The sequence below is a fragment of the Kitasatospora sp. NPDC097691 genome (genome assembly GCF_040302665.1).
Classification (GTDB): Bacteria; Actinomycetota; Actinomycetes; order Streptomycetales; family Streptomycetaceae; genus Kitasatospora.
In genome coordinates this window covers 1-57,671 of sequence record NZ_JBEORY010000022.1, presented here as the reverse complement: position 1 = coordinate 57,671, position 57,671 = coordinate 1, and the positions used below count along the sequence as shown (strand labels likewise).

Below are 57,671 nucleotides of genomic sequence, written 5' to 3'. Positions count from 1 at the left end.
TACCGACTGGCCCCCGAACACCCGTACCCGGCCGCCTTCGACGACTGCTACGCCGCCCTGCACTGGACGGCGGAGAACGCCGACGCCCTCGACGTCGACCCCGCCCGCCTGGCCGTCGCCGGGCGCTCGGCCGGCGGCGCCCTCGCCGCCGCCGTCGCCCTGGCCGCCCGAGACCGCGGCGGCCCCGCCCTCGTGTACCAGCTCCTGCTCGTCCCCGCCCTCGACGACCGCGGCAACCTGCCGTCCGTCGGCGAGTGCGTCGACGACCGGATCGTCGACGGCCGGGTCGCCCGCGGCATGTGGCAGCTGTACCTCGGCTCCGCAGCAGCGGACCCGTACGCCGCCCCTGCACGCGCGCGCGACCTCGTCGGGCTGCCCCCCGCCTACATCGAGATCTGCCAGGCCGACGCCCTGCGCGACGAGGGCCTGGAGTACGCGCGACGGCTCATGACGGCCGGCGTCCACACCGAACTCCACGTGGTGCCGGGAGCGTTCCACCTGTTCGAGGGGTACGCCCCCGACAGTCGACTCGCCCGCCGGGCCACCGCGAACTGGACGTCGGCCATCGCCGCGGCCCTGGCCTGAGCCGACTCACAGGCGACCGGATCAGGCCCCCGTGCCACCGGCTCACCCTGCGGTCGGCCGGCGCGGCTCAGTGCATCCGTCGGCGCCAGGCGGACGGGGTGACTCCCCGGGCGCGCTTGAACGCGACGCTGAAGGCGAAGGGGTCCTCGTACCCGACCTGGTGGGCCACGGCGGCGACGGTCGTCTCGGTGGTCCGGAGCAGGTCCGCTGCCACGGTCATGCGCCAGTCGGTGAGGTAGGTGAGCGGTGGTTCGCCGACCACGGCGGTGAAGCGGGCCGCGAACGCCGCGCGTGACATGCCGACCCGGGAGGCGAGTTCGGCGACCGTCCACCGCCGGGCGGGTTCCTCGTGCAGCAGGCGAACCGCCCGGCCGATCGCCGGGTCGGCCAGCGCCCGGAACCAGGCGGGTGCCGGGTCCGCCCCGGCGCACCACGCCCGCAGCGCCAGGACGAGCACGAAGTCGAGCAGGCGGTCGAGCACGGCGTCCTGACCGGGTGCGTCGCGGCGGGCCTCGTCGGCGAGCAGTTCCAGTGCTGGCCGGGTCGTCGGCCCGGCCGGGACGACCGCGAGCGGCGGCAGCATGGCGAGCAGCCGGCCGCCGACGTCGCCGTGCAGGTCGTAGGCGCCGCGGAGCATGACCGTGGCCCCGGGCAGGCCGTCACCGTACGTACGGGGCGCCAGGTTCCGCCGGATGTGCTCCGCGGCCGCAGCCCCGTCGACGATGCGCTTCTCCTGCCCCTGGATGACGACCTGGACCGGGGTGGAGGGATCGTCGGCGATGGTGTGGTGGCTCGGGCCGGTGACGAGGGCGACGTCGCCCGCGGCAACGCGCACCGGCACGGTGCCCGCGTCGTCGGTCCGCACCCAGGCGTGCCCGGCGAGCGTGGTGACGAGGGTGAGCGGCGGCGGATCGGTGAAGGCCAGCGACCACGGGGGCCGCTGGACCAGCTGCCTGACCGAAGCGGTCCTGGCCCGGGCCCGGTGCAGCAGATCACTGAGGACGTCCACGCCGCCAGGCTAGACGATCACAAAGGGATCCGGGACGTGCTCCCATGGATCGTCCAGTGCTTCGTCGGCTTGGCTGGAGGCATGAACACCACTCTTGTCCTCGGCGGCACCGGCAAGACCGGCAGCCGCGTCGCCCGGCTCCTCGAAGCCTCCGGCCTGCCCGTCCGCACGGCGTCCCGCACCGGCGACGGCCCCCGCTTCGACCTGGCCGACCCGGCCACCTGGCCGCGCGCGCTCGACGGTGCCACCGCGGCCTACGTCGTCGAGCCCGCCCCCTCCGCGAACACGGACCACCAGGCACGCATCCCCCGGCTCGTCAGCGAAGCCGTCGCCGCCGGCGTGCGCCGCCTGGTACTGCTGTCCGCGCCCCGCGCGGGAGAGGCCGACCACCCCCTGCACGCGGCCGAACAGGCCGTACGCGGCTGCGGCGTCGGCTGGACCGTCCTGCGCCCGCAGTGGTTCGCGCAGAACTTCAGCGAGGGCCCCTGGCGCCGCGACGTCCTCGACGGCACGCTGGCCCTGCCGACCGGCGAGGGGCGCACGCCCTTCATCGACGCCGAGGACATCGCCGAAGTCGCCGTGGCCGCACTCACCGACGACCGCCACAGCGGCCGGACCTACGACCTGACCGGACCCGAGGCGATCACCTTCGGCGAAGCGGCCGGGCACATCGCACGCGCCACCGGCCGGACGGTCCGTCACGTGGACGTCGATCCGGAGCACTTCGTGGCGCAGCAGGTCTCGGCCGGGGTCTCGCCCGATGCCGCCCGGTTCCTCACCGCACTCCTCGTGGACGTCCGCCACGGTGGGAACACCGCGATCGGCGACGGCGTGGAGCAGGCCCTCGGCCGGGCGCCGAGGCCCTTCGAGACCTTCGCTGCGGCGGCCGCCGCCGCTGGGCACTGGAGCTGAGGACTCCTCCTGGCGAGCGGGACGACGTGGGCGCCGCAGCAGTCGGCTGCGGCGCCTCACGTGCCGGCCGGCGGGACGAGCACACCGACGATCGCGGATCGCGGGTACACCCCGCTCGCTGCCGGTGCAGCGGGAGCTCGCGCTCGGCCGGACTGCTGTCCGGCTGACATGCGGTCATTCCCACCGCGCTCTACACCCGGCTGCCCGTCAGCTCCGCCGCCGACCCGGCCTGGCCCACCACCAACCTGACCGTCGACGTCGGCGGCCACCCCGTGCAGCTGGCCGCCGTACACACCTGCTACCCGGCCGGCGGCACCCGCCGTTGGGCCGAGGACCTGCACGGGCTGCGCGCCGCCGCAACCGGGCGCACCCGCAACACCGTCATGCTCGGCGACTTCAACGCCACCCTCGACCACAGGCCGATGCGCGACCTGGTCGACACCGGCCTGGCCGACACCCACGAGGAACTCGGCGCGGGCCTCTTCCCGACCTGGCCCCAGGACCACCCCGACTACCGCGTCCCGGCCGTGATCCAGATCGACCACGTCCTGCACGGGCCCGCGCTGGAGGGCAGGGCGGCGTTCGTCGAGGTCGAGACGTTCACCTCGGGGCCGACGGTGAGGTTGTTCGCGCCGTTGTCGGTGAGGCGGCGCAGCCGGATCTGGTCGGTACCCGAGATGTCGACGCCGTAGGCGACGTACACGTCGCCGCTGGTCGGGTCGACGGCGGCGTGGTGGACTCCGCCGAGCAGGGCGTTGACGCCGCCGAACTTGAAGCCCTGACCGCCCTGGTCGCTGCTGACGGAGGCGACGGTGATGCCGTCCGAGTCGGTGCCGGGGGTGTTGCCCAGGTCCCAGTGGCGGCCGCCGTCGGTGGAGCGGTTGATCCTGATGGTGACGGGCTGGGGCTGGCTGACGGTGTTGCTGCCGCCCTGCTGGTAGAGGGCGTACATGGTGAGGGTGTTGTTGCGGCCGTAGTCGATGGTCTGGTCGCACGGCCCGCCGGAGGTGCCGGAGACGCCCGGGGGCACCGGGATGGAGGCGGAGCCGGCGCAGGAAACGAACCACTTCGTGAACGATCACCGTGGGACCCTGCTCCGCAGGAGGTCCGGTCGGACGACGCGCCGTTCGGGGAATGCCGCGTCGGGCCGGGCGCTCCGTCAGGCGGGAACGTTCTTGATGACGGCATCGGTCAACGGCGAGAGCTGCTGCACCAGTTTGTCGAAGTCCGCGGTCCGGCCGTCGGACCACTGGGCCGTGCCGACGAGCATGCCGTGCCCGTAGGACGCGAAGTCCTGCACGAAGCCGCTGTCGGCCGGCAGGCGGGGCAGGCCCGAGTCCTTGGGCGGGATGTGGACGCCGACCTCGCGGGCCTCGGGGTGGGAGCTCAGAAGGGTGACCAGGTGCACGCAGTCGCCCGGGTCCTTCATGGTGAACAGCGCCAGGTTGTACTGATTGCCCTCGGCGTCCCTGTACAGCACCAGGTCGACACCGGCACAGCCGTGGCCCTGGGTGATCCACCCGGCGAGGGTCGGCGCCACGGTGTTCACGCCGGTGCAGGTGGGGTGCGCCACGGCCGCCACCAGCGTGTACCCCTGCACCTGCGCCGGGAAGACGGACAGCGGGATGGCCGAGGCCGGAGCGTCGGCTGCCGCCGACGGGGCGGCGGTCGGCGGCGTCGCCGCCGGTGCCGAGGGTACGGACGACACGGACACAGGTGCGGGTACGGGTGCGGGCGAGGCCGCGGCCGGCGCCGGGTCCGACGGCCGGAGCAGGTACGCCGCCGCGCCTGCGGCTGCCAGCAGGGCAGCGGCCGCCGGAAGCAGCAGCCGACGCCGCGAGCGCCGTCGCTCCGGCTGCCGGGCCCGTTCGGCGGCGGTCGGCTCCTGCGCGGCGTTGTCCTTCTCAAACTCCCTGACGAAGTCTTCCCACAGATCGTCACCGGATTCACGCATGCTCACAGCTTCCACACCTTAGTGATCACCACCGTCGCTGGGAAGACCGGCCCCGGCTGGGGATCACTTCGGGCCTGGGGGCTACGGCTCGGCGGGGGCGCTGTCGCCGCCGGCGCGGGCTGCGGTGCCGAATCGCCACGACTCGATGTCGCGGTAGTGGATCGGCCCGGGGCCGCGGCCGATGTTGCTGCCGACCAGGTGGAGTCGCTCGGCGTGCCACGGTCGGCCCACGAAGTCGGCGAGCCCGGCGGCGGCCCGGGGCACGCTGGTGGGATCGTCGCGGCGGGCCCGTGCGAGCGTCAGGTGGGGCCGTAGCGGGCGCTCGCCGAACTCGATCCCGCAGGACCTGACCAACTGCCGGACGTCGGCGGCGAGCTGGTGCAGTCCCTCCAGGTCCCCGCCGATCCCGCTCCACAGCAGTCGCTCGTCGAAGTGGCCGCCCCCGCGCAGGCTCAGCTGCAGTGCGGGGTGCGACGCGGCCCGGCCGGCCAGCACCGACCGCAGCAACGGCACTGCCGTGGCGGGCAGTTCACCGAGGAAGGCCAGGGTGATGTGCCAGTCCTCGATCCGGTTCCACCGCAGCCGCGGGTAGCCGGCGTAGGCGGACCGCAGGACGTGGGCCAGCTCGTCCTTGGCATCGTCGGGCGGGGCGAGCGCCACGAAGACGCGCAGGGTCGAGGGTTCGGGGTGATCGTCCACCAGGGATTTCTAGCACCCCGGCCGCGCGGTGGTGGAGGCGGATCCGCGAACACGGCTCCCGGCCGGAGTCCCGTGCACGGAATCCGCATCCAGGGTGCGTCGCTCCTCGGACCGGCGGTGTTCGTGGCCGACGGCTCGTGGACGGACGAAGCTGGTGTGGTCAGCATGTGCGGGGCTCCGCCCCCCGCCACGCCCCCCAGGACGAAGGGCTCCCCCATGACTGCCTCCACCCCCACCTCCCCCGACGGCCTCGTGCGCGCCGTTCGGCTCGCCGGCCCGGGCGCGGCGCCCGAACTGGTCGAGGTCCCGCTGCGCGAGCCCGGGCCCGGCGAGGTGCGCGTCAGCGTCGAGGCGTGCGGCGTCTGCCACTCCGACCTGCTGATCGCCGCCGGCCTGCTGCCCGGCACCACGTTCCCGGTCACGCCCGGCCACGAGATCGCCGGCCGCATCGACGCCCTCGGCGACGGCGTGGAGGGCCGGCAGGTCGGCGACCGGGTCGCCGTCGGCTGGTACGGCGGCAGCTGCGGGCACTGCGACGCCTGCCGCAAGGGCGACGCCATCCTCTGCCCCCGGCTCCGGGTCCCCGGCGTCGCCTACCCCGGCGGCTACGCCGACAGTGTCATCGTCCCGGCCATGGCCCTGGCCGCGATCCCGGACGAGCTGACGGCCGCCGAGGCCGCGCCGCTGGCCTGCGCGGGCCTGACCGTCTTCAACGCCCTGCGCCACAGCGCCGCCGGCCCCGGTGACACCGTCGCCGTGCTGGGCCTCGGCGGACTGGGCCACCTGGGCGTCCAGTTCGCCCACGCGATGGGCTTTCGCACCGTCGCCGTCGCCCGCGGTGCCCAGAAGGAGCCGCTCGCGCACGAACTCGGCGCCGACCACTACATCGACAGCACCGCCGGCGACGTCGCCCAGGCCCTCCAGGCCCTCGGCGGCGCCAAGGTGGTCCTGGCCACCGTCACCGACGCCGACGCCATGTCCGCCACCGTCGACGGCCTCGGCCGCCGCGGCGAACTCGTCATCGTCGGCGTCTCCCCGGACCGGCTCACGATCAGCCCCGTGCAGCTGATGACCGGCGACCGCAAGGTCTACGCCCACTCCTCCGGCACGGCCACCGACACCCAGGACACGCTGCGCTTCGCCGCGCAGACCGGCGTGCGCGCGTGGATCGAGGAGCTGCCGCTGGAGGAGACCGCTGCCGCGATCGCCAGGATGACCGGCGGCCAGGCCCGCTTCCGCATGGTCGTCACCACCGGCCGCTGACCCCGGGACCCCGTCCCATGCGTCGGGCCCGCCGAGCCAGGGCGCGGGTTTGCAGGGGCCAGGGCCGGCCGGCCCTGCCCCCGGCCGGGCGTCCGCGCGGTGTGTCAGGCCTTCGCGCGGGCGATCGCCCGGACGGCGATCTCGCGCATCCGGTCGAAGGCCTGCCGCGGATCCTCGTAGGAGAGCCAGGGGCCGGCCACCTCACCGCCCATCACCCGGAACAGCTCCAGCGCCGGTGCCACCCGGGCGTTCATGACCAGCGACCAGGCGGCCCAGCCCCGGGCGGACTGGAGCTGCGGGTGCGCCGGATCGGCCTGCGCCAGGTCGGCCAGCAGAGCGTCCACGGCCGCGGTGAACTCCGGGGTCCGGTAGGCGGCCGCCCCTGCCTTGTCGCGGGTGATCTGTTCGAAGCAGGCCCGCACCTTCAGGACGGTCAGCAGGCTGCCGGCCGGCGCGTCGGCGAGTGCGGTGTCGACGAAGGCGTGCATCAGCTCGTGGCTGCCGTGCCACTTGGCGCACCAGTACTGCAGCGCGCCCTCGTGCGCCCGCAGGTGGTGCGGATCGCGGGCGACCACCTCGGCCCAGAGGCCGCGGAAGTCCTCGCGCGACCAGCCCAGCCCCATGGCGATGGCGATCTGCGCCACCCAGGGGTTGGGGTCCTCGGCCGGCGCCAGCTCGACGGCCTCCAGCGCGACCTGCTCCGCGTCGCGCAGGACCCGGTGGAACCCGCGCGCCTGCTCCTGCGTCACCTCGGAGGCGTACAGGTCGGAGCGGATCTCCCAGGCGAGCTGGACCAGTGCGTCGGTCTGCAGCAGGACGGCCGTCGCGTTGCGCGGCTCCTCCTCGCGCCACGACCGAAGCCAGTGGTCCTCCTTGGCCGCCGCCGCGCTCAGCGGCGCCATCCGCATCCAGCGAAGGTACGCGTCGCCGTCACCGTCGGCCTCGGCCAGGTACTCGGCCACCGGACGCCAGTCACCGGCCCCGGCCGCATCGAGGACGGCCGTCAACTCGGCGGACGGCTCGTCGCCGCGCAGCACGAGCTGGTCGCGCGGGACCAGGCTCTGCCGCAGCTCGGCCTCCCGGCGGGCCCGCCGCGCCCGGGAAAGCCGCGAGGAGATGACCTTGCCCGCGATGACCGCGAGCACGACGAGGAGCACGTAGAGCATGAACTGCTTTCCTGGGGAGGGGGGTTGGGGGTGCTTGCCCGGACCCGTTGCGGTCCTGGGCGGGCATCCGGGCGCGCGGACGAGGGCACCTCGTGGGCGCGCCGCACCCCGTCCCCCGCCCCCGCACCTGTGTGCGCGGCGAGGAGGATCGTACCGGCACGTGGATCGTGACCGCCCCCCCTGGTCCGGCACCGCGAGGCGGGAGCCACGGAGCCCCGCCCCCAGGGAAGCGCCTGGTCGGGGGCGGGGCTCTGCGAACGACGTACGGGTTGCGGCTAGCCGAGGCCGCGGGCGTCCTGCTTCAGCGCGGTGTCCACGGTCAGCGCGGTCGCCACGACGAGGCTGAGCAGCGGGTCGGGGAGCGGGCGGTGGATCTGGAGCACGTAGTTGTCGGCCGTGGTGAACATCGTCTTCGCCAGGCCCTCCCAGGTCTTGGTGATCCGGGCGATCTCGGTGTCCGTCGCGTCGACGATGGAGAAGTTCCAGGCCCGCCAGTTCTCGGCCTTGATGGCGCCGATCTTCTGACCGCCGACCTCCAGCGCGAAATTGATCTTCCCGATGGCGTTCTGCTGGATGATCTGGCCGACCTCCTGGCCGTCCGGACGCTGCACGATCACCCGCGACTTGATGAGCTTCGCCGGGCGGGTCAGCAGCAGGACCGGGGTGCCCTGCGGGTCGCGGATCTCCAGCTTGTGGGTCAGGTACTGGTCGATGGAGAAGAGCAGTCGTATCAGCTTGCGCAGACCGCTCTGGCCGACCTGGACCACCGAGCCCAGCGTGCCGCCCTGCTGGTCGAAGACCGAGTACTCGTTGGTCAGCTCGATCAGCTTGGCCTTCTGGTTCACCACCAGGACCGGCTCGGAGAAGAGGGTGCCGCCGCCACCGTGGACCGGTCCGACGCCCGCCTGCTGCTGGACCTGGTACTGCACCTTGGCGGAGTCGCCGGCCGGAGCGGACGGCTGCCCGGGGAAACCGGGAGTGTTCGTGTTCTGGGACATGGCGGGCAGGCTAGGCCCAATCCTCGGTTGGTAGCCAGATCGTTTTGCACGGCGCCCCGGTCCGTCCGGGACGCCGAGTTGCGAATGTGGCCTGCAGGTATGGGTTTTGCAAAGGAAAGCTGATCGGCATTCAATGTGATGGATGTGGCCGATGTCACATCAGCTGATCACGCGTGGGCGGACAGCCGCGATCGGCGCGCGCCCGATACGGCCTCAGATCGTGGGCGCGCGCGGCGGCGCGGCGGCCGGCGGCGGGGTGCGCCGCCGCCCGCGGGTGCGTCAGTCGTCGAGGTGCTCCGCCGTCAGACCGTGCTCGTCCAGGAACGCGGCGAGTTCGTCGTCGGCGCCGCGGGCTCGCAGGGCCTTGGCGATGACGAACAGCTCCTCCCAGGCGTCGTCGGGATCCTCCAGCAGGGCGAGGGCGGCTCGGCCGGCCTCCTCGGCCGCGACCGGGTCACCGAGGTCCAGGTGGACCGCGCCGAGTTCGGTGAGCACGGCGCCCCGCCGACTCCCCGCGTCCGCGCCCGTGCCCGCGCCCGCGTCCGTGCCCGCGCCTGTGTCCGCGTCGGCCTCCGTCGCCGCGTGCGCGTCGAGCAGGGCGCGTGCCGTGCGCAGCCGGTCGGCCGCCTCCGCCAGACGGCCGGTGACGCGCAGGCGGCGGGCGTAGGCGAACAGCAGGCCGGCGGTCGCCGCGCCGGAACCGGCCGGACCCTCGCCGGGCGCACGGCCGAGAACGGCTTCGGTCTCCTCCAGGATCTCGGCGAGCAGGCCGTCGGCAGCCTCCTGCTCGGCCCACGGAAGCCGGTTCAGCGCCGCCGCGAGCGCGGTCAGCACCTCCTCCTGCCGGGCGGCGGCCTCGAAGCCGCGGGCCGCGGCGAGGTACCGGGCGGCCGCCGGGGGCCCGTAGCCGAGCCAGTCGCCGAGGGTGGCTTCGAGCTCCGGGCGCGACGGCAACGACACCGAGCCGTCGATGGGCTGCCCCCGCTCCCCCGAGTCCAGGAGTTCGCCCAGCACCCGGCCGGCCTCCTGCCGTTGGCCGTCCGCCCGGTAGGCGCGGGCCAGCAGCCACCGGCACGTGGCGAGGTCCGCCGTCAGGTCGAGCCGGTCGAGCTCGCGGACGGCCTCCTCGGCCGCCTCCACTGCTTCGGCGTGCCGCTCGTCGGCGAGCAGCGCCTCCGCGGTGGCGGCCCTGGTCCGGGCGGCGGCGGCCAGGTCTCCGGCTGCGGTCCGGGCCGCGACCTGCTCGACCAGGCGGTGGATGCGCTCGCCGAGGCGCAAGCGCAGGTCCCGGTCGAAGACCGACAGCGGTGTGGGCTCGCCAATCGGGCCGGCGGCCATCCACCCCCGCATCCGCGAGCTCTGGAAGGTGTTGCCGTTGCGGGCGTCGAACCGTTCGGCGACGGCCAGGGCGCGCTCGCGCAGCTCCACGGCGAGACCGGCCACGCGCGCGTCCGGGCGGCGCCTGCCCTCCACGGTGGGGAAGCGCAGGACCGTCCCGGCCTCCTCCTCCCGGGCCCGCGACAGGACGGCGACGGCCGCGGCCGCGAACTCCATCTCCGCCAGCGGCGTGCGGGCCCGGTCGAGCCAGGACAGGTGGCGCTCGATCAGGTCGAGCCCGCGGCCGACGTTCCCGCTGTGCACGCAGTACAGCAGGTTCCGCGCCAACTCCCCCAGGTGGTGCGGGTTGTCGCGGATCCTGCGGTAGGCGGTGCGGTGCGCCTCGACGGCGCGCTCGCCCTGGCTGGTCCGCACGAGGGGCAGGAGCAGTTCGGAGTTGATCCACTGCGGCTGCTCGGTGCAGCCGGAACGGACGGCCGGCTCCCCGACCCGGATCGCCTCCTCGTCACGGCCGAGGGCCACCAGCGTCCGCACGTGGCTGCTCGGCACGCAGCCCGAGCAGTCGGAGAGGCCGTCCCGGCGGGTGAGCGCCATCCGCTCGTAGAAGTCCTGCGCCTGGTCGAGTTCGCCGGTGCTCTCCGCCACCAGACCGCGGTGCTGGAGGACGGCGTGCATGCTGTGCCCGCCCCGGCGGTAGCGCCGCTCCATGTCGTCCACCAGGTCCTTCGCCCGCTGCAGCGGGATCTCCGGGAACTGGTGGACGTTGTGGACCATCCACTTGAAGTGCCACAGCAGGGTGCGCTCGTGCCCGGGGGCGAAGCGCTCGGGCTCCCGGTCGTAGGCCGCGAGGCACCAGGAGAAGGTGAGGAAGGACTTCTCCGGCGCCCAGCTGTGCTGGTACGTCCGGGTGGCCGACATCCTGACGTCGAAGGCGAACTCGACCAGGCCGAGGGCGTCGGCGTGCCGGATCACCTCCTCCAGGGCCGCGAACTTCGCCGCACCGGTGGGCATCCCGTGGGTGCTGCCGAAGAGCCGGCGGAGTTCCTGCTCGGTGCGGCTCACTGCGCGCCTCCCGCGACGGCCCGGCCGATCAGGCCGAGGAAGGACTGGTTGAGCGCGGCGGTGTCGGCCGGGCGCAGCGGGTGGTGGCCGAGCAGCAGCGCCTGGGCGTAGAGGCCCTCCAGGCACATCGCCTGGAGCTCCGGATCGGCCAGTGCGAGGACCTGACGGGCGAGCGGGTTGCGGTGGTTGAGCACCAGTCGGGGCCGGGGCGCGGTGGCGGCCTGGAAGCTGCCGAGGATCGCTGACCAGGTGTCGTCGACCTGTTCCCGGGTGCCCCGGACGTCCAGTTGGAAGGCCGTGTCCTCGTCCAGGAGGTAGAGCGCGGGCAGCCCGGACGGCTCGAAGGAGCGGACCAGCAGGTCGCAGCCGAGCCGGTCGAGCACCCGGTCGGCGACGGCCAGGAACGGGGCGATCGCCTGCTCGTCGGCCGTGTCCAGGCGCTGGAGGTGGGTGGTGAGGTCGGCAGCGCGCAGCTGCTCGACCTCAAGGGCGCGGTCCACCGAGGCGAGCCGGTCGATGATCTCCGCGTCGTAGACGTACCCGGCGTTGAGGACGGCCAGGCCCTGCGCCGCGGCCACCGGGGCGAGCTGGCGGAACTCGTCCAGCAGCGGGGTGAAGCGCAGCAGGCCGTAGCGCTCGCCGAACTCGCTGAGGGTCAGCGGGCCGACGTTGGTCTCCATCGGCCAGAACTCGGCGACCAGGCGCAGCATGTCGTCGTCGTGCAGGGCGAGGGCCTTGACGCCCAGGTGGTGGACGCGCAGGAAGGCGCGCAGCCGGGCCGGCTCCTGCCGGCTCAACCGTACGAGCCAGCCGCGCAGTCGGTCGCCGAGGGTGTCGCGGGTCGCCTCCAGGAGGGAGTCCTCGTAGAGCGCCTCGCGGCTGGCGGTGGGCCGCAGCTCGGAGGTGTCGACGACGCAGCGCACGAAGAAGGCCCACTCGGGCAGCAGGCGTTCGGCTCCCTCGGAGAGCAGCATCTGCTTGAGGTAGACGCGGTGCGCGGCCGGGACGGCGGGGTTGGCCGGCATCGGCAGGACGAAGGCGACGCCGCGCAGGCCCGCCTCGGCGGTGGCCACGTCGATCACGTCGAAGGGCGCGAAACCGAACACCTCCTCGCAGTACGCCTCCAGACGGTCACGGCGGGCGGCCTCGGTCTCGTCTTCGGGGCGGTCCCAGGGGGCGGGGCCGCCGGTGACCGGCTCGCCGTCGACCGTGACCGGGTGCGGCAGCCGGGCGCCGTAGTGCTCGACCAGGCCGGTCACGGCGCGGCGGGTGAGCAGGTGCTCGCACCCGGGCCGGGGGCGCAGGGTGACGGTGGTTCCGGTCTCCTCGCGCTGCCGGTCGGCGGGCGCGGGCTCCACCGCGTAGGCGCCGTCCGAGAAGCCGCGCCACAGCACGGTGGGCTCGCCCGCCCGGCGGGTGGTGACCTCGATCGCGTCGGACACCATGAAGCAGGACAGCAGTCCGATGCCGAACTGGCCCATGAACTCGTGCCGGGCGAAGCCCAGGTCGTCCCGCTTGGAGCTGCGGCCGATCGTCGCCAGCAGCTCGTGGACCTGGGCCTCGCTGAGGCCGATGCCGTTGTCGCTGATGGTCAGGGAGCCGTCGCCGGTGGTGTCGCTGGAGGCGATCGCGATCCGCGGGGCCGGGGGTCGCGTGGCCACGCCGTCCGCGTCGTCCGCGTCGGTTTCGTAGGCCGCGTCGGCTTCGTAGGCCGTCTGGCGCGCGGTGATGGCGTCCACGGCGTTCTGCAGCAGCTCGCGGACGTACACCTGCGGGCTGGTGTAGAGGTGATGGCTCAGAAGGTCGACGATCCCGCGCAGGTCGACGCGAAAGGTTTGGCTCAACGGGTTCTCCCAGGTCGTGTCGGGAGCACCTTAGAACGGCAGTACGACAGTGGGCAGTCGAATATCGCGCCGCCGTCCGGCAGGGCCCTGGCGCGGCCGTCCCGCGGCAGGGGACGGCGGGGGACGGCTGCCGGGCGGCGGGGGACGGCGGGGGACGGCTGCCGGGCACCCTCTTTTAGAGCAACCAAAGGTTGCACATTCCGGGGGAGCGGCCTACGGTTATATGCAACCAAAGGTTGCGAGACGAGGAGAGCGGGATGGAGTACGGCAGCATCGAGCGGGAGATCCGCGTCGAGGCCACCCCCGAAGTGGTCTACGAGGTCATCAGCACGCCCGAGCACCTGCAGGAGTGGTGGCCGGACGAAGCGGACATCAAGCCGGTCCCGGGTGCCACCGGGTCCATCGCGTTCGGTGCGGGGACACCGGACGTGAAGGTCGTGCCACTCACGGTGGTGGAGGCCGACCCGCCCCGGCGGTTCAGCTTCCGCTGGGCCCAGGACAAGGGCGAGGCCGCGACGCCGGACAACTCGTTCCTGGTCACCTTCGACCTGGTCCCGTCGGACGGCGGCACGCTGCTGCGGTTCACCGAGACGGGGTTCCGGGAGAAGGGCTGGGAGGCCGCCGTCCTGGAGGAGGCGTACCTCGACCACGTCCGCGGCTGGGACCACTTCCTGCCCCGCCTCGTCACGTACGCCGCCCGGATCGGGACGCGGCCGTGAGCGTGACCATCGACGACGAGCTCTGGTCGGCAGTGGGGGACCCCATCCGGCGGCGGATGCTCGACCTGCTCCTGACCGGCGACGGCGGGACGGCGACCACCCTGAGCGAGCAACTGCCGGTCACCCGGCAGGCGGTCGCCAAGCACCTCGGCGTGCTGGGCCGCGTCGGGCTCGTCCACGACACGCCGTCCGGACGCGAGCGCCGCTACGAGGTCGACGAGGCCCAACTCGCCCGCGCCGTCGCACAGCTGTCGTCGGTCGGCGCCGCCTGGGACGCCCGGCTGCACCGCATCAAGCGGATCGCCGAGGCCATCCAGCGCGGCCAGGAGAACAGTCACGAGAGCAGTCAGGGGAGCAGTCAGGAGGACGACCAGGAGAGCTGAGCCCGCACGCGCCCACGGAGGAACGAACGCGCCCGGGAACGGGCGCCCGTACGAGAGAGAGGTACCGCGATGGCGGACATCCTGCACCGGATCGGTGTCACGGCGTCCCCGGACGCCGTCTACACGGCCCTGACCACGGTCGACGGCCTGGCGAGCTGGTGGACCGAGGACACGGAGGGCGACGCCGGCGTCGGCGGTGTGCTCCGGTTCCGCTTCGGTCCCCCCGGCGGCTTCGACATGAAGGTCCTGGAGACCGAGCCCGGCCGGCAGGTGCTCTGGGAGGTCGTCGACGGCCCCGAGGAGTGGATCGGCACCCGGGTCCGTTTCGACCTCAAGCGAGAGGACGACTTCACCATCGTGCTGTTCCGGCACGAGGGCTGGAAGGAGCCGGTGGAGTTCATGTACCACTGCAGCACCAAGTGGGCCACGTTCCTGATGAGCCTCAAGGCCGTACTCGAAACCGGCACGGGTGAGCCCGCGCCGCGCGACGTCAGGATCAGCAACTGGCACTGAACGGCCGCGCCGCACGCGGAGGGACGCGCGGCGAGCGCCGAGGGACTGAGAACTGAGGAACTGAGGGACTGAGACACGGCGAGGGCCGAGGGGCTGCCCCCTCGGCCCTCGCCGTACGTCACTCGAATCGGCTCCAGAGCCGTCCGACGGGCGGCTCGGCGCGGATCCCGGCCGCCGCGAAGGACACGTGCTTGCCCCGCCCGGAGAGCACGACCCTCCGGCCCGTGAGCGTGGCGCGGGTCGTGGGCCAGCCCGACCAGGCGTCCACCGCGAAGTCCGTCACGCCGGTGCAGACCAGCGCGAACTCGACCGCGTTGTGGCCGCGTTCGCGCCACTGGTCCGCGGCGCCGGCCGGGACGGCGAACGCGGAGAACCTCAAGGTGACGGACGCCTCGCGTTCGTCGACGAGGACGGAGTCCAGGCCGTAGTCGCTCAGCGGGGGTGGCGGTGCGCCGAGCACCTCGCGGACCGTTCCGGGGTTCGCCAGCTCCGCGGACCAGTCGTGGTCACCCGACCGGTCGTGGTCACCCATGGAACATCCTCGCGGTGGTGGGCGGCAGCACGCTGCCGTACAGGCGCCGGTCGAGCCGGCTCACGAACCACCGCTCGGCCGCGTACGGGTCGGCGGCGCGGGAGCAGTACGCGTTGAGGTGCCCCACCGTGAGGGCGGCGTACGCCGTGAAGTCCAGCGAGAACCCCGGGCCGCTCACCCCGACCGCGATCCGCCGCTCCCGCTCCCGCATGAAGCGGCTCAACCCGATGTCGACCACGGTGCCGTCGGGAACGCCCCGCATCCGCAGGTCCTCCTCCACGCCCGTGAACCCGACCTGCGCCTCGAACCGGTCGCACCCCGCGTCCGTCCAGGCCTGCGGGGCGAGATCGGGAAAGCGCGGGAACTCGACCCGCAACGTGACGCCCGCACCGCGCGGATTCAGCTGCACCGACCGGAGGAGCAGCCCTTCCGGGGGCGGCAGTTCGGTGTAGAGCGCGGCCAACTCCCCGGAGCGCAGCAGGAGCTCGGGCCATGCACCGACCGACACGGGCCCGCCCCTCTCTTCCGGATACCTCGCACACCTTCTTGACCTGGGATGATACCGCTCGCCCCGGCGGCCGGGTCAGGCACGGACGCCCCGGAACCGCTCCCGCGATCGGGGACGCGTGCCAGGGCCGTCGAGGTTCGGGCCCGTGGTGTTACTGGCTGGTAATTTGGCTGATCATCATCTCCCCTGAGGCTTCGTCAGATCGTTACGCTCCGGCAGTCGGGCGGCCAGAGGCAGTTCGAGCAGTCAGAGCAGTTCGAGCACAGATGGAGCACGTGATGGAACGACCCACCCCCAGCCGTGGACGCCGGACGGCGAGTGCCGTCCTCGCGGCGGCGCTCGCCCTCGGCGGAGCCGCCGTGGCACAGCCGGCCGTGGCACTGCCCGCCACGGGCCAGGCCGCCACGGGACAGTCCGCCGCCGGACAGGCAGCCGCCGGACAGGCAGCCGGCGCGGAGGCGCCGTCCTCGGCGGCAACGGGTTCCGGCTCGTTCCGCCTGGCCGACATCCCGATGAACGACGGCGTCGTCCTCAAGGCCGACGTGTTCACGCCCGCCCCCGGGGCGCCCGGCGCCGGTCCGCAGGGGCGCCACCCGTTGCTGGTGCAGCCGGCCAGCTGGGGGCAGAACGACCTGGAGTACGTCGCCCAGGGCCGTGCGCTCGCCGCCGACGGGTACGTCGTCGTCACCTACACGGTGCGCGGCTTCTGGGGATCCGGCGGGGAGGTCGACGTCGCCGGGCCCAAGGACGTCGCGGACATCTCCACGGTGATCGACTGGGCGCTCGCACACACCCCCGCCGACCCCGACCGGATCGGCATGGTGGGGCTCTCGCTGGGCGGCGGCCTGACCCTGCTCGGCGCCGCCTTCGACCCGCGGATCAAGGCCGTCGCCTCGCTCAGCGGCTGGGCCGACCTCACCGACTCGCTCTACAGCGGGCAGACCCGGCACCTGCAGGCCGCGGCCGTGCTCGCCGGCATCCAGGCCCCGACCGGCCGCAAGAGCCCCGAGTTCGCCCGGGTCCTGGACGACCTCTTCGCCGACCGTGACCTCCCCGAGGTCATCGGCTGGGCGGACACCCGCTCCCCGGCACGGCACCTGGACCGGATCAACGCGAACGGCACCGCCGTCCTGATGGCCAACGCCTGGGGCGACAGCTTCTTCAACCCCAGCCAGGTCACCGACTTCTACCAGCGGCTGACCGTGCCCAAGAGCCTCGAACTGCGCCCGGGCGACCACGCGAGCCAGGAGTTCACCGGACTGCTCGGGCTGGACAACGCCACCTGGAACAGCGCGCGCTCATGGCTCGACCGGTACGTCAAGGGAGCCCCGACCCCGGACACCGGGACGCAGCCGGTCCACCTCGACGTCCGGCCCTCCGGCACGCCCGAGAGCCACACCGACTGGCAGTCCGTCAGCACCCGCACCGAGCACCTCACGGTCGGCGCCGACACCCTCGAGGCCGATAGCCCCGGCGCCGCCGAGCCCGGTGCTCCGGTGTCGGCGAACTGGCGGACCACCGTACTGGGCAACACCCCCTCCGGCGCGAGCGGCGGGGTCGCCCTGCTGTCCGGGATGGTCGACCAGGCGGTGCACCAGCCGCCGACCGTCGTCGTCCCCCTGCTGGCCCGCTCGGCCGCCGTCGTCCGACAGTCCCTGCCCTATCCGCAGGGCCTGTCGCTGCGCGGCGTCGCCCGGGTGCACACGACGGTCACCTCGACGGCCGCGCAGGGAACGGTCGTCGCCTACCTCTACGACGTGGACGCGCTCGGCGTCGGCCGGCTGGTCTCGCACGCGCCGCAGAGCTGGTCCGGCCGTGCTCCCGGCCAGCCGTTCCCCCTGGACGTCGCGCTCTTCGCCACCGCCTACGACCTGCCGGCCGGCCACCGCCTGGCCCTGGTACTGAGCACCCGGGACGCCCTGTACGGCGGGGAGACCCCGCTCGGCTCCCGGGTGACCTTCGGCTCGACCACGGCCGACCCGGCCGGCCTGACGCTGCCGGTGCGCTGATCCGTCCACGCTGCGCCGCTCCTGTCCCAGGGGTGACCGGGGCGGCGGCCCGGGAACGCAGTGGGGCCGGGAAACGCAGTGGGGCCCGGAGCCGCCGGGGGCGGCGGCTCCGGGCGGGCGGAGGTACGGCGGTCAGGCGGTCGGCGGGGTGACGTAGCCCGCGACGTGCAGGTCCTGGGCGCCGCCGACGGCGGTCCTGGGGTTGAGGTGGGTACGGAGGGTGACCTTGTTGCTGTAGTTGCCCTCGACGGTGTCGAGGGTGCCGTCGCCGTGCACGGCGACCACGACGCCGACGTGGCCGCCCGGGGTCTCCTTGGCCGGCTCCCCGTAGACCACCAGGTCACCGGGCTGCGGGTGGGCCGACCCGACGGGGTGCCAAAGACCGTGCTGCTTGCCCCAGTAGCCGACGCCGCGGCCGGTCAGGTCGGTCGGCACCTCCTTGACGCCCGCCTCGCGCCAGGTCCACTCGACGAACGCCGCACACCACCCGGTCTTGCAGGTGTGGCTCTTGTTCGGGAAGTACTTGTTGCACTCCGCGGTGCCCTCGCGCACCCCGATCTCACCCCGGGCGACCGAGACGATCCGGTCCCGGAGCGCGGCGGCGGTCCGCGTGGCGGGGGCCTCGGTGACGGTCCGTTCGCTGCGCTGGCTGCCGGACGGGAGGGTGGCCGCGCCGGCCGCGCCGGCACCGAGAGCGCCGGTGACGACGAGGGTGGTGGTGAGCGCGGCGGCGGCCCGGGCCCAGGCGGAACGGGCGGTACGGGCGGTACGGGACTTGGGCGCGACGGGCAGGGCGCGGTGGTGGTTCGGGTTCACGCGAGCTCACTCCTTCGGATGATGCGCCGATCCGGGCATGACGAGGAAACCCCGGACGGGGCTGGGGACTTGGCAGCGGTCGGCGAGTGCCGACGACAATCACGATCCCATCGGTCCGGGCCCGTCGGTAGCCTGGGCCCGTCCCACTTGTCCCATTGCCCGACGGGCTGTCCCACACGCCTGTGACCTGCTGAAATGCAGGTACTTGGGACAGCGGGGGCTGCCGAGGAGGAGGCAGATGACCGGCCCCAGGCCCACCCGCGGGCGAGCCGTCCCGGTGCCGCACCCGCCGGACGTCGAGGACTGGACGCGGCTGATGACCGCGCTGACCGCGGAGCTCGACCTCCAGGGCCGCGCCCTGCAGAGCAGATCCGCCAAGGCCGGGACGCCGATCGGGAAGAGCACCTGGCACCGCGTGCTGTCCGGCCACACCCTGCCCTCGGCGTCCGTCCTCGATCTGATGGTCGGCAGCGGCAGGTTCACTCCGGAGCAGGGCCGCGCACTGGTCGCGGCCTGGGAGAAGGCCGCCGACTGCCTGGACCGGATCGACGCCGCCCGGCGGTCCGGCGCGACGGAGGCCGAACCGAGTCGGGCGGCGCCCGCGCTCCCGTTGGAGCCGTTGGAGCCTGCGGTGCCATCGGTGTCATCGGTGCCATCGGTGCCATCGGTGCCGCCTGAGCCGTCGGCGCCGAGCCCGGGGCGCACCCGGCGGTCGGCCGGCCGGATCGCGGGGTTGGCCTCGATCGCGGCCGCCTGTGCCGCCCTCACCGTCTACCTGGTCGGCAGCCGCATCGACCCCACCACCGCGGAGGACTCCGCCGACGCCGCCGCCAGTACGGCGACCGCTGTGAGCCCGTCGGCCTCCGCGAGCACACGGGCTCTGGCAGGCGGACCGTCCGAGGCGGGAACTCCGTCCGTAGCGGGTACACCGACGGTGACGGGTACACCGGCGGCGGGCACGCCCGTCGCGGCGGGCCCACCGGCCGACCCGGCGTCGCAGCCACCGTTGAGCCGGCCCGCGCCGCCGACCGAGCGCCCCGGCGTCGAGAAGGGCTCGCTGGGCGAGGACAGCCGCTGCAGCGCCCCGTACCCGGGGCCCGCGGTCGTCACCTGGCGGGTCTGCGTGCGGGTGGAGGCCGACCGCGTCTCCATCGCCCTCAAGGTGACGAACCGGGCGAGCGTGCCCACCAGGGCCAAGGTGCGGCTGGAGTTCGCCCGGGCCGGGAAGGTCTACCCCTGCCCCGGAGCGCCCGGCGCCCATGTCATCGACCTCGACGCCGGGACGACCGTGATCACCCCGCCGGCCGACTGCGCCACCGTGCGCGAGGCCACCCCCCTCGCCTACCAGGGCCTCGGCCGGGTGGTCGCCGCCGACGCGACCGACGCCGCCTACAACGTCTCCCCCACCGCGTCCGTCTACCCGGACCGGCCCACCATCTGGCGGCCCGACCTCATCGAGTAGCGGAACGGCCGGGGACGGGCCGCCTTGGCGTCAGGCGTCAGGCGTCAGGCGTCAGGCGTCAGGCGTCAGGCCGGGGACCGTCCCCCGAGGCTCGTTGTCAGTGGCCGAGGGGACACTGGCGTCGTGAAAACGTTCTCCTCCTCCGCTTTCTCCGACGCCGCCGACGCCACCGCCACCGCCACCGATGCCGACTCGCGCGAACCTCTCCGCTGGGTCGGGTCGATGGGCGGCCCGCTGATAGCGGTTCCGGTTTCCGCACTGGCCCAGTGGGGTGGTTGCACGGAGTCGGGAATGATCATCGGTGACGGGGAGGCACCGGACGACTACGACCGCGCCTGCGAGGTGGAGGACCTGGCCGGGGTGATCGCCGTCGGCGGGGAAGGCGCCTGCGGACTTGTCCTCGCCGATACCCCCGACAAGAGCTGCTACCTGCCGGAACACCGGGCCTTCGTCCGCTGGCTGGGCGCCCACAGCGAGGCGGACCTGATCACCGCGGCCCGGGCGGTGCTCGCCGACCCCACCACCGTGTGGGAGGAGTGCGGTGTCTGGGAGACCGACGGCCCGGCGGTGCTCATGGACTCCGTGATGGCCGGAGCCGATCTGGGTGTCGAGTTCCCGAACGGCGGAGGCGTGCCCGAGCAGGCCCCCGTCCCGCTCGGGCCCGGCAGCTGGACGGTCCGCGCCGCCCACGCCTCACCGATCGAGTACACCTCGGTGGGCGTGATCCAGCTTCTGCCCCGGTCGGCGGACTGACCGAGGTGCGCCCTCGGCGGAGCCGAGGGCCGGGAGGCGCCACCGGACCCCCGGTCGGCCGGGCGGGGGCCGGTGGCCGGGCGGGTCAACGCCGGTGCCAGACCGCCCAGTTCTGCTGGGTGTCGGCCCGCTCGACGTACCAGTCGGCGGGGTGGCCGGGCCAGTACTCCTCCGGCTGCTGCCCCGGTGCCGGCAGCGGGGTGACCACGACGGTCGCCTCCGCCGGGACGGGCTGCCACCGCGGGTCGAGGGACCAGATCCGGCCGCGGTAGACCTCGAAGGCCTGGGTGGCGCGCAGCGACCAGTCGATGTCCCAGGCGAACACCACGTTGTCGTCCGGCTTCAGCCCGGCGGCGCGGGTGAACCCGGTGGCCTGCGCCTTGCGCCACTTCGCGTGCGGCTGGGTGACCTGGGCGGTGATCGTCGTGGTCGCGAAGGCCGCGAAAAGGGCCAGCGAGAGGCCGACCGCCCAGAGCACCGGGCGGCCCCCGGCGGCCCGCATCAGCACGACCGCGCCGAGGATGACGAGGGCGGCGGCGGTGGTCCGGAACATGGCGAGCCGGCCCCAGTCGGTGGACAGGAACGACACGTCCGGCATGCCCCAGAGCACGAAGACCTGGGTCCGCAGCTTCGAGCCGGCGGACATGACCACCAGCTCGGCGAGGACCAGCGTGAGCGCGGCCGTCGCCGCCGCCGTCCGGCCGAGGGCGCGGCGGCCGAACCTGACGAGCACCGCGGAGCCGGTGACGAAGGCCGCCGGGACGAGGTAGGAGGTGTACCGGGCGTAGACCCAGTTGTCGATGCGTCCGTCGTCCGGCAGGGCGGCCGCCGAGGCCAGCGCCGTCCCGAGCAGCAGCGCCACCAGCACGCCGCCGGTGATCCGCAGCGGCCGCGGGAAGCGACGGCTGAACACCGCGAACAGGCAGACGGTGACGGCCAGTCCGCCGATGCCCCAGGTGGAGACGATGAAGCACCAGATCTGCCCGGCGGTCCGGGTGAGGGTCCGCTGGGCGGCCTCCGGGTCGGTGAGGCCCCGCCAGAGGAAGCCGCCGACGTCGCTGTTGTGGACGGTGAACTGGGCGTGCAGCCAGGCGGCCAGCAGCTCGGCGCCCAGCACGCCGAGGCCGAGCGCCCCGAGCCCGGCGACGGTCGCGCGCCACGGGGCCCACCGCAGCAGCAGGACGCCGACGAACACCACGGCGGTCAGGGCGACCACCACGCCGCCGCGGTCGTGTGTGGCCATCGCGTAGCCGGCGGCCGCGCCCGCCCCGACGGCGTGCCAGGCGCGGCGCCGCAGTGGGCCGTCGGCGAGCCAGCCGTGCAGGCAGAGCAGCCAGGCGAGGATCAGCGCGGGCAGGACGGCGTCGGTCAGCACGAACTGCGAGTAGAAGACCACCGGCGGCAGCAGTGCGGTCACCGCGCCGAAGACGTACGCGAGTTGCCGGCGCAGGCCGAGGCGGCGCAGGGCGACGTACGCGAGCGGGAAGACCAGTGCGCTGACCAGGGCGTTGATCCCCATGATCAGGTGGTACGCGGTCACCGGGTCGTCGGCCAGGCGCAGTGCGGGTGAGATCAGCAGCGGGTAGCCGCCGGGGATGACCACGCCGACCGGGATCTCGGTCGTCTGCCCGCCCGCGAGGACGCGGGCCAGGACGAGGTAGGAGTCCTCGTCGGGGTGGACGGACGGGTAGCTCAGGTGCCGGGCCAGGACGAGCCGGAAGAGCAGCTCGGCGACGTACCCGGCGCTCAGGGCGGCGGGCCAGAACCAGGGCCGCAGGCGCAACTCCCCGAAGCGCCGCACCACCCAGCCGGCGAGCCGGTCGGTGGGGCTGCCGGTGGGGCTGCCGGTGGGACGGCCGGCAGGACGGCCGGCAGGACGGCCGACGCCGGTGGTCGGTGGTGGTGCGGTGGTTGCCGGAGCTCCGCCCGACCGCTCGGACGTGGTGGGTGCGCTGTGCTGCTGCATCGAACTCTCTTTCCTCCCCGGATGGTTCGGCTCCGCCGGGCGCCCGGGCACCGGGCACCCGGGGCGTCGGAAGGCGTGCCGAACCGCGGCGCGGCCCGTGCCGGGGCGCACCTTCATGTCATGCGACTATATATACAGGTGATCTACATATGCAGCTGAGCAGAGTCAGCAGGGAAGGGTCTGACGAGAGTGGACATGGTTCCCCCCGGAACACGGCTGCGGGCATGCCGCAGGAACATCTGGCTATGACTGTGGAGGAGCAGCGCACACCCCGGCGGCCCCGGCTCTCCGGGCACCGACGTCAGGGCGGCCACGCCACGACACGAACGGGGGAAACTGGCTGTCGTCCCCGCCGCTCACTGTGAAAGACGTGCGGCAGGCGACGAGGTTGCAGGGGCGGCGAAAGAATTTTCCGGACGCCCGGACCGGCGGCTCCGAGGGCAGGCTCCCTGCCGCCTCCTCCGCTCAGGTGGCGGCGTACGGCCGGGGAGGAGGCCGCGTGCTCACCGAGGCGGACAGGGCCACGTGCCGCGAGCGAATTCCGGCCCTCGTGCAGCGGAACCCGCACCTCCGGACCGGGGACGGAACGCCCGGTCAGGTGACCAAGCCGTGGCGGTAGGCATAGACGACGGCCTGGACGCGGTCGCGGAGTTGAAGTTTGGTGAGGATGCGGGAAACGAAGGTCTTGACGGTCTCATGGCTGATGACGAGGGTTGCGGCGATCTCGCTGTTGGAGAGGCCGTCGGCGATGAGACGGAGAACCTCCAGTTCGCGAGGTGTGAGCGGGATGTCCCGGTGGGTGTTCTCGGCGGGGCGGATGCGGGCCGCGTAGCGCCCGACGAGTCGGCGTGTCACGTCGGGGTCGAGGAGGGCCGCGCCGGTGGCCACGGTCCGGATGCCGTGGAGCAGCCGGTCCGGAGGGGCGTCCTTGAGGAGGAAGCCGCTGGCGCCGGCGCGCAGTGCCTCGTAGACGTATTCGTCCAGGTTGAACGTGGTCACCACGAGGACCTTGACGGGGTGGGGCACTCCGACACCGGCCAGCAGGCGGGTGGCTTCGAGGCCGTCGAGGACCGGCATGCGGATGTCCATCACGACGACGTCGGGCCGTACCTCGCGGGCGAGGTCGACTCCGGTCCGTCCGTCTCCGCACTCGCCCGCCACCTCCATGTCGGGCTGGGCACCGATGATGGTGACCAGGCCGGTGCGGACCAGCATCTGGTCGTCGCAGACCAGGACCCGGATCGGTGCGCTCACGAGGTGCCGTCGGCGGGGATGCGTGCCCGGACGGTGAAGGCACCGTCCGGGCCGCGGCCGGCGCTGAACTCGCCGCCCAGGACGTCGACGCGCTCACGCAGGCCCGCCAGGCCCCGTCCGCCGCCGGCGGCGACGGCGGTGGCGCGTGAACCGGTTCCGTCCGTGCTGACCTCCACGGTGATCTCCCTCTCGCCACGCTGTACCTGCACGGAAGTGCGGCTGCCGTGAGCGTACTTGAGGGCGTTGGTCAGTGCTTCCTGCACCACCCGGTAGGCGACGAGGTCGGCGCCGCCGGTCGATGCCGGCGGTGTGCCCCGCTCGGTGAAGTCCACGGGCTGTCCGGCCCGGCGGGTCTGCTCGACGAGCGTGAGGACCCTGCCGACGGCCGGTGTCCTGGCCTGCGTGGCCTCCGCCGGGCCGACGCCGTGGCCGGTGTCGTGGTCGGTGTGGTGGTCGGGGTTGAGCAGGTCCAGCAGGTGACGCAGGTCGGTGAGGGCGCGGCGGCCGGTGTCGCTGACAGCGGTCAGGGACTGCTCCAGCCGCTCGGGGGCGGCCGTCAGGTAGCGGGCGGCTTCGGCCTGGACGACCATCGCGGTCACGTGGTGGGTCACCACGTCGTGCAACTCGCGGGCGATGCGGCTGCGTTCGGCGGTACGGGTCTCGGCAGCCACCCGCTCGCGGCGCGCGGCCTCCGCGGCCCGTGTGGAACGCAGCCACGCCCCGGCTCCCCAGGCCAGGGCGAGCGTCAGGTAGAACGTCACGAACCCCGTCGCCGTCTCGCCGCCCGAACCGAGCCGGGCGAGCGCGATCGCCAGCGGCACGTACGCCACGGACAGCAGGACCACGGTGGTGCGCCGACGCCGTTCCAGATGGGAGCCGGCACTGATCAGCGCGACGGGCAGGGCGGTACCGGCGGCCGAGTGGTAGCCGCACAACTGGTCGAGGGCGAAGCCGCACGCCACCAGCGCGAGACAGCCGACCGGCCACCGCCGGCGCACCACGAGGGAGAGGCATTCGAGCGCGAGGGCCACGACGGCGAGCGCGTCGAAGGGACGGGTCGGCAGGTCCCCGACCTGCGTCCCGTGGCCACGCAGTCCCGGCAGGAACGACGCGGCCAGGAACAGTGCCCCGAGAGGGAGGTCGCGGAGGGTGACATCGAGTCGGCGCCACACCTGACCGGCCCCCTGAAGGCTCATCACCGGGCGAGTGTAGCGAGGGCATCCACGCGCTCGGCACGCTGCCGGGGGACGATGTGGCCACGCCGGCGGGCCAGCCGCAGGAAGACGACCATGAGCAGCGCACCGAACAGCGTCGCGTACACGCTGGCCTCCGGGCCGAACTCGCCGCCGGTGATCAGCTTGGCCCCCGACATCGAGGCGTCCAGCAGTCCGTGGGTGTCGCCGTTGCCCGAGACCTCGGTGCCGAAGATGCCGGACTCCGCGTAGTTCCAGCCGAAGTGCAGTCCGATCGGCAGCCACAGGGAGCGGGTGGCGGCGTACGCGGCGGCGAGCATGCCGCCGGCCTCGATCGCGATGGCGACGCCGCCCAGCAGGGTGGCGTCCTTGTTGAGCAGGTGGGCCGCGCCGAACGCGGTGCCGGACAGGGCCAGCGCGATGTACGTTCCGAGGCCGCGCTCCACGAGCCGGAAGAGCAGGCCGCGGAACATCAGTTCCTCCGTGACGGCGGCGCCCGCCATGAAGCCGACCAGCCCGATCGCCCCGGTCGGCGAGCCGAAGCCGTGGACCTTGTAGCCCCCGAGGAAGCAGATGTTCGCAATGACGGCCCCGAACATCGCGACCCCGATCACCAGGCCCCTCAGGAGCGACCCGGGCGCTCCCTCGCGAGCCAGTTCCGTGACCGGGCGCCGCTCGGTACGCCCCACGACCCATCGGTAGACGAACACCGAGAGGACGACCGTCAGACCGCCCACAAGGAGCGAGAGCCACGGGTCGTCCTGGACCGCGGCGGCACCTTGACCGCCGACCGCACCGGCCAGGACCACGGCCAGGATCTGCCACACCAGTTTCATGACGACTCTTTTCTTCGGTTCGTTTCCGGATCCCTGTCCGGCCCGCGGCCAGGGCGCCGCGGCTGAACTGAACGCTAGGGAAACGGTGGTCAGGAATCGTCACCTCACAGAGGACACCTGCACGTAGCTCGCACGGGGGACAGACCCCGGCCACCGGACGGATCAGCGGCAGGCACAGGTCGATGCCGGCCGCCCCCCCCGATCAGGGAAAGGCAGTTCCGCCGATCCCGGTGTGATCGGCATACTTCCGCGCATGGACATCGTGGAGAACGACCCCCGGCCGCACCACTACCAGTTCGCGCACCGGGTGCTCGCGGGCCTCGCCCGGGACCTCGGGCCGAAGATGCTGGACCACGAACCCGAGCAGGGCTTCGGCGCCGGGTTCGCCTCCCTCTGGGACGACTTCGGCGGGCGGCTGCCCGCCGAGCAGCGACTGCCCAGTGACGGCGTGAAGGCGGAGCTGATCACGCTCGGCCCGCACCGGCTGCTGGTGGTCGTACTGCCGCGGCCCACCGCACCGGCGGAGGCGTACTACACCGCCGTCGTCCAGCCGGGCGGGGCGGACCACTGCCGGTACTTCACCCTGGAACACGCCATGAACCCGTTCACCGGGGAGCCCTACACGGTGCTCGGTGAGTGGGCGAACGACAGCCACCTCAACCTCGGTTCGGGCCCGGCACCGGACCTGTCCGCCTTCCTGAGCGCGGTGGTGACGCTGCTGACCGAACCGGATCCCGTCCACGCGGCCAGCCACCCGGCCCCGAGCGACGCGCAGGACAAGCCCGAACGCCGCGGCCTGCGGCGGCTGTTCGGCCGCTGACACCGGGCCGGGCGGCTTCGGCGGTCCGCGCTGGTCACCGCACTCGCCCTGGCCCGCCACCTGTGCGCGCTGTACAAGGCCGGCCTGGTGGGAGAACGGGCACCGCTTCACCCGCGGGGCTGACGCCACCGCCCGCACCGCCGACGAGGGGCCGGGTGGCCCCGACGGGTCGCCCCCGACGGGTCAGCGCCGACGGGTCGCCCCGAACGGTCAGGCCGACCGGTCAGGCGCGGCGCAGGTCCAGCATGGCGAACACCTTGTCGTACCGGCGCTCCCCGACGGCGACGTAGTCCGGCAACCGCCCGTACTCGGTGAAGCCGAGGGAGAAGTAGAGGTGCAGCGCATCGGCGTTGTCACCGCGGGCGTCCAGGGTGAGCACCTCGATGCCCGCCGCCCTCGCGTCCGCGATCAGCGCCGCGGTGAGCGCCCGCCCGATGCCCCGGCCCTGGGCGGCAGCGGAGACCGCGAGCTTCTCCAGGTCCGCGTGCGGGCGGTGGGTCGGGCGCTGGTGGCGCAGCCAGTAGCCGAACCCGGCCAACTGCCCGTCCACGTACGCCGCCCGCAGTGCTCCGGCCCCGGCCCGCGACCGAGCCAGCACCTGCTCGACCAGGGCCGCGACCTCCTGCGCCGACGGCGGTTCCAACCATCCGAGCGCTGCGCCCGCCACCACCAGCTCCGCCAGGATCCGGTGCGCCGCGGCCGCGAACTCCCCGTCCGCGTCCACCCGTTCGGCCACCGCCACGGAGTCGAGGACGACGAGGTCTCCTGGGATCGCTGCAGCGGTCGCGTTCCGGCTCATGCCCGACAGCCTATCCGTCGCGGCGACTCTCCGAAGGGCGACGGCCCAGGTGGGCGCGGTCGCTCGCGGGCTTCACGGCTCCGCCGGTGTGCGGGCGCGCCGGGCCCGCGCGGTGGCAGACTCGGTCCATGACCTTCTCGCTGCCCGAACCCGACAAACAACTCTCCGACCCCACCACGCTGTTGCTGGACTACCTGGACTACTACCGGTCCGTGATCGGCGCCAAGGTCGAGGGAATGTCCGACACGGAGCTGCGAACCAGCCGCCTCCCCTCCGGGTGGACCCTGCTCGAACTGCTGAAGCACCTTGTCCACATGGAGCAGCGCTGGCTGCGCTGGGGCTTCCGGGGCGAACAGGTCGCGGCGCCCTGGGGCGACCGGGGCCCGGAGGAGCGCTGGCACGTCGGCCCCGAGGAGACGGCCGCCGACCTGCTCGCCGCGCTGCACACGGGAGGCGAGCACACCCGGGCCATCGTGTCGGGAACGCCGCTGTCGACCCTCGCCGCGGCCGGCGGCCGCTTCCCGGACGACGGCACCCCTCGGCCCACCCTGGGCTGGATCCTGTTCCACGTCCTCCAGGAGTACGCCCGTCACGCGGGACACCTGGACATCGTCCGCGAGCTCACGGACGGCGTCACCGGCTGAGGCACCGGCTGAGGCATCTGAAGCGTCGGCGCCGGGTGGGTGAACCGGGCGCGGTGAAGTCGCTGGGCTGACCATATGAGCAGTCAGTTCCGATAACACAGTTCCCGCAGTGAACGGCAGCCCTCGCCCGACAACAGGGCGACCGCCACCCCGGCGCCCCGAACACGTCGGCCTGACCGGTCAGACGGGCAGGTCGGTCCGAGCGGCCAGGCCGGCCGATAGTGTCTGGCGCCATGGAGCTACCGACGGTCTCAGCTGCGGCCCGACGACGCGTTCTCGAAGGGGTGGCACGCAACCCGGCCGCACCGGATCGCGTCCTGCACCGCCTCATGCGGACGCCCTGGGGAGCGATGGAGGTCGCCGGTCGGCGTGAGCAGATGAGCACGCAACTCGCCACCGCGCTCCTGGAGACGGGAGACACCGAGGTGGCGGCCGCGCTCGGCCGTAACAGGCACCTTCCCACTCCGATCCGACGGCGGCTCGCCGCCCACGCTGACGCCGGGGTCCGCAGCACGGCGATCAGACGGTTCGCACGGCCCCTGACCACGCCGGGCTGCGAGATACCCGTCACGCTGCTGACCCGTCTCGCCTCCGACCCCGATCCTCAGGTCCGGTCCGAGGTCGCCGCCCACACCGACACACCGCAGGACGTGCGCACCCTGCTGGCCCGTGATCCGGTCGTGGAGGTACGGCTCGCCGTGGCGACGTGGTGGAAGGCGCCGACGGCGGATGTCCACCGCGCCCTGCTGTCGGATCCCGAGCCTGCGGTCCGGAAGGCGGCCTGCTCGCCCTGGCATCCCGTCCCGCCTGCGGACCTCCACCCGGCCCTGCTGGCCGTGGCGCAGACGCGGCCGCTCGTGGCACCCCACGTCGGTCTGACGCCCGCGCTGGCGATGGAACTGGCCCGGGACGCCGACGAGGAGGTGCGCGCCGCCGTGGCGGGCCACCCCGACCTGCCGCAGGCGCTGCGCGACGAACTCGCCACCGAACACAATGCCCTGGTGCGGCACTCGCTCCTGGTCTCTCCGCACCTCCCGGCCGAGACCCGGGCCCGACTGTACGAGGAGGTATTGGCCGGCGCCGAGGACGACGACGAGTGGTTCATCGCCGACGGCCTTGTCGCGTCGGCCTGGATGGGCCACGATCTGCGGTGGCTGCGGCAGGCACCGGTCGAGGAGCGGCTGGCTCTCGTGGACTCCCCCTTCGTCTTCCTGCGCAGCTGCGTGGCCTCCTGCGCCGGAGACCTCCCCGAGGAGGCCGTCGGACAGCTGCTCAACGATCCGGACCCGCAGGTCCAGAGGATCACGGCCCTGTACGCGGAGGCCCCGTCGGCGGCGGACCTGGAGCGGATCGTCCGCGAGCACGGCGACCATCGCAAGATTCGCCCCGGCATCCTGGGACGATCCGACTTCCCGTCGCAGGCGTACCTGCGGTTCGCGACATCGGAGCGGGCGCAGCTGCGGGCGGCAGCCGCGGCCTCCGACCTGCCGGCGGACATCCTGGAGCGGCTCGCCGCCGACGTCGAGCCGTGGGTCCGTGCCGTGGCAGCCGGCAATCCCGGCCTGCCCCTGCGGTGCCTTGCGCCGCTTCTCGCCGACGAGCAACGCAACGTGGCCGAGGAGGCCGGTGCCTCCGCCCGGCTACCCGTGGAATGGATGGACGCCCTGCTGACCGCCGAAGGCATCGAGTAGGCGGCATAGCCGGCACAGCGCCTCGCCCGACCGGCGCCGGATCCCGTCCGCAGCTAGTCCGCGGTGCAGCCCCAGTAGGCGACCTCGGCCGGTTCGCCGTCCCGGTACAGCACCGTGCACCGGCCCTTCGCGCGGCCGACCGGGGCGAGCAGCTGATCTATCGATTCGTCCCACTGCTCCCGCGTGGGCCTGCCGTTGGGAGCCCAACTGCGGATCTCCCCCTCGGTCAACGGGCGCATCATGGCCACCTGGTCGCCGGCCTCGGCAGCGATCAGCGCGTAGAAGTCGAGCACCGTGCCGGTGCCTCCGGTCAGGATGTACTCCCGCCAGTCCTCGTCCTCCCACAACTCGACGATGTCCTGCCCCGGACAGCCGTGATCATCCTCCGCCAGCTCCAGCCGCTGGGCCGTGCGGAACGCCGCCCCCAGGTCCTCCTCGTACGGCCCGGTCGCCGCCCACCCGCTTCCACCCACTTCGGCACCCTCCCTGCTCACCGGCTTCTCGGACTCGCCGCAGGCTAACAAGCACCACCGACAACCCCGGCCGCTCGACCGACCCCGCGCGATCAGTGGAGTCCGCACCGCCGTCACGGGCGCCCCCGTATGCGGCGGAAAGCAGGTGGTATGCGACCATACCCGCCATGTTCAGCACATTTCCGCCCGGCCGGGGTACCGGCTCCCCGGCCGACCCGCGTCGCCGTCTCCTGCTCGAACTCGGTGCGGGGTTGTTGAGCGGGGGCTTGCCCGTTCACGACGTGGAGGAGGAGTTGCGCGGTCTGGGGCGGGCGCTGGGGGCACCGGATGTGCGGGTGGCCGCGCTGACCACCGGGCTGTTCGTCGCGCTGAGCGCGGACGACGGGACCGTGTTCGAACCCGTCGGCCCCACGCTGCGGTTCGAGCAGACGGCCGACCTCCTCGATGTGGTGCACCGGCTGCGCGCGGGCGGCCTGGACGGGCACGAGGCGCTGCGCGACCTGGACGCGATCCGCCGGGCACCGGCCCGCTGGCCCGGCTGGGTCGCGGACCTGGGGATGCTGCCGGTCGGCGTGGGGCTCTGTCTCTATCTGCAGCCGGTGGCGGCGAACGTCGTCGCTGCCGGGATCGGCTCGCTGATCGTGGTGGGCCTGACCATGGCGGCCCGCCGGATGCCGCTGCTCCGGCCGCTGTTGCCGGTCACCGCCGGCTTCCTCGTCTCCGTCCTCGTCCTGGGCGCTGCCCGTGCCTCGTTGCTGGACGGGCCGCTGCGCACGATCGTCGCGACGCTGGCGATCCTGCTGCCGGGCGGTCTCCTGGTGACCGGGCTGTCGGAGATCGCCGCGGGTGCGGCGAGCGCGGGCACCGCCCGGCTGGCGTCCGGTTCGGTGCAGCTGGCGCTCTTCCTCGCCGGCGTGGTGGCCGCCGCCACCGTCACCGGCGTTCCGGTCTCCGCCCTGGCCAACACGCAGGTGGCCACGCCGAGTTGGTGGCTGATCTGTCTGGGGCTGGCACTCACCGTGGCGGGGGTCGTGATCAATGTCCACACCCCGCCGCCGGCCATCCCGTGGATCATCGCGGTGATCGCGGTGACGGCCGCCGTCCAGGTCACGGTGACCTCCGCCAACGGTGCGGCGATCGGCGGCCTGGCCGGCGCGGTCACCGCCGCGGCCGCCGCCACCGTCGCGCACTGGCTGCGGCGCGGCTCGTCCTGGCAGGTGCTCTACCTGCCCGCGTTCTGGGTCGTGGTGCCGGGTTCCTTCGGTCTGCTCAACACCGCACAGATCGAGGTCGGCAACGGGGCGCACGCCCTGCTCACCGCCGTGTCGGCCGTGTTCGGGGTCTCCATCGGCACCCTCATCGGTTCGGTGATCAGCCGCATCCCCCGTCCCGCGCTGCTGCAGCCGCGGTCCTGACGCACGGGCGGCCGCGCCGCATCCGGCAGCGACGGCGAGGGAGTCGGACGAGCACGGCCTACCGCCTCGGACACGGGTCCCGGTAGGCGACTCCGGGCGCGTACTTCTGCCACTGCGAGGGGCTGATGGCGCCCGTACTGTAGGAGCAGAGGCGGGTGGCGAGGTTGGCCGGGTCGGCGTCGAGCAGGGCGACGGTCCGGCTGGAGGCGACGAGGAGCGTGGGTCCGGTCGACGCGAACGCGACGGCTCGGATCGAGGTGCTGCTCGGATTGGCGATGGGGGCGACGAGGACTGGGCTGTCGGGGTTGCGGACGTCCCACAGTTCGAGGGCGCTGCTGCTCCAGGCGGCCATGAGCGTTCCGTTCTGGGCGAATTCGATGCCTTTGACGTCCTGTACGGTCTGGATGGTCGTCCGGGGGCGGGGGTGCTGGGGGTCGCCGACGTCCCAGAGGGACACCGTGTTGCCGCTGTTTCCGCCGGCGGCGAGCAGGCGGCCGTCACCGCTCAGCCCCAGGGCGCTGCCGAAGGCGCCGGGCACCTCGACCTTCGACGTGGGTTCGCCACCGGTGGTGAAGCCGAACAGTTCCAGGGCCGCACACTTGCACATGGTGTCCGGCGTGCTCGTGACGGCCAGGACCGAGCCGGTCGGGGTGGGTCCGGACACGGCGGAGCCCATGTTGGGGGCCCGGTCGGAGTCGGAGGTGGAACCGGAGCCGGAGTCGGCGGAGCCTTCCGGGGCTCTGACGTCCGAGGAGCCGGCGCGCCTGGGCTTCGCCGGGTTGCTGATGTCCCACCAGTCGAAGCCGGTCCCGGTCGCGAGGTAGGCCGTGCGGCCGTGGCCCAGGACTCCGGCGTCGTGGCCGCCCGCGTCGGGGGCGGGGATCGAACCGACCTCCACCGCGTCGAGGCCGTCGCCGACGCGCCACAGGTGGAGTTTCCCGCCGCCGACCACCGCTACGAGGTGGCCGTTGTCGGCCGAGGTGACTCCGAAGGTCAGGATGACGTCGCCGACGGCCGTCGAGACGGCGGGGAAGGCGGCGGTGCCCAGGGACGCCGCTCCGACCGGGTTGTGCGGATCGTTGACGTTCCACAGCCGGATGTCGCCGTCCCACCCGATGGTCAGCAGCGCGCCCGCGCGGATGAACGAGGCGCCCCGCGCGGAGACCGGCAGGGTCGTGACGAGGGCGGGGCCGTCGGGTGTGGAGAGGTCCCACAGTCCGACGGACTGCGTCTGCACGGGCGGCGTCGAGGGCGGGGCCTCCTGCGGCGCGGCCATGAGGCGTCCGTCCGGGCTGAAGGCCCAGGAGGCGAGGCCTCCGGGAAGCCGGGCGCCGTCGACCGTCCGGGACGCCGAGCGCCACCGGCGCAGAACTCCGTCGGCGCCTGCGGTCAGCAGTCCACCGGTCGGGACGGTGGTCATGGTCATGGTGCCGGCGGCGGTCCTGGTGCAGGTCGACTTCGCGGTACCCAGGCTCGTGTCCTCCGGGGACAGGGAGGCGAAGCAGAGGTCGCCCTTGGGGTCCTTGGTGTCCGTCCCGGCGTAGGCGAGCACGTTGCTGTCCCGGTTGAAGGCCACCGCGCTGATGTTCGTCTCCGGGGAGCCCGAGACCCCGACTCGGATCGGATCGGGTCGGGCAGGGTCCCCGACCCGCCACAGGCCGACGTCCCTCTGGCTGGCTGCGGCGAGGAGGTTTCCGTCGGGGCTGAAGGCGACGGCCTTGTACCCCGTCTCCAGGGAGGAGAGGTTGGTGGGGTTGGCCGGGTCGGCGAGGCCCCACACCTGCGTCGTGCCGCCGAGGACGGTGGTGGCGAGCAGGCCGCCGCTCGGCGCGAAGGCGACGGCGGCGAGGCTCCTCGGCCCCTGGACGGTCGGATTGTGCAGCCGGGCGAGGGCCTTGGGGGCCGAGGGCTGGGCGATCGACCACAGGTAGGTGTCGCCGTTCCCGGCTGCGGCCGCCAGGAGGGTGCCGTCGGCGCTGGTGGCCATGGAGGTGACACTCGTACTGGGTTCCGCCGGGCTGGTCTGCTTGGGCAGGTGGGCGGCGATGGCGGGCTTGCCGGGGTCGGCGAGGCTCCACAGGCACAGGCCCTCGGTGCCGCACGCGGCCGCCAGGTGGCGCCCGTCCGGGGTGAGGGCGATGCCCGCCCCGCCGGCGTTGATGGTCGAGCGGAGGCGTGGGGCGGCCGGGTCGGCGAGGTCCCAGATCCGCAGCGTCCGGTCCTGGTCCACGGCAGCGGCGGCGACCAGGGTGCCGCGCGCGGATGCCGCGATGGTGGCGAAGTCGCTCCCGGTCTCGCCGACGACGCTGTTCAGCAGCGGGCCGAGCAGGTCGTAGAGCCGGGAGCCGGCCTCCTGGGTCGGGGAGGTCTGGTAGGCGGCGACCGCGAGCTGGGACGCCAGTCCGGGGTCGACGGCGGCGAGCGCCTGTGCGCGGCCGGCCAGGTTCTTGGAGTCGACGGCCGCGGTCTGCCGGGCGGTGGCGTCCCGCTGCCTGGCGGTGGCGCCCCGCTCGTGCACGGTGAGCCCGACACCCGTCGCGGCCAGCAGCGCGAGCACGCACAGCGTCGCGACGCCCGACCCGAACCGCCGCCTGCGGGACCGGTGGTGGAGGCGCCCGCGCTCCAGGTAGTCGCGTTCGGCCTCGCTCAGGTCCCCTTTCCGCTCGCGCAGCCACGGCTCGGCACCCGCCAGGTCGATCCTGGTCGGCAGCTGCTCGTTGTCTCGCCCGCTGCCTTCCCAGCGCTCCCGGTCGTGCCGGAGCACCTCGCGCCAGGCCAGGAACGAGCGGTCCTCCTCGACCCAGGCCCGCAGCGTGTCCCAGGCGTTGATCAGTGCCTCGTGCGCGAGTTCCACCGTCTCGACGCCCTCGGCGCTGCGGGCGGTGACCAGCAGCCGGGAGGTGGCGAGCAGTCGGGCGAGGTTCCACTCGCCCTCGCTGAGCTCGCTGCGCAGCGCCGTGCGGCGGGTGGCCGACATGCTGCCCATCGGGATCCGCACCAGCCGGGTGAGCAGGCGCCGGGCGACGGGCTCGCCCTCCGGCGACACCGTCCGCTTCAGGACGTCGTCGGCGTAGGCGCCGAGTGCGCCCTTCACCCCGCCGAGTTCCTCGTACGCCTGGTGCGTCAGCAGCCCGCCCGTCTGGCGCTGCCAGAGCAGGTCGAGTGCGAAGCCCAGCAGGGGCAGGGTGCCCGGTTCGGATCCGGTGTCCGCCAGGAGGCGTTCGGCCAGGTTGGGCGCGTACCGTACGCCGGGGATGGCGTCGACCGGCGCCGTGACGACCTCGTGCAGCTGCTCGCGGCTCATCGGCCCGAGCGCGTAGACCTGGCGGCTGATGACCGGCCCGAGGCGCGGGTGGGCGAGGGCCGCCTCCAGGAAGTCGGCCCGCAGGGTGGTCAGCACGCGGACCGTGGCCGGCAGGGCGTCGGTGAACAGCACGGCGGCGAACTCGTCGACGGCGGCCGGCCCGCGGGCCAGGAGCTCCTCGAACTGGTCCACGACAACGAGCAGTTCGGCGGCTCCGTGCCGTTCCAGGATCCGGGGCACGATGTCGGCCAGACCGGCGGGAGCGCCCAGCAGGGCGGTCAGCGCGGAGAGCCGCTCCAGACGCTGGATCTCGGAGAGCTCCGGCTCCAGCAGGGGCAGCAGTGCGGCGGCCAGGGCGGACAGCGGGCTGCCGCCGGAGCCCGGCCGCAGCACGATCGCCAAGGCCCCGGCCGCCCGGAGCCGGGGCACCACCCCGGCGAGGGCCAGCGACGACTTCCCGGAACCGGACGGGCCGGCCACGCAGACCCACTGGTCGCGGGCCAGCCGGACGGCGACGTCCTCGCTCTCGGCCTGACGGCCGCAGAAGACCTGGGCGTCGGACTCCTCGAAGGCCTTCAGGCTCCGGAACGGCGAGGGCGGCATCGCGAGGGCCCGCAGCTGCGGCCAGGCCGCCATCAGGCCGTCGGTCGGGGTCAGGTAGCTCACCGCGGGATCGCCGGCCTCGGCGACCGCCACCATGCCGACCACCCCGCCGAGCCGCTCGTCCCACACCGGGCTGCCGCTGAACCCGCCGGACACCCGGTAGCCTCCGGGGTGCGGGTCGATCTGCACCCACCCGCTGCCCTGCCGGCCCCGCAGCACGCCGTAGTGCCAGACTCCGTCCGACCGCCCGACCGGGAACCCGAACACGCGGACGGGATGGTCCCAGAGGTCCTCGGACTGTGACTCCACCGGCCGGACCGGCACCCCGCCGGCGAGCGGACCCGCCAGCCGGAGCACGGCCACGTCCCCACTGCCGTCGGGCTGCCGCGGCGCCCAGTGCTCGACGACCGCCATCACCCCGGCCACGCCCGGCGCACCCGGGCCGGCCTGTGCGGGGCACAACGGGAGGTCGACGAAGACCCAGGCACCGACGCCCGGCTCGACGGTCTGGCCGGCGAGCGCGGCCGAGACGACGTGTGCGCAGGTGACGGCCAGCTCGGGGGTGACCAGGAAACCCGCTCCCACCGGCCGGCTCAGCGCGTCGTGGATCCGCAGCACCGCCGCGTCCAACGCCTTCGGCGTGGCCCCGTCGAGGGGCCCGGGGGGCGTCGGCGTCATGACGAGGGCACCGCCGAGGCCGGTTCGGCGGGTTCTCCTGGATCCTCGCCGGGGTCCTCTCCCGGGTCCGCGCCGGGATCGTTGGTCGAGTCGCCGGGGGTCCGACGCCAGGTCAGCGTGACCTTGAAGTTGGCCTGGGCCGCGGTGCTGGAGATCACCACATCCGCCTCCGCGGACAGCGACAGCCCGAACTCGATCCCGATCTCGTCCGGGGCGTGGACCATGCCACGGAAACCGTTGACGAAGTCCTGCGCCACCGGCCTGACGCCCGCCAGCATCTCCCCCATCGACCGGGTGGCACGTGCCACCACCTGCCCCGGCCGGGCCACCTGCACCAGGCCGTCCGCGGCCTGCTCGATCTCGACCCTCACGACATCCGGACCACCGTCCGCCGGACCGATCGGCAGCTCGACGAGATACCCCACGTCTCCCCCTCGGAGCCTTCCAAGCCTCAGGCCTCGTGCCTCATGCACGGGCGGGTTCGCCCCGCGCCGTTCCCACCTACCCGGCTGACACGAATCCCACTCCCGGGAACGAACTGAATGACCATCAACTTGCTTGCAGATGAGAGGATTTATCGATCAGGGTCGCGCGCCGTTCCGCGCTGCGTGGTCGCGCCTGCCGCCCCGCCCGAACGCCGGATGCCGCCGGCGGCTCCGCTCGGCCTTCATCGGCCACGCCCGGCCTTCGTCCGGCGTGGTCCGTCCGGCTGACCGCCCGAGACCACCGGGCCGCACGGGAGGACACCCGTGCGGCCCGGCCACGGGATCCCGCACCGGATCGTGCCCCGCTGCTCGGGCCTGGCGGGCCTCCGGGACAATGATCTTGGTTATCGGCCGGTGCTGAACGAGGGGCAGGCGGGTTTGCGGATCAACGTTCTGGGGCCGCTTCAGGTCGTGCGGGGTGAGGACGGGGCGGCTTTCGAGGTCGGCGGGGCGAAGCTTCGGCTGCTGCTGGTCCGGCTGGCGCTCGACCCCGGCCGCGTGGTCACCCGCGAGCGTCTGGTGGACGACCTCTGGGGGGACACCCCGCCGGAGGAGCCGGCCGGCGCCCTGCAGTCCCTGGTCTCCCGGCTCCGGCGGGTGCTGGGGGCCGACCGGGCCGTGATCGGCTCGCACCCTGCCGGGTACCTGCTCGACCTGCCCCGCAGGAGCGTGGACGCCTGGGACTTCGAGCAGCGGGTGGCGGCCGGACGGACGGCGCTGGCGGCGGGCGGGTTCGCCGAGGCGGTCGCCGCGCTGGGCGGGGCGCTGGAACTCTGGCGCGGGGCGCCGTTCGCGGACGCCGAGGGCGCCGGGTTCGTCGCGGCGTCGGCGGCCCGGCTGGCGGAGCTGCGGCTGGCGGCGGTCGAGGACCGGGCCGACGCCCTCCTCGCGCTCGGCGGGACCGACTCGCTGCCGCGCCTGGTCGCCGAGCTCACCGGACTGTGCGTCACTCACCCGCTGCGCGAGCGGGCCGCCGTCAGGCTGATGCGCGCACTCCACGCGACCGGGCAACAGGCGGCAGCGCTGGAGGTGTTCGAACGCACCCGGCGGTCGTTGGCGGAGGAGCTGGGCGCCGACCCGTCCGCCGAACTGCGGGACGTCCACCTGCGTGTGCTGTCCGGCGCGCAACCGCCCACCCCGGGGCGGCCCGAGGTGTCGAGCGCCATCGCGACCGGGCACACCGCACTGCCCGGCTGGATCACCGCCCTGGTCGGCCGCGACGAGGCGCTGACGGCGGTGACGGAACGGCTGCGCCGATCCCGCCTGGTGACCCTGACCGGGCCGGGAGGCGTGGGCAAGACCCGGCTGGCCGTCGCCGCCGCAACGGCCGTACGGGCCGCAACGCACGCACCGGACACACGCCTTGCACCGGACGCACGCGTCGCACCGGACGCAGGCCTTCCACCGGATGCGCGCGTCGCACCGGACGTACGGGTCGCCGAACTCGCGGGCGTGGCAGGGCCGGACGGGCCGGCTCAGGCCGTGCTGACGGCGGTCTGCCATCCGGCGGACGCCGGCGTGCTGGGCGGCGGCCTGCCCACCGGCGAGCAGACCGGGGACCCCGTCGACCGGATCGTCCGGGCGCTGGAGGGCCGCGACGTCCTGCTCGTCCTGGACAACTGCGAGCACCTGATCGAGGAGGCCGCCCGGCTGGCCCACCGCCTGCTGGCCGCCGCACCCCGGCTCACCGTGCTGGCCACCAGCCGCGAACCGCTCGGCGTGACCGGCGAGGCACTCTGGCCGGTGCCGCCGCTCGCCGTGCCCGAACCCGGCGCCACCGTGCAGGAGGCACTCGCGTACCCGGCCGTCGCCCTCTTCGCCGAGCGGGCCGCTGCGGCCTGTCCCGGGTTCACCGTGGACCGGGACACCGTCGAGCCGGTCGTCCGGATCTGCCGGGAGCTGGACGGCCTCCCGCTGGCCCTCGAACTGGCTGCGGCCCGGCTGCGGGCGCTGAGCCCCGGGCAGATCGCCGCGCGGCTGCACGACCGGCTCCGGCTGCTGGACCGCGGCCCGCGCACCGCCCCGGACCGGCACCGCACGCTGCGCGCGGTCATCGACTGGAGTTGGGAGTTGCTGGACGAGGACGAGCGCGTCCTGCTGCGCCGGCTCTCGGTGTTCGCCGGCGGGGCGACCCTCCCCGACGCGCACCGGGTCTGCGCCGGGCACTGGCCGGGCGGCCCGGCGCCCGATCCGACGGCCGTGGAGGACCTGCTGGCGTCCCTGGTCGACAAGTCCCTGGCCACGGTCGTCGGCCGGGACACCGGCCGGGACACCGGGACGGTGCGCTACCGGCTGCTGGAGACGGTCCGCGCGTACGCGGCCGAACGGCTCGTCGAGGCCGACCAGGATGGCGGGGACAGCCACGACGGCGAGGCGGCCCGAACCGGCGCCGCCCACCTGCGCTGCTTCATGGAACTCGCCGAGGAGGCCGAGCCCCGGCTGCGAACGGCCGACCAGACCACCTGGCTGGCCCGGCTCGACGCGGAGCAGGGCAACCTGGACGCGGCGCTGCGCCGGGCGGTCGCCGTCGGCCCACCGGACCACGCGCTGCGGTTGACGGCCGCCCGTGCCTGGCCGTGGCTGATGCGCGGCCAGGGTCGCGAGGCCGGCGAGTGGACGGCGGCCGTCCTCGCCGCCCACGGCTGGACCCCACCGCCCGGCCTGGAGCAGGTGCACGCCCGCTGCGTGATCCTGGCGCAGCTCACCGCCCCGCTCCGGGAGGCCGGCGACGCCGTGGTCCCGCCGGAGGCGATGGGCGCGGCACTGGTCACGGCGCAGCAGTCCGACCACCCCGTCGCGCTGGCCGCCGCGCTGCTGCTCGCCCTGGCCGGCCCGCCGGACGCGGTGGGCGCGACGGCGCAGCGGTACGGCGAGCATCGGGACCGGTGGGTCCGGGCGGCCGCCCGACTGGTGCTCGGCCGGGTCGAGTTGGGCGCGGGCCGGATCGGGCCCGCCGAGCACTGCCTGCGGACGGCGGTGGACGACTTCCGGGCCCTGGGCGACCGTTGGGGGCTGGCCATGGCCCTGGTCACGCTGGCCGCGCTGCTGTCCGTCACCGGCGCGGCCGACGAGGCGCTGGCTGCGCTGGCGGAGGCCGGTGAGCGGGATGTCGAGATGGGCGGTCGCGGCGAGGCGCCGCTGCCACTGCTGCTGTCGGGCCGGCTGCGGGCGCGCTGCGGCCAGGCGGCAGCGGCCCGGGCGGACCTGGAGCGCGCGCTGGCCGCCGCCGAACGCGCCCGGGATCCGCACCTGCAGGCCGCCGCCCGCTACGCGCTCGGTGAACTGGCCCGGCGGACCGGCGACTTGGACGTGGCGTCGGACGGCCAGCAGGAGACGCTGCGGCAGCTGGAGCGGCTGCCCGCGACCGGTCCCGGCGCTCCGGCGCGACTGCACCTGCTCGCCCTGCTGCACACCGGTCTGGCCCGCACCCGCCAGCGGCGCGGCGAACCGGACGCGGCCGGCCCGCTGCACCTCCGCGCCCTGGAGCTGGCCGCGGGCAGCGGCGACCAGCCGGTGCGGGCGGACGTCCTGGAGGGGTACGCGGAGTACTGCCTCGCCCTCGGCGACGCGGAGCGCGGGGCTGCGGCGCTGGGCGCCGCGTACGGCCTGCGCGGGGCCCATGACGCGGGCGATCCGGAGCTGCGGGCCGTGCTGGACGGCTGCGCCGAGGCCCTCGGGGAGGCGGGGTTCCGGGCCGCCTGGGAGCGTGGCCTGGCATGGCCGCGGCCGGAGTCGCTGGCCCTGGAGACGGGCTGACGGGCCCTCCGGAGCACGTCGGCACCGGGGACCCGCCCTGCCCTCGACCGGTGGGCGGGTGCCCGGTCAGCCGTTGAACGGCCGCTGGTCGGGTGCGCAGACCGTCCCGGGGGCGGGCAGGACGCCGTCGACCAGGTAGCGCGTCTCGTGCCGGGCCGCGCAGTCGCTGGGGTTGGCGAGCACGGTGTGGCCGTAGCCGTCGACGGTCAGCAGCCGCGCGCGGGCGAGCGAGCGGGCCATCGCGCGGGAGCCTTCGTACGGCATGGCCGGGTCACCGGTGTCGGCGACGACCAGGATCGGCTGGGCGGTCGGGTGGTTCCAGGGGCCGTCGTACCGGTCGCGGTCCCGGGCGGGCCAGTCGGCGCAGCGCTCGTCGGCCCAGGCGAAGTACGGGCCGACCTCGCCGGAGCGGGCTCGGGCGAACGCGGCCAGGGCGGGGTAGTCGGCCCGGGCCGGCGGGTTGGCGCCGTCCGAGCACGCCACCGCGAGCGCCTGGTCCGGTGACTGGTGGACGACGGGCGGCAGTGACGCGGTCGGTGCGTCGGGCGCCTCGGTGGCGGCCCACAGCGCCTGGAGCGTCGCGCCGAGCTGCGTCCAGCCGGTGCCGGGGATGCCCGGGACGGGGTTCGCGGCGTAGAGCGAGAGGATCGTGGTCTCCAGGGCCGTACCGGCGGTGAAGGTCATGCCGCCGAGCGCGACCGGCCGGGTGCGCAGCCGGGTGAGCAGTTCGCCGTACCTGGCCCGGGTCGCGGCGGCTGTCCCGGCGGAGAAGGCGCAGGCCTGGGGGTCGGCCTGGGATCCGTTCTGGGGGTCGTCCCGGGTGCCGGCCTGGCCGCACCGGTCGAGGAAGGCGTCGAGGACGCGCCCGGCCGCCACGTCGCTGCCGTTGCGCAGCAGGGTGCCCGTGGTGGCGGCCTGCCCGCCGCGGCCGGTCGACCAGGCCACCGGGTCCGGTGCACTGTCGAGGATCATGGCGCGGACCCGGCCGGGGAACAGGTTGGCGTAGGTGGCGCCGAGGTAGCTGCCGTACGAGGTGCCCAGGTAGCTGAGCTGCCGGTCACCGACCGCCCGGCGCAGCAGGTCCATGTCCCGGGCGACGTTCGCGGTGGAGACGTGCGGCAGCAGGGCGGGATTGCGGGCCGCGCACTGCCGGGCCACCTGCTGGTAGGCGGCCGCCCAGGCCTGCTGCTGCTCCTCGCCCTCGGGGTAGCCGGCGGCGGTGCCCGCGAGCAGGGCCTGCTCGTCCGCCGGGTCGTCGAAGCACTGGACGGGTGCGCTGGCGCCGGTGCCGCGCGGGTCGAAGCTGACGATGTCGAAGCGCTTGCGCACCTCCTCGGGGAACCGGCCGAGCATCGCGGGCAGGGCCACCGTGCCGGGCACGGCCGGGCCGCCGGGGTTGTAGAACAGCGAGCCGATCCGGTGCGCCCGGTCGGTCGCGGGGTGCCGGATGACGGCGAGGTCGATCCCGGCGCCGTGCGGGTCGTGGTGGTCGAGCGGGACGCGGGCGGTGGCGCACTCGAAGCCGTCCGCGCACGTCTCCCAGGTCAGGCGCGGCACCGGGCCGGTGTCCGGTGCCGCCAGGGCCGTCGCCGGACACACCGCCGCCAGCAGGGCGGCCGCGACGACGCCCGCGCCGAGCCGCCACTTCGGTGCTGTACGTCGGTCCGCGGAGCGGGACGACGCCCCGGGCGGGCGCGGGCCTGTGGCAGGGCCGGTGGGAAGGGACGCAGGAGGGGAGGTGGGAGGGGAGGTGGGAGTCATGCCGGTGCCCTTTCATCGACGGGCCGGGCAGTCGAACACGCTCCACGGTCGCGGCGTCCCGCCCGGCACGTCTGACCGTCCCGCACCTCGCAGGCAGACCGCTGGCAAAGCGCTGGCAGAGCGCTGGCAGAGCGCGGGCAGAGCGCCGACACCCGCCGGCACCCCGGCCGGGCACGTTCGCCCCGAGGCGTAAGACCCCAGCGGTGTCGGACCTGGGGGTACCTCGTGTTCCGCTGGGACGGGGTTCGGTGAGCCGCTGCCGGGCTTCCCCGGGTCGGCGACGGCTCCATCCTCTGATCCCCCGGGCCCGCCCCACGAGTGGCGTGAACGCCTGAGGCCGCCAAGATCCCGCCAGCCGGGACGACGTGCCCCACAGCCGCCCGGAACGCCCCCGACCGCCTGCGCCTTAGCGGACAACCGCATCAATCAGGTCACTCCAGAACAAAGGTAGGATAACTCAACTTCCGCGCTACGCGCGGAGACTTCCATCAATGTTCCATTTGCCCGATTCATCTCCCGCTTCACACGCACGGAGCCACCCTCATGGACAACACGTCCTCCGCCGCCACCGCCGACGGCGCGATAGAGACGCGCGGTATCGAACCCGTCCCGGACCACGAGCGCCGGGGTAGAGTCCGCGAGCTCTTCCCGACCTGGGTCGCGGCGAACATCAGCGTCCTGCTGCTCACCATGGGCGCGGCCCTGGTGGTGCTCAACCAGCTGAACTTCTGGCAGGTGCTGATCGTCGCCGCGTGCGCCGCGCTCGTCTCGTTCGGCCTGGTCGGCGTGCTGTCGGTCTCCGGCAAGTGGGGCGGGGCGCCCGGCGCGACCCTCTCGCGGGCCACCTTCGGCGTGCGCGGAAACCTCTTCCCCGGCGCGATCCTCTGGATCGCCCGGTTCGGCTGGGAGACGATCAACGCCGTCACCGGCGCCTACGCCGTGCTGACCGTCCTCGACCTGATGTTCGGCGTGAAGAGCAACACCGCGCTGATCGTCGTCACGCTCTTCCTCTTCGTCGCCTGCACCTTCCTGGTCTCCGGCATGGGCCGCAAGGCGCTGAACGTCTGCAACACCTGGTCGACGTACCTCTTCGGCGTCTTCAGCATCCTGGTGCTGGGCTACCTGGTCGCGACCATGGACTGGAGCGAGGTCTTCGCCAAGCCCGCGGGCACCACCGCGATGATGATCGCCGGCATCGGGACCATCGCCGCCGGTGGCATCAGCTGGGTCCCCACCGGCCCGGACTTCGCCCGCTACCTGCCGCACGCCGCGTCCGGCAAGAAGATCGTCGGCGTGACGGTCTCCGGTGCCGGCCTGGTCATGGTGCCGATGGTGCTGATGGGCGCCGTGATGGCGGTGGCCTCCCCCGGCCTGGCGCAGGCCGCCGACCCGGTCTCCTTCCTCGGTGACCTGCTGCCGACCTGGCTGGCCGTGCCCTACCTGCTGACCGCGATCGTCGGCATGCTGCTGATCAACAGCCTCTCCATGTACTCGGCCGGCTTCACCGCGCAGACCATGGGCGTCAAGCTGCCGCGCGCCATGGCCGTCAGCATCAACGCCGTGATCTCGCTGGTCGGCGGCCTGCTGCTGATGCTGGTCGCCAAGAGCTTCCTGGGCTCCTTCATCACCTTCCTGATCCTGCTCGCCGTCTCCTTCTCGGCCTGGATCGGCGTCTACGCGGTGGACATGTTCCGGCGCCGGTCGCGTGCGGTGCGCTACGACGCCGACGCGCTGATGGACACCAGCAGGAACAGCCGGTACTGGTACGCGGGCGGCTTCTGCTGGCAGGCGATGGTGTCGTGGGTGCTCGCGCTGCTGATCGGGCTCGCCTTCACCTCGTGCGACTGGTTCTCCGGCCCGTTCTCCGGCACGTTCGTCGGCAAGTACGGGCTCGCCTGGGCGGCGACCATCGTGGTCTCCGGCGCGATCATGGCCGTGCTGCCCGTGCCCCGCGAGAACACCCCCGCCACCGCCGAGCAGCTCGCCGGCCTCCAGGCGGAGCCGACCGAACGGGTCGCCGTCTGACCGCGCGTACGCGAGCGTCCGGGCCCCGGATGCTCGCGTACGCGCCCGGACCGCCCGGATGCGACTCGGCTGAGTCGCATCCGGGCGGTCCGGTTTTCGATGCCGCCCTTACCGGTCCCGCGTCGTCAGGACGCGCAGTCGCGGCAGATGGGCTGACCGTTCTTGTCCTCGCCGGCGAGCTGGTTGCGGTGGTGCACCAGGAAGCAGGTCATGCAGGTGAACTCGTCCTGCTGGATGGGCACGACCCGAACGGTGAGTTCCTCGCCGGACAGGTCGGCGCCCGGGAGCTCCAGGCCTTCGGCGCCCTCGGTGTCGACGTCGACGACGGAGCTCTGCTTGTCCTCGCGCTGACTCTTCAGCTCCTCGATGCTCTCGTCGTTGCTTCCGTCGCCGGTGTCTCGTGGGGCGTCGTAGTCGGTTGCCACTGCGGTGCCTTCTCCTCAAACAGTCGTTTCCGGTGGGCAGGTCGTGCCACCCACCGCCCGACACGGTACCGGTCCGGCGCAGCGGACGGCTCACCTGTGACGCACCACCATGCCACCTGACGCGCCATCCGGCGCGCGAACGCCGACACGTGACCACCCGCCACCCGGGGTGCGCTGTGTGCCGGAACACACTCGGCACCGGAAGCGCGCCGTGCTGGAACACCTGCGCGGCCGGTGTCCGGCCGACCCATCGCCACGTCCTCGGTCCGTGATCAGCCGACTCCACGCCAGATGTTGTCGAAGGCCGCGTCCTCGATGGCCCGCCGCTGCCGGACGGCTTCCAGCTCCCTGACCGCATCATGGACGGCGGCGAGCACGGTCGCCACGGCATCGTCGGCGACGCTCGGCTCCTCTGCGCCTCGTGTGTCGTCGATGCCGGCGGCCACCCCGAGCACGGTGAGGACGGGCTCGTGCGATGCCCAGCGGTCCGCCGCGTCCCGACGGGCGGGGGTATCGGCCGGCACGCGTTCGCCCGCCGCGAACGGCATCCGGTGGCGGCGGTGCCGAACGAGCTGCCCATCGGCCTCCAGGGCCGTCAGGTAGGCCGCCGCCAGACCGCGGCCCCGCCGCCACAGCCAGTCGTCGACCGACTCGTAGGGCTCCTGTCGGACGAGCGACGACGCTGCCTGGTCGAGCAGTGGATCCGCGATCATCGGCCGGTAACCCGGCACGACGAGATCCTCGTCCAGCCGCACGGCCTGGGCGCGGAGAAGGTCGATCAGTTCGGCCCCGGCGAGCGCCAGCGACAGGTCACCCTGCGCGGGAGGCCGACCGGCCGCCGCGTCCAGGGCCACGAACACCAGGTCGCGCGGTGTGGTCATCGTCGGCCCCCGATCGCGGGCGTCAGCGGCAAGGTCGTGTGGTCAGGCTACCCCCGCTGCTCGGCCCTGACCCAGGGCACGGGACACCGCAGCGGAACGACGGACCGACCGTCCGCTGAGGGATGTCCTGACTTCCTGCGTATCGGTGGGTGGGGGACGGCTACCAAGACCGCGACGTACCGGTCGGCGAGCGCAACGCAGGAATGCCGAAACCGGCGACGCGGAGGAACCGGTGACAAGCGGCCGATCGTGTTCAGAGGTGTCAGGCAAACGACTTCCCGTTCTCCCCGGTTGACCGGGCACCCCACGTCCACCGACCACACCACAGCCACCATCCACACTCCAGCCGCCGCCCACGCCCCAGCCACCGCCAGGAAAGGGGGCCACGGTGATCATCCGCAACGCGGCCCGCGCCTCGGACGCCCGACACCCGGGCCCGCACATCCATGTGAAGATCGGACTTCCGTTCGCAGCGGCCGGTGCCGCGATCGGGCTCGTCGCCGTCCAGGGGTGTGGCGCGGCACCGAAACAACCCGCGCAGACGGCGCCGGGCGAACCGGTGCCGAGCCTTCCCGTACCGCCGGCCACGCAGCTCCCGAACCCGCTGGACAACGTCGGTACGGCGGGCAACACCCTCGCCGTGAAGATCGACAACGTCGGCGCGCACATCCAGGCGATCCACCAGGGACTCGCCCAGGCCGACATCGTCTACTGGATCCAGGTCGAGGGCGGCCAGTCCCGGTTCCTCGCCGTCTACGACGCGAACCACCTGCCCGCCCTGATCGGCCCCGTGCGCTCCGCCCGGCAGACCGACATCCCGCTCCTCCAGCAGTACGGGCGCCTCGACTTCGCCTACAGCGGCGCCATCAGCGGGCTCATCCCGCTGCTCGAAGCGGCCGACCTGCAGAACGTCACCCCGTTCGACGACCCCGGAGCGTTCACCGACCGGGCCGTGGACCCCACCTTCATCGCCCCGCAGCAGATCCTCGCCCGGTTCCCGTCCGTGCCCGCCCGGTCCCCCGGCTTCGCGTTCGGCCCCGCACCCGGCGGCGGCAGGGCGCTCGATGCCATGACCTGGCACCTGCCCGCCGCGTCCATCGGCGTCCGGTTCAACGGCAGCACGTACGACGTCGCCGTCGACGGCCACCCGGCCTGGTCCGGCACCGCGACCGTCGTCGTCCAGCACGTCAGCATCGTCCCCGGCGCATTCACCGACTTCAACGCCGGACACCCGGACAACGAGGTGTTCACGCGGAGCACCGGCACCGGACGGGCCGAGGTGCTGCGCGACGGCAAGGTGTGGAGCGTCCGCTGGAGCCGACCCGACCCCGCCGCGGGCACGTCGTTCACCCTGCCCGACGACAGCACCATGCCGTTCGCCACCGGGCCCGTGCTTGTGGTGATGGTGCCGTGACCACGTGGCGGACACCCCCTCACGGCGACCACGACGGTGAGACGCGTGGCCTGGCTTGACGCGCGTGACGATCAGACCGTAGGCGGCCTGCCGGCGTCGCTGTCGGCTCGGATCGCGTGGACGATCCCGGCTGCCCAGTCGGCGGGTCGCTGGTGGCCCAGCAGGCGGGAGAGGCGGTCCATGCGGGTCCGGCGTTCGTCGGGGGTGAGCGCGAGTGCCCGGGCCAGGACGGATGTGAGGTCGTCCGGTGAACGCGGGTCGGTGAGCAGGGCGGCGTCCCCGAGTTCGTCGGCGGCGCCGGCATGGCGGGAGAGGACCAGGACGCCCGGTCCGTCGGCGCCGTGCGTGGGTGCTGCGGCCTGGGCGGCGACGAACTCCTTTGCGGTCAGGTTCATCCCGTCCTGCAGCGAGGTCACCCAGAGCACGTCGGCCGTGAGGTACTGATCGATGACCTCGGGAAACGACAGGCTGCGGGGCACGTAGTCCACCGGACGCCAACCCCCTTCCGCCCACGTGTCGTTGACGTCGGCGACACGATGTTCGAGAAGGTCGCGGGTGCTGTCGTAGGCGGTGAGGCCCGGCTCGGGCGGCGGACAGACGAGCCGGAAGGTCAGTCGGCCGCGGAGTTCGGGTCGTCGAGTGAGGAGTCGGGCGATGGCGTCGACCTTCTGGATGGGGGCCTTGGCGTAGTCGAGGCGTTCGACCGACAGCACCACGGAACCGGCGGCCGGCTGTCGCAGCGGTGCGCGGCGGCGGGCGAGTGCCTCGATGGCGGGCCGGTCGACGCCGAGCGGATGGACGGCCGTGCGCGGCCGCCCGACTTCGTCGGCCAGGGTGCGCCGGAAGTTGTCGGCGAAGGCGGCGGTGTGGAAGCCCGCCCAGTCCAGACAGGCGAGGGAGGTGCGCAGTTCGGCGGCGGCGGGCAGGGTGGCGAAGATCTCCGGGGGCGGGAACGGCGTGTGGTGGAAGAGGCCGGTCCTGAGGTCGGGGCGGGTGGTGCGCAGCAGGCCGGGAACGAGCCACAGGTTGTAGTCGTGGAGCCAGACGGTGGCACCGGGGGCGGCTCGGGTGCTGATGTGTTCGGCGAACTGTGCGTTCACCGCGCGGTATTCGGTCCAGGTGTGCTCGTCGAAGACCGACCGGTGCGGTTCGGACATCAGCACCGGCCACAGGGTCTCCTTGCCCGCGCGGTGGAAGTAGCCGGTCCACTGGGCGGGGCTGAGCGGAACGAGGGACAGCGGCAGCGCGGTGGGGTGCGGGTGGGTGGCCCGCTGGTCGCCGCCGGCCAGGGCGGCAACCCAGATGCCCGGCAGGCCGTCGGTGAAGGCGCTGGTCAGGGTGGGCAGGATGCCGTTGGGGCTGGCGGGCGACTGCCAGGTTCCGCCCGTCCAGTGCAGCGGGGGTCGGTGGTAGGCCACGACGAGTGAGTGCCCACGGCCGGGGCGTTCCGCGTCGGAGGCGTCCGAGGCGTCGAATGCGTCGGAGGCGTCGAAGGCGTCCGAGGCGTCGAATGCGTCGGAGGCGTCGAAGGCGTCCGAGGCGTCCGAGGCGTCCGAGGCGTCCGAGGTGGTGACCCAGCCCAGGGTCCGGAGCGCCGCGTGGATGCCGGCCGTGCCGCGTCGGCGGGGGCGGTGGACCAGTGGGTCGTCCGCGACCGCGGTGAGCAGTGCGGCCTCGGCGCCGCCGACGGCCACTCCGTGCGCGCCGAGTCGGAACAGGGACAGGTCGTTGAGGGAGTCGCCGGCGACCAGGATGTCCTGCGGGGCCCATCCCAGCTTCCCGGCCAGGGCTCGAAGGGCGTTGCCCTTGGATGCTCCGGTCGGCAGGACGTCGAAGTAGCGGTCCGCGGAGTGGACCCAGGTGCAGCCGAGGGCTTCGACGGCTGCGGTGAGCTCGGCGGTGAGCTGGTCCGGGGCCAGGTAGTAGGAGCAGCGGCCGTCCTGGACGACGTCCTGCTGGTAGGTGAGCGCGGGGAAGCGGCGCAACGCGGCGCGGACGCGCTCCGGTCCCGGCCAGTCGGCGCGCAGTTGTCCCTGCAGGGAGTCCACGGGGGTGAGGTCCGTGCCGTCGATGACGGTGGCACCGACGTCGGCGATGATCCACCGCGGTCGGGGGACGAGCGGATCGCGGAGTACCTCGTGGATCGAGGCCAGTCCTCGGCCGGTGGCGAAGACGAGCGTCACCTCGGGGTGGCGGGCCAGAGCCTCCCGCAGCCGGCGCCGGTCGTCCCGGGTGCCGCCGAGTAAGGTGCCGTCCAGATCGGTGACCAGAATTCTCGACATCCGAGCGACGCTAACACGACCACCAGACGACGTGAAGTGTCCACCTCATTCGCGGTCGGCGGAGCTCAGTCCGGGCACTGCGGTGGCTCCGGGGTGCGGGTGAGCCGGTGTGCGAGGTCCTGGGCGCGCAGCGCCGCGCCGGACCCGGGGCCCGTCGTCGCCGCCGCTCCGCAGATCACCGCGGCGGCGAGGCAGTCCGGCATGCTCCAGCCTTCGAGAAGCCCGTGAACCAGACCGGAGTTGAAGCAGTCGCCCGCTCCCGTGGTGTCGACGGTGTCGACCTGCGGGGCCGGGGCGTCGTGCCGCTTGCCCTCGTGGACGGCGGTGGCGCCGTCTGCTCCGCGCTTGACCACGAGCATGGGCACCAGCTCGGCGAGTTCCGTCATCGCCTCGTCCAGGTCGGTGGCACCGGTCAGGTGCAAGGTTTCGGCGGTGTTCGGCGCGAAGACGTCGACCAGTGCGAGCGCTCGGCGAACCGCCGGCTCGTCGAGGGTCGCGGGGGTGTCATGGCAGTCCATGACGGTCAGCGTTCCGAGTTGCCGCGCGACCCGCATGGCCGCGATCGCGTCGTCGTCCCAGCGCAGTTGGGGAAGCATGAGGACGCGCGGGCGGTACCGTCGCAGCAGCGGGACGAGCGGCTCGGGGTCGACCGGGTCCTGGTAGCTGACCATCGCGCGGTCGGCGGCGAACGACAGGGCGACGGTCAGGCTCCGCACGGGGAAGGGGTGGTGCCTGAAGGCGGCCTCGTCCAGTCCCTCCTGCCTGGCGCAGGACAGTACCTGGGCGCTGAAGGGGTCCGTACCGAAGTCCGCGCTCCACAGGACGCGGTGCCCGAGCCGGTGCATCGACATGGCCACCGTGTACGCACCGCCGGGCACCACCGCGAAGCCGTCGGCGAAGACCTCACCACCGGGCCGCACCGGCTGCGGCAGACCGTGGAACACCAAGTCCGTGAAGTACGCACCGACAACGAGCACGTCACATGGCCGCGCTGCCCGACTCGTCTGCATCCGGCGAGCATAGGCTCCCGGCCCGCCGGGCGACAGAAGACCGCGCGCACAGGGGGGTGCGGCCAGGGGGGTGCGGCTGCGGACCGTTCGGCGCCGTGGCGGACGCACCGCGGCTAGCCCTCGGCCCCGAACTCCCCACCGCCCGCTCGACTACCGGCGGGCGGGCACCACGTGAGGGGCGACGCTGCGCAGCTTCTCGCAGGTTTCCGTGTGCTCCCGCTCCGGCCGGGACTGCCGGACGACGCCGGCGCCGGCCTGGAGCCAGCAGTGGCCGTCGTGCCGGAAGATGCTGCGCAGGACGAGCGCGGCGTCGAGGTTGCCCAGGGCGTCGCAGGTGAGGACGGCGCCCGCGTACAGGCCTCTGGGCCGTCCTTCGAGGGATCGGAGGAGGGGGTAGGCCGGTGCCTTGGGGACGCCGGTGGCGGTGACCGCGGGGAAGAGCGCGGCGAACGCCTGCCACGGGCCGTGTCCGGGGCGCAGGCGTCCGGTGACCGTGGAGGCGAGGTGCTGGACGGAGCCGCGTTCCAGGACCGTCAGGTACTCGCTCACCTGCGGGTCGTCGCAGACGGCAGCGAGGTCTTCCAGGGCGAGCTTCACGGAGATGGCGTGCTCGTGGATCTCCTTCGGGTCGCCGAGGAGTTCGGCGCGCAGGCGGGTGTCCTCGGCCGCCGATCCGGTGAGGGCCCTGGTGCCGGCCAGGGGCCGGGTGGTGACGGTGCCGTCGCCGGTGACCTCGGCGACGGTCTCCGGGCTGAACCCGGCTGCTTCGATGCCCCCGAGGTCGAGCAGGAAGGACCGCGCCGGGGTGTTGGCCCGGCGGCCCGCGACAAAGGTGGCGACCAGGTCCGCCTCGGTGGGCACGGGCAGCCGCCGGGAGAGGACGACCTTGTGGAGCGGGCCGTCGCCGGTGATTTCCCGCAGCGCCGCCGCGACCGCCGCCCGGTAGTCACCGGCGTCGTCCAGTGGGAGGCTCATCCGATCGGCCGGTTCGAGGTCGTCGCCTGCCGTGCCCACGGGCCGGACCAGCCGGACCAGGCGGTCCAGGCGTTCGGGGTCCGTGGACCGCACCAGAACACGGCCGCCCTCGACGCGTACCTCGTCGGCGGGGACCATCAGATGCAGCAGGGGCGTGTCCCCGGGCACGTCCATCCCGGCGAGCGCGGGGCCGAGCTCGAACGTCGCCCACCCGTACGCCCGCCAGTCGTCCACCGGCACGGCGGCGAGTCGTTCTCCGACCCGGCTCAGGTCCGCGGCGTCGTCCGCGCCAAGCCGGACGGTTGCCAGAGCGCCGCCACCCAGGGACCACTGGCTGCCGCTCTCGTACACCACGTAGGAGTCGAACATGCCGCTGCGGACCAGCCGCGCCATGAGGTGCAGCGGCTCCTCACGCGTGTCGAGGCGTGCCTCCCGGTAGCTCCGGCGGTTCACCGGCGGCTCCGGCGGTAAACCGGTGACTCCGGCGGTAGACCGGTCGGTCCGGCGGTTCACCGGTCGGTCCGTCCGGACGGGCGGCGTCCCCGGACGCTGATGAGCGGATAGGAGTTGACGACGAATCGGGGGTCCTCCAGGAGAGCGCGGAAGCTGTCGAGCTCACCGGGCTTGATCCCCGCGGCGACCAGGCCCTCGGCCACCTGGTCGACATTGTGGCGGTGCAGGGTGATTCCGGTGCTTCCCCCCGGCCATGCTTCGGCGTACGTCGTCGCGGTGAGGTCGACCAAGCCGTTCCGTGCCATCGCCGCACGCACCCGGCGCCCCCACAGCGGATCTGCGCCCGCGTTCTCCAGCAGCCACAGCAGGGCCGCGTGCACGCGTTCGAACAGGGCCTGCGCTTCGTGGTCGGGTGCGGCCAGCACGGGCGTCCATCCGCAGTCGAACTCCTCCAGGACCAGCCATCCGCCCGGCCGCAGGGCGCCGACGAGCCGCTCCAGCACCCGCATCCGATCCGGCAGGTGGAGCAGCACCACCGGGCGTGCACCAGGTCGTAGCCCTCGCCGGGGAGCGGGTCCCGCACGATGTCGTGCCGGACCAGGCGCACGTGGTCCGGGCGCTGTCGCGGGACGGCCCAGGAGGGCGCGAGATCGGTGATCGTGACGTCACCACCGCCGCCGACCCGTTCGCCGAGCCAGTCCCCCAGCGAACCGCTGCCGCCGCCGACTTCCAGACATTTCCAGCCGGACGTGAGTCCTGTCAGTTCCAACTGGTGCCGCGAGAAGGAGTCGTAGCAGGACTCCAGGGCGACGAAACGGCCCCCCGTCTCGGCACCGGCGTTGTCGAACAGATAGCGAGACACGAGGCTCCTCCGCTGGACGCGAGGAGACACCCTACGACACGCGCGGTGATCCGTGAACTCCCCCGGCCCATCAGGGATTTGCGCGGGACGTGCCGCTCGGACCGCCGACGCGCGAGGGGGGTCCGCCGGAAGCCCGCGACCGTGCAGGCCTGAGCGATCTCCGCCGGAGGTGGAAGTCGGACAGGCCGGGTCACTTCTCCTGACAGGCCGTCGGACTTCGACTAGCTTGACCGTACGGGTTCAACCACCGATCGGCTCGACCACCGCTCCCGCAGGCAGGAGTACGTGCCCGCGGGCGCGGAACGGCACCCGTCCGGTGGATCGTCGCGGCGCCGCGCAGGGTCGCGGCGCCGGTCGACTGGTGGGGGCGGCTACCACCAGGATCGGGAGGGGTACTGCATGGACACCGTCGTCCTGATGACGGACCACAGTTCGACCGAGGGAAGTCGGTTCCTGCTGGAGAAGGCCGTCGAGATCGTCACCGGAACGCCGCCGCTGTCGGTCGACGCCCGGCACTTCATGGACGGCGGCGAGGGCCGGGCCGTCGTCACTCGCTCCGGCCTTCGACTGGAGGTGCCACCCGAGGACCTGATCACGCGACCTGACGTCCTGATCGTCTACGAGATCCCGCCGACGGCGCGGCAGCGGTTCGCGGCCTTCCAGCGCGAACTGCCCGCCGGAGGGCGGTTCTCGTTCGCCGCCGACCCGCAGGCCTGGCGCAACGCCACGGACAAGGGACGCACCGTCGACTGCTTCCGCCGTGACGGCATCGCGCACACGGACACGGTGGCGCTGACCCGCCCGAAGTCCGCCACCGCGCTCGACGCCTTCGATCGCCTCGGCCGCGACGTCTGGGCCCGGCCGACGGTCGGAGCCGGTGGCAACGACGTCTTCCACCTGACCACACCCGCGCAGGTGGACACCGCGATGCGCTACTACGCCGCGTCCGGCCAGGACTGGCTGCTGTCCCGTGACGCGCGCAACTTCACGAAGGACGGTCGCCGCCACCAGTTCCGGGTGGTGGTCCTGGGCGACCGGGTGCTGCGCGTGTGCGAGCACGTCCAGGCCGACCCGGACGCCCCCTGCAACGAGTCACAGGGCGCGGTGTCCACCGTCCTGCCCATCGACGCGCTCCCGGCCGAATACCACCGCCTCGCCATCGCGGCGACCCGCTCCCTGGGCCTGCCGTTCGGCGGCGTCGACCTCGTGACCGAGAACGGCGGCGCCGTCTTCGAGGTGAACGTGCACCCGGTGATCGAGGAGCCCGGCGGGCTGGACATGGTCGCCGTCCCGTTCGTCCAGGCTGCCTGCAGCTCCGGCTTCGGAACACGTGCCGTACGCACGGACGACTGATCCGTACCCCCGAGCCCCGACCGGTCCGGGGAGCGTGTCGACGGACGCGTCGCTATGCGGAGCTGAATCTCCGGTCTGTTAGCCTCGAAGTATCCGGAGTCAAATCTCCGCTTAAAGGCTCTCCGCTGGATCCCACTCCCATGCCCCGAACAAGCACCCGCGCCGCGCCGTCTCCCGGCGTCGGTGCGTTCCCCCCTGCCGAAGAGGTACCGATGAGCACCACCCCGACCGAGCCACAGTCGATCACGCCTCCCCCGCGACTCGCCCACGCCACGCTCCGGGCCGTGGCAGCGATCGGGAAGGCGGGCGACAGGCTGCCCGCCCCGGTCTGGCTGGTCGGCGTCCTGGTGGGCGTGGTCGTCGTGCTCGGCGCCGTCCTGGAGGGGTGGTGACACCGGCCTCCCGCCCGTCAGCTTCGGCCATGAATCGGCCCGACCCGGCCGGCGGCCGGCCCTGCGATCACGCCACCGTGGTGCGGATGAACCGTGCGACGCCGTCACCGACGTTGACGTACGCGTACGTCTGGGCGCTGTTGTAGATCGCGTAGCCACCGGCCTCGATGACCACCGGCCCCTCCGCCAGGTCGATCAGCACCCGCCCCTCGGTCACCGCGATCATCTCGTGCCAGCCCTCGGGGTCGGGCTCTGCGGAGTACCGGTCGCCGGGACCGAGCGACCAGCGCCACAGCTGAGCCTCACTGCGGGCGGGCACGCTGCCCAGCAGGACCGCCTCGCTGTCGGCGCGGCCGCCGCGCCAGGTCACCGCCTCGATGCGGCGGCTCTGCGCGGCGGGGTCGCTGACGATCTCGACGAAGGTCGCGCCGAGCGCCTCGGCCAGCCGGTCGAGGCTGGAGAGGCTGATGTTCGTGTCACCGCCCTCAAGATTGATGATCATGCGGCGGCTGATCCCCGCCGCCTGCGCGAGCGCGGCCTGACTCAGCCCCGCCTGGCGGCGCAGGCGGCGCAGGTTCTCTCCGACGAACGCCAGGACGTCGGACCGCCCCTGGTCAGTGTGCAACATAGTGCGCTTATCCTGTGCACTATGTTGCGCTTCAGTACTCTTCGCCGCTGCCTGCGCCCCGTGGGTCTCGGCCGTCACGACCTGGCCCTGGTCGCCGTCACCATGTTCTGGGGCACGACCTTCCTGATCGTGCACACCGCCACGCGCCACACCGGCCCCCTCTTCTTCGTCGGCTTCCGCTTCGCCACCGCCGGGCTGCTCACCCTACTCGTGTTCCGGAAGGCGCTGCGGGGCCTGACCAGGCCGGACCTGGCGGCCGGCGTATCGGTCGGCGCGACGATCTTCTTCGGCTACGCACTGCAGACGTACGGCCTGCAGACCATCAGCAGCAGCACCTCCGCCTTCATCACGGCGTTGTACGTCCCCCTGGTCCCGGTCTTCCAGTGGCTCCTCATGCGTCGACCGCCGAAGCCTGCCGGCCTGCTCGGCATCGCCTGCGCCCTCACCGGGCTGCTACTCCTCGCCGGCCCCGGGGCCGCGGGTGGCACGGCACTGGGCGCGGGCGAACTGGCGACGCTCGGCTCGGCGGTGGTCGGCGCGGCCGAGATCGTCCTGATCAGCAAGTTCGCCGGGCGGGTCGACCTACGCCGGATCACCGTCGTCCAGTTGCTCACGGCAAGCGTGCTGTCCTTCCTCGCCATGCCGGCGACCGGCGAGTCGGCCCCCGCGTTCTCCTGGGTCTGGCTCGCCGCGGCCGCGGGACTGGGCTCCGCGAGCGCCGTGATCCAGTTGACGATGAACTGGGCGCAGCAGTCCGTGCCTCCCATGCGGGCAACGGTGATCTACTCCGCCGAACCGGTCTGGGGCGGCATCGTCGGCCGCCTGGCCGGCGACCGCCTGCCAGGGCTGGCGGTCCTGGGTGCGGCGCTGATCATCCTGGGCGTCTTCGTCAGCGAGGCGCGGCTTCCGCGGCTGAGGCGGCCGCGGAAGCCGCCCGTGCGCGGGGCCGAGCAGCCCGCGCGGCCCACCGCGGCGGAGGACGGACGGCCCGCCGACCGCCGGCCGGACCGCGCGAGCGCACCCGTCGCCTGAGCGGCCGGGTGCCGTCCGGCCCTCGCGCCGTCGGGGCACGCGATCGCGGTTGACGGAGTGTTCCGTCGATCCGCGCGGGGAACACGCTGTCGGCCCGGCGCGAGAGGATTCGGGCATGACGATCACACCCCGGCTGGTGGCCACCTACGCGATCCCGGACCGGGACGGCGCCCGGACGTACGTCGACCCCACCGGCCCCGTTCCCCGTCTGGAGGTCCGCAGCGCGGAGTCGCTGCGGATCTACGACCTGGGGGAACAGGCGGAACTGACGGCCGAGTTCCCGGCCCCGACGCCCAACCATTGGTCGAGGCACTGGGTCGCTCCCGACCTCTCGTTCGCCGTCTTCGGCGCCGAGACGGAGTACGTCGCGGTCGCCCCGGACGGCACGAGGCTGTGGCAACAGCCGTACGGTACGTGGGAGGTGAGCCGCTGGGGCTACCTCGACTACTCGACCTCGACCGGCGGCGCCGATCCGGAGCTCCGCATCTGGCTGCGGCTCCCCTCCGGGCTGCCCGACAGCACCCTGATCCTCACCCTGGACGCCGGGGGCACGGTGCTGGCGCGGAGCGTGCTCCCGTGCGGCGGCCACGAGCGGTTCGTCAGCCTGCTCTGGGACGACAACGACGAGGTCCGCGGCGTGCGGGTGTCCGAAGGACAGGCGGCGACCACGCACTTCGAGGCGCGCTGGGAGTCCGGTGGCATCGTCCTGGGCAGGAAGCTGCCGCAGGGCCGGGGCGACCTGCTCCCGAGCGAGCGCGAGTACCTGGGCGCGGACTCCAGGAACGCCCGCTGCATGACCGTCGACCGGAGGAGACGGGACATCAGCTGGCACAGCCTCCCCACGTACGAGGTCACCGCCTCGCTCGCCCTGAGCGACTTCCCGGTCCCCGGCACCGGCGACTGCTCGGTGCACAACGACCCGCAGATCTCCACCTGGAGCGGGTTCGTGGACGACGACACGGCGATGGTGACGCTCTACAACCCGTACGACGAGGCCGCGGTGTACGTGTTCGGAACGGAGCGCTGGAGGGAGCACAGCCACTGGCTCGCCGACCCCGCCACCGGCGCCCTGCACGGCCGCATCGAGTACCCGATGGCCGAGGTCGACAACGTGATACCGGTCGGCGACGGCACCTGGATCACCGAGGAATGGGACGCCGTCTACCGCTGGCGGCGCTGAGCTCGTCCACACCGGGCTCACGGCGGCGCGCACGGACTAGGCTGACACCGCAGGCGGGTCGGCCCGGGGGTGGGGAGAGCGGCGTGGGAGTCGAGGATTCGGGCGGGACGGGCGGGACGGACGGCACGGGCGGGGCAGGCGACGCACTGCCCAGGTCCTGCCCGCAGTGCGCGCGGGACCTGGTGCGGCAGACCACCCGCTCCGGGGCGTACGGGGGCACCAACGAGTGGTGGAAGTGCCCGGGTTGCGGGTTCCTGGGCCGTCCCGATCTCGGGGGCCGCCCGATCCTCCACCCGTTCCGGTACCCGACCGGCGAGGAGGCGGACTGCCTCTTCTGCGGCGGGGAGGACTCCAACCGGGCGAGCGAGGCCTTCACCTGGGACGACTGGCTGTGCGAGTGGATCGTCTGCGCGGCCTGCGGCCGGGAGAACGTCCGCCGGATCAAGCGCATCTCCGGGTAGGCCCGTAGAAGTCGGCCTCGTCCCGGCCGCCGACGTGGGAGGTGATCGCCCCGCCGGTGAGGGTGTACGCCTGGGAGGCGCGGGCGGTGTCGTGC

The 57,671-nt window shown here is 73.4% G+C and carries 48 protein-coding genes (1 of these 48 running past the window's edge); 22 read left to right on the top strand and 26 right to left on the bottom strand.

Annotated elements, in window-relative coordinates:
* Positions 1-585, top strand: the 3' portion of a protein-coding gene (locus tag ABTY56_RS17905; RefSeq protein WP_350629763.1) for an alpha/beta hydrolase. The gene continues 336 nt to the left of window position 1, outside the view; the window shows 585 of its 921 coding nt (coding positions 337-921); its start codon lies beyond the left edge, outside the window; it ends in the stop codon at positions 583-585.
* 67 nt (positions 586-652) lie between these two features.
* On the opposite strand, the gene ABTY56_RS17900 is transcribed toward ABTY56_RS17905, so the two are convergent.
* Positions 653-1,594 (bottom strand): AraC family transcriptional regulator, encoded by a 942-nt coding sequence (locus ABTY56_RS17900; protein ID WP_350629762.1) that lies wholly within the window; start codon positions 1,592-1,594, stop codon positions 653-655.
* Positions 1,595-1,675: 81 nt separating this feature from the next.
* On the opposite strand from ABTY56_RS17900, the gene ABTY56_RS17895 reads away from it, so the two are divergent.
* Positions 1,676-2,506: an NAD(P)H-binding protein gene (locus tag ABTY56_RS17895; protein WP_350629761.1), complete on the top strand. Its 831-nt coding sequence runs from the start codon at positions 1,676-1,678 to the stop codon at positions 2,504-2,506.
* A 176-nt stretch (positions 2,507-2,682) separates the two neighbouring features.
* Complete coding sequence (locus tag ABTY56_RS17890; RefSeq protein WP_350629826.1) at positions 2,683-3,198, top strand: endonuclease/exonuclease/phosphatase family protein; 516 nt, start codon at positions 2,683-2,685, stop codon at positions 3,196-3,198.
* A 467-nt stretch (positions 3,199-3,665) separates the two neighbouring features.
* On the opposite strand, the gene ABTY56_RS17885 is transcribed toward ABTY56_RS17890, so the two are convergent.
* Together ABTY56_RS17885 and thpR are read right to left on the bottom strand one after the other, a co-directional pair.
* Positions 3,666-4,466 (bottom strand): hypothetical protein, encoded by an 801-nt coding sequence (locus tag ABTY56_RS17885; RefSeq protein ID WP_350629760.1) that lies wholly within the window; start codon positions 4,464-4,466, stop codon positions 3,666-3,668.
* Between the two features lie 75 nt (positions 4,467-4,541).
* Positions 4,542-5,159: an RNA 2',3'-cyclic phosphodiesterase gene (gene thpR, locus ABTY56_RS17880; RefSeq protein WP_350629759.1), complete on the bottom strand. Its 618-nt coding sequence runs from the start codon at positions 5,157-5,159 to the stop codon at positions 4,542-4,544.
* A 216-nt stretch (positions 5,160-5,375) separates the two neighbouring features.
* On the opposite strand from thpR, the gene ABTY56_RS17875 reads away from it, so the two are divergent.
* A complete protein-coding gene (locus ABTY56_RS17875; protein WP_350629758.1) occupies positions 5,376-6,422 on the top strand; it encodes an alcohol dehydrogenase catalytic domain-containing protein in 1,047 nt (348 codons plus the stop codon).
* Positions 6,423-6,526: 104 nt separating this feature from the next.
* On the opposite strand, the gene ABTY56_RS17870 is transcribed toward ABTY56_RS17875, so the two are convergent.
* From ABTY56_RS17870 to ABTY56_RS17855, 4 genes are all read right to left on the bottom strand, one after another.
* On the bottom strand, positions 6,527-7,588 hold the full coding sequence (locus tag ABTY56_RS17870; protein WP_350629757.1) for a hypothetical protein: 1,062 nt from the start codon (positions 7,586-7,588) through the stop codon (positions 6,527-6,529).
* 275 nt (positions 7,589-7,863) lie between these two features.
* Positions 7,864-8,721 carry an LURP-one-related/scramblase family protein gene (locus ABTY56_RS17865; RefSeq protein WP_502893146.1) on the bottom strand — a complete coding sequence of 286 codons (858 nt, stop codon included), beginning with the start codon at positions 8,719-8,721 and terminating at the stop codon, positions 7,864-7,866.
* 144 nt (positions 8,722-8,865) lie between these two features.
* Positions 8,866-10,986, bottom strand: a complete 2,121-nt coding sequence (locus ABTY56_RS17860; RefSeq protein ID WP_350629755.1) for a hypothetical protein — start codon at positions 10,984-10,986, stop codon at positions 8,866-8,868.
* On the bottom strand, positions 10,983-12,830 hold the full coding sequence (locus ABTY56_RS17855) for an HSP90 family protein (protein WP_350629754.1): 1,848 nt from the start codon (positions 12,828-12,830) through the stop codon (positions 10,983-10,985). The genes ABTY56_RS17860 and ABTY56_RS17855 overlap by 4 nt, the downstream gene beginning before the upstream one ends.
* Positions 12,831-13,087: 257 nt before the next feature.
* Here ABTY56_RS17855 and ABTY56_RS17850 point away from each other — a divergent pair, with 257 nt between their 5' ends.
* The 3 genes from ABTY56_RS17850 (at position 13,088) to ABTY56_RS17840 (ending at position 14,445) form a co-directional block, all read left to right on the top strand.
* Positions 13,088-13,549, top strand: a complete 462-nt coding sequence (locus ABTY56_RS17850; protein WP_350629753.1) for an SRPBCC family protein — start codon at positions 13,088-13,090, stop codon at positions 13,547-13,549.
* Positions 13,546-13,932, top strand: coding sequence for an ArsR/SmtB family transcription factor (locus tag ABTY56_RS17845; protein WP_350629752.1), 387 nt, complete (start codon positions 13,546-13,548; stop codon positions 13,930-13,932). Before ABTY56_RS17850 ends, ABTY56_RS17845 begins: the two co-directional genes overlap by 4 nt.
* A 69-nt stretch (positions 13,933-14,001) precedes the next feature.
* The gene (locus ABTY56_RS17840) at positions 14,002-14,445 is read left to right on the top strand and encodes an SRPBCC family protein (RefSeq protein WP_350629751.1); all 444 of its coding nucleotides are present in this window, start codon (positions 14,002-14,004) and stop codon (positions 14,443-14,445) included.
* Between the two features lie 118 nt (positions 14,446-14,563).
* Here the strand turns inward: ABTY56_RS17840 and ABTY56_RS17835 are convergent, their stop codons facing one another.
* Entirely contained in the window at positions 14,564-14,977 is a 414-nt protein-coding gene (locus tag ABTY56_RS17835) for an Imm50 family immunity protein (protein WP_350629750.1), read from the bottom strand.
* Positions 14,970-15,485 (bottom strand): hypothetical protein, encoded by a 516-nt coding sequence (locus tag ABTY56_RS17830; protein ID WP_350629749.1) that lies wholly within the window; start codon positions 15,483-15,485, stop codon positions 14,970-14,972. The genes ABTY56_RS17835 and ABTY56_RS17830 overlap by 8 nt, the downstream gene beginning before the upstream one ends.
* A gap of 278 nt (positions 15,486-15,763) precedes the next feature.
* Between ABTY56_RS17830 and ABTY56_RS17825 the strand changes: the two genes are divergently transcribed.
* Positions 15,764-17,494 carry a CocE/NonD family hydrolase gene (locus tag ABTY56_RS17825; protein WP_350629748.1) on the top strand — a complete coding sequence of 577 codons (1,731 nt, stop codon included), beginning with the start codon at positions 15,764-15,766 and terminating at the stop codon, positions 17,492-17,494.
* Positions 17,495-17,626: 132 nt separating this feature from the next.
* On the opposite strand, the gene ABTY56_RS17820 is transcribed toward ABTY56_RS17825, so the two are convergent.
* On the bottom strand, positions 17,627-18,310 hold the full coding sequence (locus ABTY56_RS17820) for a CHAP domain-containing protein (RefSeq protein ID WP_350629747.1): 684 nt from the start codon (positions 18,308-18,310) through the stop codon (positions 17,627-17,629).
* 238 nt (positions 18,311-18,548) lie between these two features.
* Here ABTY56_RS17820 and ABTY56_RS17815 point away from each other — a divergent pair, with 238 nt between their 5' ends.
* Together ABTY56_RS17815 and ABTY56_RS17810 are read left to right on the top strand one after the other, a co-directional pair.
* Entirely contained in the window at positions 18,549-19,772 is a 1,224-nt protein-coding gene (locus tag ABTY56_RS17815; protein ID WP_350629746.1) for a hypothetical protein, read from the top strand.
* Between the two features lie 123 nt (positions 19,773-19,895).
* A complete protein-coding gene (locus ABTY56_RS17810) occupies positions 19,896-20,525 on the top strand; it encodes an Imm21 family immunity protein (protein ID WP_350629745.1) in 630 nt (209 codons plus the stop codon).
* Positions 20,526-20,610: 85 nt separating this feature from the next.
* Here ABTY56_RS17810 and ABTY56_RS17805 read toward each other — a convergent pair whose 3' ends face one another.
* From ABTY56_RS17805 to ABTY56_RS17790, 4 genes are all read right to left on the bottom strand, one after another.
* Positions 20,611-22,491, bottom strand: a complete 1,881-nt coding sequence (locus tag ABTY56_RS17805; protein WP_350629744.1) for a phospholipid carrier-dependent glycosyltransferase — start codon at positions 22,489-22,491, stop codon at positions 20,611-20,613.
* Positions 22,492-23,085: 594 nt separating this feature from the next.
* The gene (locus ABTY56_RS17800; protein WP_350629742.1) at positions 23,086-23,745 is read right to left on the bottom strand and encodes a response regulator; all 660 of its coding nucleotides are present in this window, start codon (positions 23,743-23,745) and stop codon (positions 23,086-23,088) included.
* A complete protein-coding gene (locus ABTY56_RS17795) occupies positions 23,742-24,941 on the bottom strand; it encodes a sensor histidine kinase (RefSeq protein WP_350629825.1) in 1,200 nt (399 codons plus the stop codon). Before ABTY56_RS17795 ends, ABTY56_RS17800 begins: the two co-directional genes overlap by 4 nt.
* Complete coding sequence (locus ABTY56_RS17790) at positions 24,941-25,774, bottom strand: CPBP family intramembrane glutamic endopeptidase (RefSeq protein WP_350629740.1); 834 nt, start codon at positions 25,772-25,774, stop codon at positions 24,941-24,943. The genes ABTY56_RS17795 and ABTY56_RS17790 overlap by 1 nt, the downstream gene beginning before the upstream one ends.
* Before the next feature lie 253 nt (positions 25,775-26,027).
* Between ABTY56_RS17790 and ABTY56_RS17785 the strand changes: the two genes are divergently transcribed.
* Positions 26,028-26,594, top strand: a complete 567-nt coding sequence (locus ABTY56_RS17785; protein ID WP_350629739.1) for a hypothetical protein — start codon at positions 26,028-26,030, stop codon at positions 26,592-26,594.
* 223 nt (positions 26,595-26,817) lie between these two features.
* On the opposite strand, the gene ABTY56_RS17780 is transcribed toward ABTY56_RS17785, so the two are convergent.
* A complete protein-coding gene (locus ABTY56_RS17780; protein ID WP_350629738.1) occupies positions 26,818-27,393 on the bottom strand; it encodes a GNAT family N-acetyltransferase in 576 nt (191 codons plus the stop codon).
* A 128-nt stretch (positions 27,394-27,521) separates the two neighbouring features.
* On the opposite strand from ABTY56_RS17780, the gene ABTY56_RS17775 reads away from it, so the two are divergent.
* On the top strand, positions 27,522-28,037 hold the full coding sequence (locus ABTY56_RS17775; RefSeq protein WP_350629737.1) for a DinB family protein: 516 nt from the start codon (positions 27,522-27,524) through the stop codon (positions 28,035-28,037).
* Between the two features lie 377 nt (positions 28,038-28,414).
* Positions 28,415-29,728, top strand: a complete 1,314-nt coding sequence (locus tag ABTY56_RS17770; RefSeq protein ID WP_350629736.1) for a hypothetical protein — start codon at positions 28,415-28,417, stop codon at positions 29,726-29,728.
* 53 nt (positions 29,729-29,781) lie between these two features.
* On the opposite strand, the gene ABTY56_RS17765 is transcribed toward ABTY56_RS17770, so the two are convergent.
* Positions 29,782-30,201, bottom strand: coding sequence for a hypothetical protein (locus ABTY56_RS17765; protein ID WP_350629735.1), 420 nt, complete (start codon positions 30,199-30,201; stop codon positions 29,782-29,784).
* Positions 30,202-30,368: 167 nt separating this feature from the next.
* Here ABTY56_RS17765 and ABTY56_RS17760 point away from each other — a divergent pair, with 167 nt between their 5' ends.
* Positions 30,369-31,616 (top strand): threonine/serine exporter family protein, encoded by a 1,248-nt coding sequence (locus ABTY56_RS17760; protein WP_350629734.1) that lies wholly within the window; start codon positions 30,369-30,371, stop codon positions 31,614-31,616.
* Between the two features lie 58 nt (positions 31,617-31,674).
* Here ABTY56_RS17760 and ABTY56_RS17755 read toward each other — a convergent pair whose 3' ends face one another.
* Positions 31,675-36,201, bottom strand: a complete 4,527-nt coding sequence (locus ABTY56_RS17755) for an nSTAND1 domain-containing NTPase (RefSeq protein ID WP_350629733.1) — start codon at positions 36,199-36,201, stop codon at positions 31,675-31,677.
* On the bottom strand, positions 36,198-36,626 hold the full coding sequence (locus ABTY56_RS17750; RefSeq protein ID WP_350629732.1) for a CU044_2847 family protein: 429 nt from the start codon (positions 36,624-36,626) through the stop codon (positions 36,198-36,200). The genes ABTY56_RS17755 and ABTY56_RS17750 overlap by 4 nt, the downstream gene beginning before the upstream one ends.
* Positions 36,627-37,064: 438 nt before the next feature.
* Here ABTY56_RS17750 and ABTY56_RS17745 point away from each other — a divergent pair, with 438 nt between their 5' ends.
* Positions 37,065-40,442 (top strand): AfsR/SARP family transcriptional regulator, encoded by a 3,378-nt coding sequence (locus ABTY56_RS17745; RefSeq protein WP_350629731.1) that lies wholly within the window; start codon positions 37,065-37,067, stop codon positions 40,440-40,442.
* A gap of 66 nt (positions 40,443-40,508) precedes the next feature.
* Here ABTY56_RS17745 and ABTY56_RS17740 read toward each other — a convergent pair whose 3' ends face one another.
* Positions 40,509-41,999 (bottom strand): alpha/beta hydrolase, encoded by a 1,491-nt coding sequence (locus ABTY56_RS17740; RefSeq protein WP_350629730.1) that lies wholly within the window; start codon positions 41,997-41,999, stop codon positions 40,509-40,511.
* Positions 42,000-42,746: 747 nt separating this feature from the next.
* Here ABTY56_RS17740 and ABTY56_RS17735 point away from each other — a divergent pair.
* Positions 42,747-44,228, top strand: a complete 1,482-nt coding sequence (locus ABTY56_RS17735) for a purine-cytosine permease family protein (RefSeq protein WP_350629729.1) — start codon at positions 42,747-42,749, stop codon at positions 44,226-44,228.
* A gap of 125 nt (positions 44,229-44,353) precedes the next feature.
* Here ABTY56_RS17735 and ABTY56_RS17730 read toward each other — a convergent pair whose 3' ends face one another.
* Together ABTY56_RS17730 and ABTY56_RS17725 are read right to left on the bottom strand one after the other, a co-directional pair.
* Complete coding sequence (locus ABTY56_RS17730) at positions 44,354-44,653, bottom strand: DUF4193 domain-containing protein (RefSeq protein WP_350629728.1); 300 nt, start codon at positions 44,651-44,653, stop codon at positions 44,354-44,356.
* Positions 44,654-44,925: 272 nt separating this feature from the next.
* Positions 44,926-45,534: a GOLPH3/VPS74 family protein gene (locus ABTY56_RS17725; RefSeq protein WP_350629727.1), complete on the bottom strand. Its 609-nt coding sequence runs from the start codon at positions 45,532-45,534 to the stop codon at positions 44,926-44,928.
* Between the two features lie 388 nt (positions 45,535-45,922).
* Between ABTY56_RS17725 and ABTY56_RS17720 the strand changes: the two genes are divergently transcribed.
* The gene (locus ABTY56_RS17720; protein WP_350629726.1) at positions 45,923-46,948 is read left to right on the top strand and encodes a DUF3048 domain-containing protein; all 1,026 of its coding nucleotides are present in this window, start codon (positions 45,923-45,925) and stop codon (positions 46,946-46,948) included.
* Positions 46,949-47,019: 71 nt separating this feature from the next.
* Here ABTY56_RS17720 and ABTY56_RS17715 read toward each other — a convergent pair whose 3' ends face one another.
* The 4 genes from ABTY56_RS17715 to ABTY56_RS17700 all read right to left on the bottom strand — a co-directional run bounded on the left by ABTY56_RS17715 (position 47,020) and on the right by ABTY56_RS17700 (position 52,204).
* Complete coding sequence (locus ABTY56_RS17715; protein ID WP_350629725.1) at positions 47,020-49,230, bottom strand: trehalose-6-phosphate synthase; 2,211 nt, start codon at positions 49,228-49,230, stop codon at positions 47,020-47,022.
* A gap of 65 nt (positions 49,231-49,295) precedes the next feature.
* Entirely contained in the window at positions 49,296-50,240 is a 945-nt protein-coding gene (locus tag ABTY56_RS17710; RefSeq protein WP_350629724.1) for a carbohydrate kinase family protein, read from the bottom strand.
* A 150-nt stretch (positions 50,241-50,390) separates the two neighbouring features.
* Positions 50,391-51,668 (bottom strand): salicylate synthase, encoded by a 1,278-nt coding sequence (locus ABTY56_RS17705; RefSeq protein ID WP_350629723.1) that lies wholly within the window; start codon positions 51,666-51,668, stop codon positions 50,391-50,393.
* A 56-nt stretch (positions 51,669-51,724) separates the two neighbouring features.
* The gene (locus ABTY56_RS17700; RefSeq protein WP_350629722.1) at positions 51,725-52,204 is read right to left on the bottom strand and encodes a methyltransferase domain-containing protein; all 480 of its coding nucleotides are present in this window, start codon (positions 52,202-52,204) and stop codon (positions 51,725-51,727) included.
* A gap of 725 nt (positions 52,205-52,929) precedes the next feature.
* Here ABTY56_RS17700 and ABTY56_RS17695 point away from each other — a divergent pair.
* On the top strand, positions 52,930-53,883 hold the full coding sequence (locus ABTY56_RS17695; RefSeq protein ID WP_350629721.1) for an ATP-grasp domain-containing protein: 954 nt from the start codon (positions 52,930-52,932) through the stop codon (positions 53,881-53,883).
* Positions 53,884-54,095: 212 nt separating this feature from the next.
* Positions 54,096-54,275 carry a hypothetical protein gene (locus ABTY56_RS17690; protein ID WP_350629720.1) on the top strand — a complete coding sequence of 60 codons (180 nt, stop codon included), beginning with the start codon at positions 54,096-54,098 and terminating at the stop codon, positions 54,273-54,275.
* Between the two features lie 67 nt (positions 54,276-54,342).
* On the opposite strand, the gene ABTY56_RS17685 is transcribed toward ABTY56_RS17690, so the two are convergent.
* Positions 54,343-54,903, bottom strand: a complete 561-nt coding sequence (locus ABTY56_RS17685; protein WP_350629719.1) for a helix-turn-helix domain-containing protein — start codon at positions 54,901-54,903, stop codon at positions 54,343-54,345.
* Between the two features lie 21 nt (positions 54,904-54,924).
* Between ABTY56_RS17685 and ABTY56_RS17680 the strand changes: the two genes are divergently transcribed.
* From ABTY56_RS17680 to ABTY56_RS17670, 3 genes are all read left to right on the top strand, one after another.
* Positions 54,925-55,935, top strand: coding sequence for a DMT family transporter (locus tag ABTY56_RS17680; protein WP_350629718.1), 1,011 nt, complete (start codon positions 54,925-54,927; stop codon positions 55,933-55,935).
* 115 nt (positions 55,936-56,050) lie between these two features.
* Complete coding sequence (locus ABTY56_RS17675) at positions 56,051-57,115, top strand: hypothetical protein (RefSeq protein ID WP_350629717.1); 1,065 nt, start codon at positions 56,051-56,053, stop codon at positions 57,113-57,115.
* 83 nt (positions 57,116-57,198) lie between these two features.
* A complete protein-coding gene (locus ABTY56_RS17670) occupies positions 57,199-57,576 on the top strand; it encodes a hypothetical protein (RefSeq protein WP_350629716.1) in 378 nt (125 codons plus the stop codon).
* The last annotated feature ends 95 nt before the right edge of the window (positions 57,577-57,671 follow it).

Coding starts and splice junctions, on each gene's coding strand:
- ABTY56_RS17805 (WP_350629744.1), bottom strand. CDS start 22,491: ATGCAGCAGCACAGCGCACCCACCACGTCCGAGCGGTCGGGCGGAGCT.
- ABTY56_RS17895 (WP_350629761.1), top strand. CDS start 1,676: ATGAACACCACTCTTGTCCTCGGCGGCACCGGCAAGACCGGCAGCCGC.
- ABTY56_RS17755 (WP_350629733.1), bottom strand. CDS start 36,201: ATGACGCCGACGCCCCCCGGGCCCCTCGACGGGGCCACGCCGAAGGCG.
- ABTY56_RS17685 (WP_350629719.1), bottom strand. CDS start 54,903: ATGTTGCACACTGACCAGGGGCGGTCCGACGTCCTGGCGTTCGTCGGA.
- ABTY56_RS17770 (WP_350629736.1), top strand. CDS start 28,415: ATGAGCACGCAACTCGCCACCGCGCTCCTGGAGACGGGAGACACCGAG.
- ABTY56_RS17675 (WP_350629717.1), top strand. CDS start 56,051: ATGACGATCACACCCCGGCTGGTGGCCACCTACGCGATCCCGGACCGG.
- ABTY56_RS17695 (WP_350629721.1), top strand. CDS start 52,930: ATGGACACCGTCGTCCTGATGACGGACCACAGTTCGACCGAGGGAAGT.
- ABTY56_RS17725 (WP_350629727.1), bottom strand. CDS start 45,534: ATGACCACACCGCGCGACCTGGTGTTCGTGGCCCTGGACGCGGCGGCC.
- ABTY56_RS17780 (WP_350629738.1), bottom strand. CDS start 27,393: ATGAGCCGGAACGCGACCGCTGCAGCGATCCCAGGAGACCTCGTCGTC.
- ABTY56_RS17785 (WP_350629739.1), top strand. CDS start 26,028: ATGGACATCGTGGAGAACGACCCCCGGCCGCACCACTACCAGTTCGCG.
- ABTY56_RS17840 (WP_350629751.1), top strand. CDS start 14,002: ATGGCGGACATCCTGCACCGGATCGGTGTCACGGCGTCCCCGGACGCC.
- ABTY56_RS17710 (WP_350629724.1), bottom strand. CDS start 50,240: ATGCAGACGAGTCGGGCAGCGCGGCCATGTGACGTGCTCGTTGTCGGT.
- ABTY56_RS17870 (WP_350629757.1), bottom strand. CDS start 7,588: ATGCTCTACGTGCTCCTCGTCGTGCTCGCGGTCATCGCGGGCAAGGTC.
- ABTY56_RS17775 (WP_350629737.1), top strand. CDS start 27,522: ATGACCTTCTCGCTGCCCGAACCCGACAAACAACTCTCCGACCCCACC.
- ABTY56_RS17850 (WP_350629753.1), top strand. CDS start 13,088: ATGGAGTACGGCAGCATCGAGCGGGAGATCCGCGTCGAGGCCACCCCC.
- ABTY56_RS17795 (WP_350629825.1), bottom strand. CDS start 24,941: ATGAGCCTTCAGGGGGCCGGTCAGGTGTGGCGCCGACTCGATGTCACC.
- ABTY56_RS17875 (WP_350629758.1), top strand. CDS start 5,376: ATGACTGCCTCCACCCCCACCTCCCCCGACGGCCTCGTGCGCGCCGTT.
- ABTY56_RS17680 (WP_350629718.1), top strand. CDS start 54,925: ATGTTGCGCTTCAGTACTCTTCGCCGCTGCCTGCGCCCCGTGGGTCTC.
- ABTY56_RS17815 (WP_350629746.1), top strand. CDS start 18,549: ATGACCGGCCCCAGGCCCACCCGCGGGCGAGCCGTCCCGGTGCCGCAC.
- ABTY56_RS17760 (WP_350629734.1), top strand. CDS start 30,369: ATGTTCAGCACATTTCCGCCCGGCCGGGGTACCGGCTCCCCGGCCGAC.
- ABTY56_RS17790 (WP_350629740.1), bottom strand. CDS start 25,774: ATGAAACTGGTGTGGCAGATCCTGGCCGTGGTCCTGGCCGGTGCGGTC.
- ABTY56_RS17825 (WP_350629748.1), top strand. CDS start 15,764: ATGGAACGACCCACCCCCAGCCGTGGACGCCGGACGGCGAGTGCCGTC.
- ABTY56_RS17835 (WP_350629750.1), bottom strand. CDS start 14,977: ATGGGTGACCACGACCGGTCGGGTGACCACGACTGGTCCGCGGAGCTG.
- ABTY56_RS17715 (WP_350629725.1), bottom strand. CDS start 49,230: ATGTCGAGAATTCTGGTCACCGATCTGGACGGCACCTTACTCGGCGGC.
- ABTY56_RS17690 (WP_350629720.1), top strand. CDS start 54,096: ATGAGCACCACCCCGACCGAGCCACAGTCGATCACGCCTCCCCCGCGA.
- ABTY56_RS17735 (WP_350629729.1), top strand. CDS start 42,747: ATGGACAACACGTCCTCCGCCGCCACCGCCGACGGCGCGATAGAGACG.